Below are 57,671 nucleotides of genomic sequence, written 5' to 3'. Positions count from 1 at the left end.
ATGCCAGCCTGGCAGCTTTCGCGCGCAGCCAATTCGGCGCCGGACCCGTTGCCTACCGCTGGTCCACCCAGGACGCGATGCCCCTGGATGGACTGCCCTATGCCGGTCCGCTGAACCCGGACAGCCGCCATGCCTTCGTCATTACGGGCCTGCGCAAATGGGGACTGACGAACGGCACCGCCGCCGCCCTGATGCTGGCAGACCTGCTCAACGGCACACCCAACGACTGGGCGCCTTTGTTTGACAGCAGCCGCGCGCCGTCACCGACCGTGACGCGGCCGGAAGTGTCAACGGCACCAACGCCGGCAGGTACCGGGAACATTGACGGGACCCGCCCGGACGACGCCGCACGGCAGATAGCGGACCTGGCTCCGAACGACGGCACGGTCATTGAAACCGCCGGGGCAAGCACCGCGTATTTCCGGGACGAAGCGGGAGGCATCCACGCCGTATCCGCCATCTGCACCCATCTGGGCTGCACAGTCGGATTCAACCGGGGAGAACGCACCTGGGATTGCCCCTGCCATGGTTCCAGGTTCGACGTGGACGGGAAGGTCATCCAGGGACCGGCCACCGAGGACCTGCCGCAGCGGCCTGCCCCCTAAGACCCTGGACCTCCAACGCCTTGGGACACCCTGCACTGGGACGCCGTGCACCTGTTCGGGGTGGCGGAAAACGCCAGGGCCGCCCTGCCGGATCGGCAGGGCGGCCCTGTAACGGATAGAGGTTAGCGCACGTCCTCGTCGACCCACTCCATGGACTTGGTGACGGCCTTCTTCCAGAGCCGCATCTGGCGGTCCTGTTCAGCCTTGTCCATCTGCGGTTCCCAGCGCTTGTCCTCGGACCAGTTGGCGGAGCATTCCCCGAGGTCCTTCCAGAAACCGACGGCCAGTCCTGCCGCGTAGGCAGCTCCCAGTGCCGTGGTTTCAATGACCTTGGGGCGGATGACCGGGACGCCCAGGATGTCGGCCTGGAACTGCATGAGCGCGTCGTTGGCCACCATGCCGCCGTCGACCTTCAACTCACTCAGCGGCACGCCGGAGTCGGCGTTGACCGCGTCCAGCACCTCGCGGGTCTGGAATGCGGTGGCTTCCAGCGCCGCCCGGGCAATGTGGTTCTTGTTGACGAACCGGGTCAGGCCAACGATTGCACCGCGGGCGTCGGAGCGCCAGTACGGTGCGAACAGGCCGGAGAACGCGGGGACAATGTACACGCCGCCGTTGTCCTTGACGGACGCGGCGAGGGATTCCACCTCCGGGGCGCTGCTGATCATGCCGAGGTTGTCACGCAGCCACTGGATCAGCGAGCCGGTGACGGCGATGGAACCTTCGAGGGCGTAGTGCGGCTTGGCGTCGCCCAGCTTGTAGCCGACTGTGGTGAGGAGCCCGTTCTTCGAGTGGACGATTTCCTCGCCGGTGTTGAAGATCAGGAAGCAGCCCGTGCCGTAGGTGTTCTTCGCTTCGCCGGCGTCGAAGGCCGCCTGCCCGAAGGTTGCGGCCTGCTGGTCGCCAAGGATGCCGGCCACCGGCGTCTCGCGGAGCAGCTGGGAGCTGTGGACGGTGCCGTACACCTCGGAGGAGGACTTTATCTCCGGCATCATGCTGCGGGGCACGCCGAAGATGCGCAGGATTTCGTCGTCCCACTGCAGCGTCTCGAGGTCCATGAACAGGGTCCGGGAAGCGTTGGTGACGTCGGTGACGTGGACGCCGCCGTCCACGCCGCCGGTCAGGTTCCACAGGACCCAGGCGTCGGTGTTGCCAAAGACCAGGTCCCCGGCCTCTGCCTTTTCCCGCGCGCCGTCAACGTTGTCCAGGATCCATTTGATCTTGGTGCCGGAGAAGTAGGTGGCCAGCGGCAGGCCCACTTTCTGTTTGAAGCGGTCCGCGCCGCCGTCCCTGCCCAGCTCGTCCACGATGTCCTGGGTGCGGGTGTCCTGCCACACGATGGCGTTGTACACCGGCTTGCCGGTGGTCTTGTCCCAGACCACAGCGGTTTCGCGCTGGTTGGTGATCCCGACGGCGGCAATATCGTGCCGCGTCAGGTTCGCCTTTGAGAGGGCCGAGCCGATGACCTCACGGGTGTTGTTCCAGATCTCCGTGGCGTCGTGTTCCACCCAGCCCGCCTGCGGAAAGATCTGCTCGTGTTCCATTTGGCCGGAGGAGACAATGGCGCCGCTGTGGTCGAAGATGATGGCGCGGGTGCTGGTGGTGCCCTGGTCGATGGCGATTACGTACTGGTTCATGATGACGTCCTTGTCTTGTTAATGGCTGAGGTGAGTACGGGTCAGGAAGCGGCCGTGACGATGATGGGGACTACCCGGGCTGCCAGGCCGCCGAGCGCGCCTCCGACCAGCGGCCCGACGACGGGGATCCAGGAGTAGGCCCAGTCGCTGGAGCCCTTGCCCTTGATGGGAAGCACCGCGTGGGCGATGCGGGGCCCCAGGTCGCGGGCGGGGTTAATGGCGTAGCCGGTGGGCCCGCCGAGGGAAACACCGATACCGACCACGAGGAGTGCGACAGCCAGCGGGCCAAGCTGCTGCGGGGTACCACCGAGGGTGAGGATGACGAAGACCAGCACAAAAGTACCGATGATCTCGGTGATCAGGTTCCATGGGGTGGAACGGATGGCAGGGCCGGTGGAAAAGGTCCCGAGCTTGCCTGCAGGCTCCGGCTCGTCATCGAAGTGCTGCTTGTAGGCCAGCCAGCAGACCACCGCGCCGAGGAAGGCGCCCAGCATTTCAGCGCCGAAATAAGTCAGCGTTGAGGCGACATCAACGGGGACGCCCTTCGCGTACTCCGCCTTGCCGTTAAGCAGCAGGCCGACCGTGACGGCAGGGTTCAGGTGTGCGCCCGACTTGGCGGCGACGAAGACACCACAGAAGACGGCGATACCCCATCCCCAGGTGACCATCAGGAAACCGCCGCTGTTGCCTTTTGTCCCCCGCAAAGCCACATTGGCAACGACGCCGCAACCCAACAGGGTCAGCATGCCCGTGCCAAAGACTTCGGAGAGGAAGACTATTCCTAGAGACATCTTTGACTCCATTTCTTTGTTTAGTTGTCGGTCCTCCGCGGGTGAAGGACCGTGTGGCCGGGACGCTGTAACGTCCCGGCCGGAAACCTGGCCTTAGGCGACCAGGCTGTGCGTTTCCACGCGGTGGAAACGCTGCAGCACGTCCTGTGCGTGCTTGATCTCAGCGGCGCGCGCCGCCGCGTCCCACTTGAGCGGGACGGACAGAACTTCCGCCACTTCGTTGAGGAGTTCACCGGTAACCAGCCCGCGGAAGGCCAGGGATGTACGCCGGATGAGGACATCCACCAGGTGCCCCACCTGCTCGTTGGCCGCCATGAATTCCAGTTCGCGGACACTGAGTTCGCGGGTGGAGCGCAGCGCGTGGTCAGGCTCGGCATCGAGGTAGGCGATCACTTCTTCGGCCCGGGTCCCATAACGGGTCAGCAGCCCGGCCGTGCGGTCTGCGTCCCGCCCGGGAGCCATGTGCGCCTTGATCCACTTCTGCACGCCGGCTTCGTCGGCAGGGAAACCGGCGCCGCCGCCGATCGGGAGCTGCGCCGTCGAGACCTTACGCTGCACGCCCAGTTCGCTGAGGACATCGTTGGTGAGGTGCTCCGCGAGGGCACGGAAGGTGGTCCACTTGCCGCCCACCAGGCTCAGCACGACGGCGCCGCTTCCGTCGGGTGAGGAGGTGCGGCGTTCGATGCGGTAGTCACGGGAGACGAAGCCGGGCTGGGTGGCGTCATGGCTGGGCAGGGGGCGGACGCCCGAGAACGTGTAGACGATGTCGTCAGGGGTGACGTCGATTGAGGGGAAGACGTGGCCGATCAGGTCGAAGAAGTACTGGATTTCCTCGTCGGTGCAGACGGCGTCCTCCGACATGTCCGCGTCAACGTCCGTGGTGCCCACCAGGACACGGTCCCCCATCGGGTAGATCAGGACGATCCGGCCGTCGGTGTGCTCGAAGAAGATTTCCCGCCCGCGGCAGGCGGCAAGGAGGCCGGGGTGGTCCAGTACGATGTGGGATCCCTTGGTGCCTCCCATGAAGGATGAAGCCGCGCCCATTGCACCGTTGGTGAGGTCAACCCACGCCCCGGTGGTGTTGATGATGACGTCCGCCGTGAAGTCGAATTCCTCGCCGGTGAGTTCGTCGCGAAGGCGGACAGTACTTCCCCGCCCGGTCCCCGGGTTGGGAACCGGCGACATGGACTGCAGCGAGAGGTAGTTGCTGGCGCGGGCCGTATCGCCCTGGGCGCTGGTGCTCTCCGGGGTCCCCGGCCGGCCGGCCTTTTCGCCATCCTGCAGGACGTCCAGGGTCAGCCGCTCGGGATTGTGGACCGAAGCATCGAAATAGGTGGCGGTGTACTTGACGTCCGGCCGCAGGGCAGGCAGTTCCTGCAGGGCCGCCTTATGGGTCCGGAACTGGTGCCGCGGCACCGTCCCGCCGTCCCTGGAGAAAGAATCATAGAGGCTGAGGCCGAGCTTGATGAGGAACGCCCCGCGCTCCTTCGGCTTGCCCTGCTGCTTGTGGGTCAGGAAGCGCAGCGGCGCCGAGAGGACGCCGGAGAACGTGCTGAAGATCGGGATGGTTGTTTGCAGGGGCTTGACGTAGTGCGGGGCAATCCTGAGCAGGCGGTTGCGTTCCACCACCGACTCGCGAACCAGGCGGAACTCGCCGTTTTCGAGGTACCGGATGCCGCCATGGATCATGTGCGAGGAAGCGCCGCTTGCTCCCTGGCAGTAGTCACCGCGCTCCACCAGGGCTACATCCACGCCCTGCAGCGCCAGGTCACGGAATGTCCCCACTCCGTTGATGCCACCGCCTACCACCAGCACCTTCGCATGGGGGCGCCGCCGCAGGTTGTGGACCGACGCGCGTTCGGTCCCGGGGCGGGGCGCTGAAACAGGGGGTTGAACAGTTGAATCCTTGGGTCCCAAAACGACTCCCTTGGGGCTTTGTGTGATGCGGTCACCGCTGGATGGCGCCGCCGTTCTGCTCTATTGTTCGGAGAAATGGAAAATGGAGTCAAGGACTATGCACGAATGTGCAGTTAGGAACTGAGATGGCACTTTCACGCGACGCAGATGCCCTCCGAGCTGCACAAATGTATTACCTGCAGGACCTGACCATGGACGCGATTGCCCGGGAACTGCACACCTCCCGCTCCACGGTTTCCCGCCTGTTGTCCTCGGCAAGGGAATCGGGTTTGGTGCAAATCCAGATCCGCAACCCGCTGGACACGGGTCCCGAGCTGGAGGGGATGATCCGGCGCCGGTACAACCTGGACGTCCACGTGGTCCCCATCCTTGGGACGCTCAACGAAGCCGAAACCTTGGACCGCGTAGCCATGCAGGCGGCACGCACCATTGGGCCCCTGGTGGACTCGAATGCCATCATTGGCGTGGCCTGGGGATCGACGCTCAGTGCCGTCAGCCGGCACCTCACCAGGAAGATCACGCACGACAGCGTCATCGTCCAGCTCAATGGTGCCGGAAACATGCACACCACGGGCATCACCTACGCAAGCGACATCATGCGCAGGTTCGGCAGCGCCTATGGGGCGCGGGTGGAGCAGTTCCCCGTTCCGGCCTTCTTCGACCATGCCGCCACCAAGACGGCCATGTGGAATGAACGCAGCGTGCAGCGGGTCCTGGAACTGCAGGCCAAAATGAGCATCGCCATTTTCGGCGTGGGTTCCGTCCACGCCGACTATCCGAGCCACGTCTACGCGGGCGGGTACCTGGATGAGGACGACCTGAACGCACTGGCCAAATCGGACGTGGTGGGCGACGTTGCCACCGTCTTTTTCCGGGCCGACGGTTCCTCCGACGGCATTGTCCTGAACGAAAGGTCCACCGGGCCGGCACTTGCCCAACTCCGCCAGGTGCGCCGCAGGATCTGCGTGGTGTCCGGGGTTTCCAAGATCAACGGGCTGCGTGGAGCCCTGGCAGCAAGGCTGGCCACCGACCTGATCCTGGACGAAGCCACCGCACGGCGCCTGGTCGATCACGAAGGACTGACCAGCTGAAGTGGGTAGAGTCGTTGCCATGAGAACCTCACCCCGGCTCAGCCTGAACAACGGCGTGCTGATAGACCAGCTCGGCTTCGGGCTCTACAAGGTGCCGGCAGCAGACGCTGAAGGGCTGGTGGCCACCGCGCTCGCCGCCGGTTACCGGCATTTCGACACCGCCGCCATGTACGGGAACGAAACCGGCGTTGCCCGCGGCATCAGTTCCCAGCTGGGCGACGGGACCGGGAGCGGCGGGTCCGGGGAGCTGTCCCCGTCCCTGACCCGGGAGGACATCTTCATCACCACGAAAGTGTGGAACGACCACCACGGCTACGACGCGGCGCTGCGGGCCTTCGATGATTCCATGGTCAACCTGGGCCTGGACTATGTGGATATGTATCTGATCCACTGGCCCTGCCCCCGGCGGGGACTGTTCCCCGAAACTTACCGGGCCCTGGAAACGCTGTACCGGGAAGGCCGCGTCCGTGCAATCGGCGTCAGCAACTTCCAGCCGGCGCATCTTGACCGCCTGCTCCAAAGCGCCGAAGTGGTCCCGGCCGTCAACCAGGTCGAACTGCACCCGTGGCTGCAGCAGGAGGAACTGCGCAGCAGGCACGCGGAACTGGGCATCCGCACGGAAGCGTGGAGCCCGCTTGGGCGCGGCCAGGTACTTGCCGATCCCGTCATCCAGGCCTGCGCGTCCGAGCACCGGCGGACGCCTGCGCAGGTAATCCTTCGCTGGCACCTGCAACTGGGAAACATCGCCATTCCCAAGGCCAGCTCCGAAGCAAGGATCCGGGAGAACCTCAACGTTTTCAATTTCGAGCTCTCCGAACGTGATCTGTTGGCCATCAAAGCGCTGGACCGCGGGCAGCGGACCGGGTCGCACCCGGACAACGTCAACTAGGCCGCGCATGGACACCGTAAACCCGGGGGCCTCCCCCACGCCTGCGTACCTGAGTCCGGAACTTTCCGCCCGCACCTCCACGTCCACCGTGACCATCGACGGCGGCACGGTTGCCTACTGGACGTATGAGCCACTGCAGGAGACACCGGAGACCCGCACGATCCTGGTGGTCCATGGGTTCCGCGGCGACCACCATGGGCTCCTGCGCGTCGCGGACCAGCTGCCGGAAATGCGCCTCATCATGCCTGACCTGCCCGGCTTTGGCAGGTCCGACGCCTTTGCCCGTGGCCCGCACTCGGTGGAGCGCTACGGGGCATTTCTCACTGACTTCATGGCTTCCCGGGGCCTGGGGCCGGACACTGTACTGCTGGGACACTCGTTCGGATCCATCGTGGCGGCGCACTTCGTAGCCAACAACCCCACGGCAGTGCGTCCCTTGATCCTCATCAACCCCATCGCCGCTCCGGCGCTGGAAGGGCCAAAGGGCGTCATGACGCGGCTGGCGGTGCTGTACTACATGCTGGCGGCACGGCTCCCGCAAGGGCCGGGGCTGGCCCTGCTGCGCAACCGGCTGATTGTGCGGGTGATGAGCGAGACCATGGCCAAGACCCGTGACAGGGACCTGAGGGCCTTCATCCACGGCCAGCACCACGCATACTTCAGTTCCTTCGCGGACCGGGACAGCCTGCTGGAGTCGTTCACTGCCTCCGTCAGCCACCATGTGGCAGAGGTAGCCGGAAAACTCGACCTGCCCGTACTGCTGATTGCCGGCGAAAAGGACGAAATCGCCACCCTTCCCAGCCAGCACAGCCTCCTGTCACGGCTGCCGGACGGGGAGCTGAAGGTGATTCCCGGCGTCGGACACCTGATCCACTACGAAACGCCCGAGCCGGCCGCCCGCTACATCCGCAGCTTCCTGAAGGACCATCCCGCGTGAAGATCGTCATTGATGCACGTTTCACCCGTACCGACCATCACGACGGCATCAGCCGCTACGGAGCCAGCCTGATCGCTGCCACAGCCAGGATCGCTGATGTCTCCATGCTGGTTTCCGACGTCCGGCAGCTCGCACTCCTCCCGGACGTGCCGTACACGCTCATCAACAGCCCGCTCTCACCGCTGGAGCTCTTCGTTGCCCGGAAGGTCAACGCCGTGGGGGCGGACGTTGTGGTGTGCCCCATGCAGACCATGGGCACCTGGGGAAGGAAGTACGGGCTGATCCTGACCCTGCACGACCTCATCTACTATGAGCACCCGGCTCCCCCGGGGTTCCTGCCGGCCCCTGTCAGGGTGCTGTGGCGCCTGTACCACAAGGCGTTCTGGCCGCAGCGGCTCCTGCTCAACCGGGCCGATACCGTGGCCACCATCAGCCGGACCACCGAGGCACTGATGGCCAAGTACCGTCTGACGCGGAGGCCAGTGCGCATTATCGCCAACGCCCCCCAACCGGCGCAGGAACCGCGCAATCCGGGCGACGGCGCGGATAAGACGATCATTTACATGGGTTCGTTCATGCCGTACAAGAACGTCGAAACCATGGTGGCAGGCATGGCAGGGCTGCCCGGCTACAGGCTCCACCTGCTCAGCAGGATCACGCCGGAGCGGCGGGCGGAACTGGAACGCATCGTCCCGCCGGGCGCCGCCGTAGTGTTCCACAACGGCGTGACCGACGCGGAGTACGACGGGCTGCTGCGGCGGGCGACGGCACTGGTGAGCCTGTCGCGGGCCGAGGGATACGGCCTTCCCCTCGTGGAGGCCATGGCGGTGGGGACCCCGGTGATCGCCAGCGACATTCCGATCTTCCGCGAAGTGGGATCCGACGCCGCCGTCTACGTGGACCCAGAGTCCCCCGGGCAGTTCGCAGACGCTGTGGCGCAGCTGCAGGACGACGCGCACTGGCAGGAGATGTCGCGCCGCTCCCTGGGCCGGGCTGCAGAGTTCAGCTGGGATGAGTCGGCACGCCAACTGGTGGACGCGGCGCATGAGGTTGTGGCGAAAAGGCACCGCTAAAGACGCCTCCACTTAGAGGACATCAACACTTACAGGACGTCCACACCGTCCAGGCGCAACTGCACCGGGTCCGTGGTCCGTTTCGCAGCCGCAGCTGCGCGGGTGACCCGCAGGACACGGACGACTGCGGTGGCCTGCTCGTAAGGAAAGAACAGCAGCGTCCGCACGTCCTCGGCCGGGCGCCTGCCGGAGGGCGGTGCGGTCAGCAGGAGCGGCGCAGGGCCCGCGGCGCGGACTGTTATGCCGGCGCGGGCGAGGTCCGCTTCCACGGCTCCGGTGTAGTGTTCGACGGCGGCGCGCGGCCCGGTGACGGAGGCAATCCGGACCGCCGGGGGAAGCTGCAGTTCAACACGGAGGGACAGCTCCCGCTGCGCATAGCCGGCCGGATCCCACCGCAGCAGGGCGCCGGTGGCGGCGGTGTCCGTGGCGGTGACCACCACCAGCCCGCCGTCCGGGGCGGGGCGCACCAGGGCAGCGGCGTTGAACCAGCGGCGCACTGTGTCTTCGCCCGCGCGGAGGGTTTCCCGGCGCAGCAGGGAGTCCCCGTCCAGCAGCAGGGCGGCGGCATATCCGGCCTCCGCGACGGGTTCGGCCCCCACCGTTGCCACCACCAGCGCCTTGCCCGCGCCTACTGTGGCCTTTACCTGGTCCCCGGACGAGGTGATGACAGTGGTGCCGGGAAACGCCCGGCCAAGCTCCTCGGCGGTGCGCAGGACGCCGGTGGCCCCTTTCCGGAGCCGCCGCCCGCCGCAGTGGGAGCACTGCCAGTCCGGGGCCGGGGTGGAACACCACCGGCACTGGGGCAGGGCGGAGGTGCCGGCCAGCGCCAGGGGTCCCTGGCAGTGTCCGCAGCGGGCCGGTTCCCGGCATGCTTCACACACCAGCGAGGGCGCGTACCCTGACCTGGCCACCTGGACCAGGACGGGACCGCGATCGAGACCCTCCTTGGCGGCCTGCCAAGCCGCATGCGGCAGTCGCGCGATGGTGGCCAACGGGTCCCGTTCCTGCTCGAAGCTGTCGGCAGTGCTGAGAACGCGGGGAACAGTCGTGCGGACGGTGGCACGCTCCGTTGCGACCGGAACGGCCCAGCCGGCTTCCACCAGCCGCTGGACCTCGGTACTGCGCGCATGCCCGGCAAGGAGGCACGCGGCATTTTCCTGCTCGGCCCGAAGGAGCAGGACTTCCCGGGCATGGGCATACGGTGCGCGCTGCTCGATGTGGAGGTCGTCGCCGTCGTCCCAGCACGCGACAAGCCCCAGGTGCTGCACCGGGGCGAAGGCCGCTGAGCGCGTACCGATGGCGATGGTGGCCGTGCCTGCGAGCAGGCGCAGGAAGCTCCGGTACCGGGGTGTGGGCCCGTCGTCGGCCGTGAGCCGGGCCACGGCCGTCTCCGGCACCACGTCCTTGAGTGCCTGCTCCAGCCGGTCCAGGTCCCGGTAGTCGGGCACCACCAGCAGGGCGCCCCTGCCGGAGGCATGGGCTGCAGCGGCGGCCTGGGCAAGCATGGCCGGCCAGCCGGCGGGACCAAACCCCTGCAGCGGGGTGACGGCGGCGCGCGGGGATCCCCCGCCGGCCAGGTGCCGGAGGTAGGCAGCACCGGTGCGGTAGGCGGTCCAGGCTGAAGAGCCGGCGGTGCCGGGCGGGGGCTGGGTACCCTCTCCCTCCGCGGGGTCCAGGGAGCCGGGGTAATCCTTTTCCAGCCTGGCGACCCGGGGTGGTACGGCGAGGCGCAGGACGTCGCTGACAGTCCCCGCGTACCGGGCAGCGACGGCATTGGCGAGGTCCCTGACGGCGGGCGTGAGGACCGGAACCGGGGACACGACCTTTGCCAGGGGCACCAGGGTGTGCCCGGCGTCGGACTGCGCCACGCGTTCAAGAAGGAAACCGCTGAGGTCCTGGCCGTTGAACTTGACCTTGACCCGGACTCCCGGCTGGGCTGCCTGGTCAAGGGCAACCGGGACGGCGTAGTCGAAGGGGCGGTCCAGATGCGGCAGCGGGGACTCAATGAGGACGCGCGCCACCGGAAGGTGCTCCGCCAGGTCAACGCCACCCGGCGTCTGACGTGTGGGGAAACCCTGCAGCAGGGACGGCTGGACGGTACTGTCAGGAGCCATGGCAGTTACCTCCGTTCAGCGGCCGGGTTGGACAGGAACAGCAAAACACCGGGCACTGACATTGGACTTCCGGCCAGGGTGATTTGGGCTGCGGCCCGGGCGGGAGCGGACTAGGCGTTGAAGAACGCCTTGAGTTCGTCCACCCGGTCCAGGCGTTCCCAAGTGAAGTCGGGCTCATCCCGGCCGAAGTGTCCGTGCGCGGCGGTCTTGGCGTAAATGGGCCGCTTCAGGTCCAGGGCGTCGATGATGGCGCGGGGACGAAGGTCGAAGATCTCCGCGATGGCGGCGCTGATGCGTGCAGGATCCACGGTTTCCGTGCCGAAGGTTTCAACGTAGGTTCCCACGGGGCGGGCCTGGCCGATGGCGTAGGCGATCTGGATCTCCGCGCGCTTGGCCAGTCCGGCAGCCACAACGTTCTTGGCGACCCAGCGCATGGCGTAGGCGGCCGAGCGGTCCACCTTGGAGGGGTCCTTGCCGGAGAACGCTCCGCCGCCGTGGCGGGCCATGCCGCCGTACGTGTCAACGATGATCTTCCGACCCGTGAGGCCGGCGTCGCCCACCGGGCCGCCGATCACGAATTCGCCGGCCGGGTTAAGGATGTTGGCCGCCCGGGAGATGTCCAGGTTGGCCCCGGCGAGGACTGGTTCAATGACGACGGCGGCGAGGTCTGCGCGCAGCTGCTCCAGGCTTGCCCCCTCGGCGTGCTGGCTGGAAATCACCACCGTTTCCACGGACACGGGCACGTCCTTGTCGTAGCCCACCGTCACCTGGGTCTTGCCGTCGGGGCGGAGGTACGGCAGTTGCCCGGTCTTGCGGACCTCGGTGAGCCGTTCGGAGAGCCGGTGGGCCAGCCAGATGGGCGTGGGCATGTATGACGGGGTTTCGTCGCTGGCATAGCCGAACATCAGGCCCTGGTCACCGGCACCCTGGAGGTCATAATCGTCCTCCTGGCGGCCTTCGCGTGCCTCAAGGGAGTTGAAGACGCCGCCGGCGATGTCGTTGGACTGCTGGCCGATGGAGACGGAAACGCCGCAACGGGCACCGTCGAAGCCGTTGGCTGAGGAGTCGTACCCGATGCCCAGGATGGTCTCGCGGACGATCTGCGGGATTTCGACATAGGCGTCAGTGGTGACTTCGCCTGCCACGTGCACCAGGCCCGTGGTGGCCATGGTCTCCACAGCCACGCGGGACTCGGGGTCCGCGGCCAGCAGCGCATCCAGGATGGCGTCACTGATCTGGTCGCAGATCTTGTCCGGATGGCCTTCAGTCACCGATTCGGACGTGAACAGCCGGAGCGCGGAGGGCGTGGCCCCATGGGTCTGGGGAAGGTGCAGCGGTAAAGTCACTCAACTACCTTACTGGTTGGTGTCGGCACTCCCGTCAGGGAGCAGTCTGTACATGTCCCCGTGCTAAGCAAAGGTGGCCGGAAACACTTCAGGCGGGCGCTGAAACAGGTTCAGTTGAAGGAAACCCGGTTCAGGTCACAAGGAAACATGGTTCAGTTCAAGACTGATGCGGCGGATGATGGCTTCCGAAACCTCTGTCTTGGTTCCTGACGCTTCCTGTGGTTCGGAGCCGGAGCGCGAGAGGATGACCACCGAGTTGGAGTCCTGCCCGAAGACCTTGTCCGTGCCCACGTGGTTCACCACCAGCAGGTCGCAGCCCTTCCGCTGCAGTTTTGCTTCCGCATACGCCAGGACGTCGCCGTGGCTGTCCCCGGTTTCGGCGGCGAAACCGACGATGAGTTGCCCGGCTCCGGCAGCACCGGCGGTGCGCTGCTCCACGAGTTCCTGCAGAATATCCGGGTTGCGGACCAGGGTGATGACGGGATCGGCGGTGTCGTCCCGCTTCTTGATCTTGGTGTCCGAGACTTCGGCCGGGCGGAAATCGGCAACGGCCGCGGACATGATGACGACGTCGGACACGGCAGCGGCGTCCAGCGCGGCTTCCCGGAGTTGCAGGGCACTCTCTACGCGCACCACTTCCACGCCCGCCGGCGGTGGAACGTCCATGTGGGCCGCCAGCAACCGCACGGAAGCCCCCGCGTTGCGCGCTGCAACGGCCAGCGCCACCCCCTGTTTGCCGGAGGACCGGTTGCCGAGGAAGCGCACGGGGTCCAGCGGTTCGCGGGTTCCGCCGGCGCTGATGGTGACGGTGCGGCCGGCAAGGGGCAGCTGGTAATCGCCCTGTCCCTGCAGCAGGGCCATGGCTGCGTCGAAGATCACCTGGGGTTCCGGAAGCCTGCCGGGGCCCGAGTCGGCGCCGGTCAGCCTTCCCGAGGCCGGCTCCAGGACAGCGGCTCCGCGGCTGCGGAGCGTTTCCACGTTGGCCCGGGTGGCGGCATGCTGCCACATTTCGGTGTGCATCGCGGGGGCGAACAGCACCGGGCCGTGGGCCATCAGCAGGGTGTTGGTGAGCAGGTCCCCAGCCTGGCCGGTGGCAGCTTTCGCCAGGAGGTCCGCCGTGGCGGGTGCCACCACCACCAGGTCTGCCTCGTGGCCGAGGCGCACGTGGTTGACCAGGTGCACGTCATCGAAAACACTGTTGCTGACAGGGTTTCCGGACAGCGCCTCCCAAGTGGCGGTTCCGATGAAGCGGGTGGACGCCTCAGTGGGAATCACCGTGACATCATGGCCGGCTTCAGTAAAAAGCCGGAGGAGCGATGCCACCTTGTAGGCGGCGATCCCTCCCCCGACTCCGAGGACTATGCGCACGTGACCTCCGTCAACAGCAAGTCAGTTCAGCGGCAGGATTACTCTGCGGCTTCGATCGGCGTGGAAACCAGCTTGCCTTCGTTGATCTCGCGCAGTGCGATGGACAGCGACTTTTCGTTCAGCTTGGTGTCAACCAGGGGTCCGACGTATTCGAACAGGCCCTCGTGCAGCTGGGCGTAGTAGGCGTTGATCTGACGAGCACGCTTGGCACCGAAGATCACCAGGCCGTACTTGGAGTCGGCTGCTTCGAGCAGCGAGTCGATCGGCGGGTTGATGATGCCTTCAAGGTTCGTGGACACGAATTCTCCAAATTCCTAGCGGGCTGACGGTTCCGGCAGGTGTGGATGCGGTGTCAGCCCCATGAGTGAAACAAGCTCGTCCGCTGCCCGGCGGACGTCGTCATTGATGACGGTGTGGTCGAACTCCGGTTCAGCAGCAAGTTCCAGTTTAGCGGTTTCCAGGCGCCGCTGCTGTTCTTCGGGTGTTTCGGTGCCGCGGCCCACCAGCCGGCGGACCATCTCGTCCCAGGTGGGCGGGGCCAGGAAGACGAACTGGGCGTCCGGGACGGCTTCCTTTACTTGGCGCGCACCCTGCAGGTCGATCTCGAGCAGCACGGAGCGGCCCTCTGCAATGGCCTGGTTCACGGTACTCTTCAGGGTGCCGTAGGTGTTCTGCCCGTGGACGACGGCCCACTCAAGAAGTTCGCCGTCGGCGATGAGCTGTTCGAACTCGTCCTTGGTCTTGAAGAAGTAGTGGACGCCATCCACCTCCCCGGGCCGGGGCGCCCGCGTGGTGGCCGAAACGGAAAGCCAGACCTCGGGGTAGTTATCACGGATGTAGGTGGACACGGTGCCTTTGCCAACAGCCGTCGGACCTGCGAGGACTGTCAGTCCAGGTTTCTTGCTCACGTATTCCTTTTGCCGCAGTTGGGGAAAGACAGGACGCCGCCTGCCTCAATGCTCATCTATAAAATCTACCAGCGCCCGGCGTTGGTGGACGCCCAGGCCACGGACCCTGCGGGAGGCCGCGATGCCAAGCTGCTGCATGATGGCGGCAGCCCTCACCTTCCCGATGCCGGGAAGGGCCTCGAGCAGTTCCGAGACCTTCATGCGTGCCAGCGCGTCGTCCTCGAGGGCGGAGCTGATGATGTCCGCCGCGGACCTGTCGCCGTTCCGAAGGCTTTCCTTTGCTGCGGCACGGGTGGCCCTGGCCGCTGCTGCCTTGCCCAGGGCGTCGGCCCGTTCAGATGCGGAAAGAGGTCGCAGGACCATCACGGACACCCCCGGATTCGGCGGATTTCATCCAAGGGCGGCCGCCCTTGGACCTGTCCTGAAACTACCCTCTGGTGCAGCCCGAATCAATGCATCCAGGCAATTGCAGCCTATTGTCCGCGCAGCCCGTCCAGGGTGCGCAGGGCCGCCTCCCGCAGGCCGCGGACCTGCGGACCTGCGGAAAGGATGTCGCGGCTGGAGGTTCCCAGCACCAGCGGGTAGGCGTCGCCGAAGGTGGCACGAAGATCCGCCGGCGTGGCGCCCTGCGCTCCGAGGCCCGGGGCCAGGATGGGGCCGCGGACGGCGGCGAGATCCATGTCAAGATCCGTCAGGGCTGACCCCACGGTGGCGCCGACCACCAGGCCCACGGACCCCAAACTGTCCCCGTACCGGGAGTTTTCGGCCGCTGCCGCAGACGTGATCCTGCGCGCCACGGAATCCCTTCCGCCAACATGCTGGACCGAAGCTCCTTCAGGGTTGGAGGTCAGTGCCAGCACGAAAACACCGCGCCCGGTTTCGGCCGCGAGGTCCAGCGCGGGGCGCAGCGACTCGAAGCCAAGGTAGGGGCTCAGTGTGACAGAGTCCGCCGCCAGCGGGGACTCGTCCCGCAGCCAGGCGTCGGCATAGGCGGCCATGGTGGATCCGATGTCGCCGCGTTTGGCGTCGGCGATGCTCAGGACAGACTCGTCCCGGGCGGTGGCCAGGATTTCCTCCAGCACCGCCATGCCGACTGACCCGTGGCGTTCGTAAAGTGCCACCTGCGGCTTTACCGCGGCAGCGAGCGGAGCCACCGCCTCCAGGACCGTCAGGGAAAAGCGCCGAAGCCCGGCGGCGTCGTCGTCCAGTCCCCAGCTCTTCAGCAGTGCCGGGTGCGGGTCGATGCCCACGCAGAGCGGGCCGCGGGCGGCCATGGCCGCGCCGAGCCGGGAGCCGAAAGACTCCCGGCCGGCGGCGGATACCGGGCTGTTGCCTGATGCCTGCTCAGGCATGCTGCAGGGCCGCCTTCTGGGATTCGGCCAGTGCGGCGGCGTGCTCCTGCAGGCTGGTGACGGACCATTCGTAGGTGCGCATGGCTTCGATGGCCTGGACGGCGGCGTTGAACTCGGCCACCGTGGTGATGCACGGAATGCCGATGGATGTTGCCGCGGCGCGCAGTTCGTAGCCGTCGCTGCGGGCTTCGCCGCCGGAGGGGGTGTTGAAGACCATGTCGATCTCGCCGGCCACGATGAGGTCCGCGATGGTGCCTTCGCCCTCGGCGCTGCTGCCCTCGGCAACCTTGCGGACCGGGGTGGCCTGGATGCCGTTGCGGCGCAGGACATCGGCGGTGCCGCCGGTGGAGACGATCTCGAACCCGAGGTCCGAGAGCCGCTTGACGCCCATGATGACCGAGCGCTTGTCCCGGTTGGCCACGGAGACGAACACCTTTCCCTCGGTGGGCAGGGCGTTGTTGGCGCCCGCCTGGCTCTTGGCGAAGGCGGTGTCGAAGTGCTTGTCGATGCCCATGACCTCGCCGGTGGAGCGCATCTCGGGCCCGAGCAGGGAGTCCACCACCTTGCCTTCAAGGGTCCGGAACCGGCTGAACGGCAGGACGGCTTCCTTGACGGCGACGGGCGCGTCCAGCGGCAGCGTGGAGCCGTCACCGGTTTCCGGCAGCATCCTGTAGGCGCTGCGGAGCTGTCCGATGGTCACGCCGGTGCCGATGAGGGCCGCGGCTTTGGCCATCTGCACACCGGTGGCCTTGGACACGAAGGGCACGGTCCGGGAGGCGCGGGGGTTGGCTTCCAGGACGTACAGGACGTCCGAGGCCAGCGCGAACTGGATGTTGATCAGGCCGCGCACGCCGACGCCTTCAGCGATGGCGCGGGTTGCGGTGCGGACGCGTTCGACGACGTTGCTCCCCAGCGTGATCGGCGGCAGGACGCAGGCGGAGTCACCGGAGTGGATGCCGGCTTCCTCGATGTGTTCCATGATGCCGCCCAGGTACATGTCGGTGCCGTCGTAGAGGGCGTCGACGTCGATTTCGACGGCGTCCTCCAGGAAGCGGTCGATCAGTACCGGGTGGTCCGGGGTGATCTCGGTGGCGTTGGCGATGTAGCGGGAGAGGTTGGGCTCGTCGTAGACGATTTCCATGCCGCGGCCGCCGAGCACGTAGGACGGGCGGACCAGGACGGGATAGCCGATCTCGTCAGCGATCTTCTTGGCGTCCTCGAAGGAGACGGCGGTGCCGTTCTTCGGCGCCACCAGGCCGGCCTTGTCCAGCACCCGCGAAAAGGCGCCCCGGTGCTCGGCGAGGTCGATGGCCTCCGGTGAGGTGCCCAGGATCGGGACGCCGGCGTCGGCCAGCTGCTGGGCGAGCTTCAGCGGGGTCTGGCCGCCGAGCTGGACGAAGACGCCCATGACGCCGCCGGTGCGTTCCTCGGCCGCAATGACCTCCAGCACGTCCTCAAGCGTGAGCGGCTCGAAGTACAGGCGGGTGGAGACGTCGTAGTCGGTGGAGACGGTTTCCGGGTTGCAGTTGACCATGACGGTCTCGTAGCCGGCCTTGCGCAGCGCCATGGAGGCGTGGACGCAGGAGTAGTCGAACTCGATGCCCTGGCCGATGCGGTTGGGGCCTGAACCGAGGATCAGGATGGACGGCTTGGAGTGCAGCGCAACCTCGTCCTCCTCGTCATAGGCCGAGTAGTGGTAGGGGGTGTAGGCGGCGAACTCGGCCGCGCAGGTGTCAACGGTCTTGTAGACCGGGCGGATGCCCAGTGCCTGGCGGACACCGCGGACCACTGCCTCGGAGTTGTGCGTCAGGGTGCCGATCTGTTCGTCCGAGAAGCCGTGGCGCTTGGCGCGCTTGAGCATGTCAGCGGTCAGGGCGCCGGCCTGGCGGATTTCGTGGGAGATCTCGTTGAGCAGCTGGAGCTGGTCCAGGAACCACGGATCGATCTTGGTGGCTTCGAAGAGCTGTTCCACCGTGGCGCCACCCAGGAGGGCGCGCTGGACCTGGTGCAGGCGCTCCGTGGTGGGGCGCTTGGCCTTCTCGATCAGCTCGGCGACTTCCCATTCGGGAACGCTGCTGAAGTCCAGCTGCGAGCCCTTCTGCTCAAGGGAGCGCAGGGCCTTCTGGAGTGCCTCGGTGAAGTTGCGGCCCATGGCCATGGCCTCGCCCACCGACTTCATGGTGGTGGTGAGGGTATCGTCCGCGGCCGGGAACTTCTCGAAAGCGAACCGCGGGACCTTGACCACCACGTAGTCCAGGGTGGGCTCGAAGGACGCGGGGGTCTTCTGTGTGATGTCGTTGGGGATCTCGTCCAGGGTGTAGCCAAGCGAGAGCTTGGTGGCGATCTTGGCGATGGCGAAGCCGGTGGCCTTGGATGCCAGTGCCGAGGAGCGGGACACGCGGGGGTTCATCTCGATGACCACCACGCGGCCGGTCTTGGGATCGATGGCGAACTGGATGTTGCAGCCGCCGGTGTCCACGCCCACCTCGCGGATGACGGCGATGGCCACGTCGCGCAGCTTCTGGTATTCGCGGTCGGTGAGGGTCAGCGCAGGCGCCACGGTGATGGAGTCGCCGGTGTGCACGCCTACGGGATCGAAGTTCTCGATGGAGCAGACGACAACCACGTTGTCGTTCTTGTCCCGCATCATTTCGAGCTCGTATTCCTTCCAGCCCAGGATGCTCTCTTCGAGCAACACCTCGCTGGTGGGGCTGTACTGCAGGCCCTGGCCGACGATGCGGCGCAGGTCTTCCTCGTTGTAGGCCAGGCCGGAGCCCAGCCCGCCCATGGTGAAGGACGGGCGGACCACCATGGGGTAGCCCAGGTCGGTGGCTGCCGTCAGGGCCTCATCCATGGTGTGGATGATGTGGCTGCGGGCGGATTCGGCGCCGCAGCGTTCCACCACGCCCTTGAACTTTTCGCGGTCCTCGCCAAGTTCAATGGCCGCGATGTTGGCGCCAATGAGCTCCACGTTGTACTTCTCGAGCACACCGTTCTTGTCCAGGGCAATGGCGGTGTTCAGCGCGGTCTGGCCACCGAGGGTGGGCAGGACGGCGTCGGGGCGTTCCTTCGCGATGATTTTCTCCACCACCTCAGGGGTGATGGGCTCGACATAGGTGGCGTCGGCGAACTCGGGGTCGGTCATGATGGTGGCCGGGTTGGAGTTCACGAGGATGACGCGCAGGCCTTCCTCCTTGAGGACGCGCAGCGCCTGGGTGCCGGAGTAGTCGAACTCTGCGGCCTGGCCGATGACGATCGGGCCGGAACCAATGACGAGGACGCTCTTGAGATCTGTACGTTTCGGCATTACTTCTTGTCCTCAGTCTTGTTGTCGTTTTTGTGGTCAGCGCCTGCAGGGTGGGCGGCGTCCACGGGCTCCTTGGAAAGGTTGGCGTTCCTGCCGTCCCGCGTGCCGTCCATGAGCTCGATGAAGCGGTCGAACAGGTAGGCGGCGTCGTGCGGGCCGGCCGCGGCTTCCGGGTGGTACTGCACGGAGAACGCGGGGAGGTCCAGGCAGGCGAGGCCTTCCACGACGTCGTCGTTCAGGCTGATGTGGCTCACTTCCACACGTCCGTAGCGTGCCTCCGGGGCCTGTGTGGCGCCGTCGAGCGGGGCGTCCACGGCAAAGCCGTGGTTCTGGGAGGTGATCTCCACCTTGCCGGTGCGGCGGTCCATCACGGGCTGGTTGATGCCGCGGTGGCCGTAGCGGAGCTTGTAGGTGCCAAAGCCCAGTGCGCGGCCCAGGATCTGGTTGCCGAAGCAGATGCCGAAGTAGGGCAGCTTCTCGTCCAGGACCGAGCGCAGCAGCTTGACCTGGGCATCGGCCGTGGCGGGGTCACCGGGGCCGTTGGACATGAAGAAGCCGTCCGGGTTGACGGCCTTGACGTCCTCGAGGGTGGCGGTGGCGGGAAGTACGTGGACGCGGACACCGCGCTCGGCGAACCGGACCGGGGTCATGGCCTTGATGCCGAGGTCGATCGCCGCGATGGTGAAGCGGGGTTCACCGTCCCAGCCGTGGTCCTTCGGCTCCACAACGTAGGCTTCGTCCACGCTGACTTCCTCGGCCAGGCGCGAACCTTCCATGGGCGCGCTGGCCAGGACGGCGTCGACCAGTTCCTTGTCCGTGGCCTGGGCTGCCTCGCCGGAGAAGATGCCGGCGCGCATGGTCTTGTGCTCGCGCAGGTGCCGGGTGATGGCGCGGGTGTCCACGCCCTGGATGCCCACGATGCCCTGGGCCACAAGTTCTTCGTCCAGCGACCGTTCGGAGCGCCAGTTGGAGGGCCGGCGGGCTGCGTCGCGGACAATGTAGCCGGCCACCCAGATGCGCCGGGACTCGGCGTCGTCATCGTTCACGCCGGTGTTGCCGATGTGCGGGGCCGTCTGGACCACCAGCTGGCGGGCGTAGGACGGGTCGGTGATGGTTTCCTGGTAGCCGGTCATTCCGGTGGCGAAGACGGCCTCGCCCAGGGCGGTACCGGTGGCGCCGTAGCTGGTGCCGCGGAAAATGCGCCCGTCTTCGAGAACCAGTGTTGCCGGAGCGGAGGTGGTTGCTGTCAATGTATTCGCTTTCACTGTCTTACTTTCCACTGGTGGCACCAGCCGCTGGGGCTGACGAAATCAAATCCTGAAGGGCCTGGTAGAGCACGTCCTTGTCGGCGCCGCGGCGGGTCCGGAAGCCGGTGTCCAGTCCGTGCGCGCCGAGCGTCCATCCGAGAACCAGCAGGCCGTCCTTTTCCACGAACTTCCCGGCCATGCCGCTGTCCTGCCGGACACCCGTGAGGGACGATGCGGGGATATAGAGGGCAGGCGCGCCCGACCGTTCGTAGAGGACGCCGTGCGGGAACACCGCGAGGGTGGCGTTGGTGCGGATGCCCAGCCCGTGCACGGCGATCCGGTCCAGCCAGTCGCCGGCCGTGGTGGTGGCCACGTACTGTCCTTCGGCAACGGCGGTGGGCTCGCCGGGCGCGGCGGGCACCTGGGGCAACTGTTCGACGTCGGACTGGCGCTTCAGGCGGTTGCGCCAGCCTATGGCGAGGAGGACGAATACGACGGCGACCACCGCCAGCATGGTAAGTCCGGGAAGGATCTTGTCCATCAGGCAGCGCCTGCGGGGGTAGCGGCCGAGTCCGGGTGGGGCGTGTTGAGTGCGCCGTCAAGGACGGTGGGGTGTCCCTTGAAGAAGGTGGCCACCACCTTGCCGGGGAGCTCCCTGCCCTTGAACGGCGAGTTGCGGCCCATGGTGGCCATCTGGAAGGGGTCAACGGTCCAGCGTGCCGCCGGGTCCACGAGGATGATGTTGGCGGGTTCCCCGGCTTCGATGGGCCGGCCCTGGTCGCCCAGCCGGCCGATCTTCGCGGCTGCGGTGGAGGTGACCCTGGCAAAGTCCGCCCAGGTCATGAGGCCGGTGTCGATCATGGCGTGCTGGACCACGGACAGGGCGGTTTCAAGCCCGGTCATGCCCATTGCTGCCTGAGCCCATTCGCATTCCTTGTGTTCGCTGGGGTGCGGTGCATGGTCGGTACCCACAACGTCGATCGTCCCGTCTGCCAGTCCGGCGCGCAATGCCTGGACGTCGGCATCGGTGCGCAGCGGCGGGTTGACCTTGAACACGGGGTCGTAGCTTCGCACCAGGTCATCGGTCAGCAGCAGGTGGTGCGGGGTAACCTCGGCCGTGACGTCAATGCCCCGTTCCTTGGCCCAGCGGATGATTTCCACCGAGCCGGCGGTGGACACATGGCACACGTGGAGGCGGGAGCCGACGTGCTGGGCCAGCAAAACGTCGCGGGCAATGATGCTCTCCTCGGCCACCGCCGGCCAGCCGGTGAGGCCCAGGACCGCGGAGACGTCGCCCTCGTTCATCTGGGCGCCGGCGGTGAGGCGCGGTTCCTGCGCGTGCTGGGCCACCACGCCGTCGAACGCCTTGACGTATTCCAGCGCGCGGCGCATCAGCACGGGATCGTGGACGCAGATGCCGTCATCAGAGAACATCCGCACCCTGGCGCGGGAATCTGCCATGGCGCCCAGTTCGGCCAGCTGCTCTCCTGCCAGGCCGACGGTGACGGCACCGACGGGGCGGACATCCACCCAACCGGCGGCCCGGCCCAGCGTGTAGACCTGCTCCACGACGCCTGCGGTGTCCGCGACCGGGGTGCTGTTGGCCATGGCGTGCACGGCCGTGTAGCCGCCAAGGGCCGCTGCCCGCGTTCCGGTCTCCACGGTCTCGGCGTCTTCGCGGCCCGGTTCGCGGAGGTGCGTGTGCACATCCACCATGCCGGGCAGGGCCACCAGGCCGGCGGCGTCGATGACGGTGGCCCCGTCTGCGCCCAGGCCGGTGCCGATCTCGGCGATGATGCCGTCGCGGACCAGGAGGTCGGCGGGCTCACCGCCCAGGATGGCGGCGCCTTGGATGAGGTAGGTTCCGGTGTTGCCTGCCATCAGTTGCTCTCCTTGGTGGACGGGGCGGCGGCGGCATAAGCCGGGACGCGGTGGGCGGCTGGTTCCCGGGTGTCCCCGGAGAGCAGCAGGTACAGTGCGGCCATCCGCACGGACACGCCGTTGCGGACCTGGGCCAGGACGGTGGAACGGGGTGAGTCGGCGGCGGCGGCGCTGATTTCCAGGCCCCTGTTCATGGGGCCGGGGTGCATGATGATGGTGTCCGTCATGCCCAGGCGGTCCAGGGCGCGGAGCCGGTTGTCATCGAAGCCCCACCGGCGCGAGTATTCACGGGTGCTGGGGAAGAACGACGCGTTCATGCGTTCGCCCTGGACGCGGAGCATCATCATGGCGTCCACGCCGTTCGCCAGGGTTTGGTCCAGGTCGTAGCTGACGCTGCAGGGCCATTTTTCGACGCCGACCGGCAGCAGGGTGGGGGGCGCCACCAGGGTGACTTCCGCCCCGAGGGTCCGGAGCAGCCACACGTTGGACCGCGCCACGCGGGAGTGCAGGACATCACCTGCGATGGCTACCCGCATGCCTTTGAGGTCGGTCCCTTCAGAACCAGTGCCGGCGAGGCGGGCCCAGTGCCGGCGCATGGTGAAAGCGTCGAGCAGGGCCTGGGTGGGGTGTTCGTGGGTGCCGTCGCCGGCGTTGATGACGGCGGCGTCGATCCAGTCGGTTGCGGCGAGGCGGTGTGGAGCGCCGGACGCCCAATGCCGGATGACCACGGCATCGGCGCCCATGGCTGACAGGGTCTGGGCGGTGTCCTTGAGGGATTCACCCTTGGATACCGAGGATCCCTTGGCGGCGAAGTTGATGACGTCCGCAGACAAGCGCTTGGCGGCGGCTTCGAAGGAGATGCGGGTGCGGGTGGAGTCCTCGAAGAAGAGGTTGACCACGGTGCGTCCGCGCAGGGCCGGAAGCTTCTTGACTTCCCGCTCCCCCACGGCCGACATTTCCTCGGCCGTGTCCAGGATGCGGATGGCGTTCGAAAGGCTGAGGTCCTCGGTGGACAGGAGGTGCTTCATGCGCCGCCCTCGATTACGACTTCGTTGACCGGGGTTCCGGCGTCGGATGTGTCTGTCTCTTCGAGCCGGACCCGGACTTTCTCGGCCGAGGAGGTGGGCAGATTCTTGCCCACGTGGTCAGCCCGGATGGGAAGTTCACGGTGGCCCCTGTCGATCAGGACTGCGAGCCGGACGATGCGTGGGCGGCCAAGGTCCACCAGCGCGTCCAGGGCGGCACGGATGGTCCGGCCGGAGTACAGGACGTCGTCGATCAGCACCACAACCTTGTTGTCGATGCCCGTACGGGGCAGCCTGGTGGGGTACGGCGGCCGGGTCCCCTGGTGGGAGAGGTCGTCGCGGAACATGGTGACATCGAGCTGGCCCACGATGGCAGCGGCATCAACGGTGGAGTCTGCGGCGGCAATTTTTTCGGCCAACCGGACGGCCAGCGGATAGCCGCGGCGGGGAATTCCCAACAGGACCAGGTCGCGGGATCCCTTGTTGGCTTCGAGGATCTCGTGGGCGATACGAGTGAGGGCCCGGTCAATGTCCGCCTGGCTGAGGACAACCCTGGCTGGAACCGGTGCGCTGGTGACAGAAGTCAACGCTCGTCTCCCCTTTCCCCGCCTCACAGGACGGAATTAAAAAAGGAATGTTTGCTGTTCAAAATTACCACACGGTCCCTGCCTGGCCGGTCCCCGGGGAAGCGGTGATGGTCACACCGCGAACGGCGCGGACGGCTGGATCCTTTGTGCTGCGGTGGCCCCCGCTTAGGCTTTCGGGTATGCCGATGTATCCGCAGCAGCCTTCCTCCGGACTCCCCGACGATCCCTACCGTGGTGCCACCGGTCCCCTGCCGCAGCAGGCCAACCCCAGTTGGATGGGGCACGTGCAGCCCGAACACTACCGCGCGGCGCCGGGTCACCAGGGCAGCCCGATGGCGGTTTTGGTGCCGCCGGGCGCCCAGGGCGCGGCCCTCCAGGCGTCGCGGACCCGCAGCGGGCTGGTGGGGCTGACGGTTGCCGGCGGCATCCTGGCTTTCATGAGCCTTTTCCTGGTGGTGCCGTTCCTGCTCTCCAACACCGGCGCCGGCGGTTTCCTGATTGGTTTCGTGGCGTCGCTGGTCCCGCTGTCGGTGGTCCTGGCCGCGGTCCACATCATCGACCGGTGGGAACCTGAACCTAAACGGCTGCTGTTCTTTGCCTTCACCTGGGGTGCTGCGGTGTCCGTTGCCGTGACCCTGCTCATCCAGCCGTTCTTTGTGATCGCCTTCCAATTCACTGACGAGCCCGACCTGCAGACCTACATGGCCACCGTGCAGGCACCCATCGTCGAGGAATTCGCCAAGTCGCTTGGCCTGCTCATCCTCCTCCTCGCGGCGCGCCGGCAATTCGACGGGCCCGTGGACGGCGTGGTGTTCGCCTTCACCATCGCCGGCGGGTTCGCCTTCACCGAAAACATCCTCTATTTCGGCAGGGCCATTGCGGAATCGGCATCCCCGGCAAGCGACTTTGCGCAGGTCTTCTTCCTCCGCGGCGTCATGTCCCCGTTCGCCCATGCGATTTTCACCGGGACCACCGGCCTGATTATGGGCTTCGCTGCCAGGCGCTGGCATACCGGTGCTTCGATCGGCGCCTTTTTCGTGGGGCTGCTGCCGGCCATGTTCCTGCACAACAGGTGGAACAGCATGGGCCAGGGATTTCTGCTGGACTACATCCTGGTCCAGGTGCCCATCTTCCTCCTGGCAGTGGGCGGCATCATCTTCCTGCGCGTGGCCGAGAACCGCCTGACCCGCCAGCGGCTGTTGGAGTACTCCGCGGCCGGCTGGTTCACACCGGCCGAAGTCCAGTTGCTGGCCACCCGTGGCGGCAGGCGGACGGTCCTGGCATGGGCTGCGGGTTCGGGCAGGAAGCGCCAGATGAAACAGTTCGTGAAGGCGGCCACCCAGCTTGCCAACACCCGCCAGCGGATCCTGAGCGGACGCGACGTTACGCTGCACCAGGCAGAGGAAAGGCAGCAGCTCCAGCGCATCGTATCCCTGCGGGCGGCCGTAGCGGGCTGAGCTGGCCAGGCCAGGACGCAAACAGGGCCCCGCCGAATGGCGGGGCCCTGTTTGCGTGTGGAAAGGCTACGCGAGCAGCGAAGGCTTCAGCTGCTGCAGCCGGCCCAGCAGGCCGTTGATGAACTGCGGGGACTCGTCCGTCGACAACGTCTTGGCCAGCGCTACGGCCTCGCTGACCGCCACACCGTCCGGGACGTCGTCGTTGTAAAGAAGCTCCCAGGTGCCGATGCGCAGGATGATGCGGTCCACTGAGGGCATCCGCTCCAGGCTCCAGCCCTGCGAGTACGTCTCCAGGAACTCGTCGATGGCTGCCTGCTGGGACACCACGCCTTCGACGATCTCCAAGGTGTAGGGGTTGACCACCTGGTCGGTCTTTTCCCGGCGTGCGCGAAGCACGTCGAACGCCGAAACAGAGCGCTGCTCCGCCTCGAACAGAACATCCAGTGCCCTGTTGCGGGCTTTACCGCGGGCGCTCACTACTCGGTGACCCGGCCCAGGTAGCTGCCGTCGCGGGTGTCCACCTTGACCTTGGTGTTGTTCTCGATGAACAGCGGAACCTGGATCTCGTAGCCGGTTTCCAGCGTGGCAGGCTTGGTGCCTGCGGAGGAGCGGTCGCCCTGCAGGCCCGGCTCGGTGTAGGTGATTTCGAGGACGACGCTCGGCGGCAGTTCGATGTAGAGCGGGTTGCCGTCGTGGATGGCGATGTTGACCATCTGGTTTTCGAGCATGAAGTTGGTGGCGTCGCCAACCGTGGCACCGGAGACGGTGATCTGGTCGTAGTCGGAGGTGTCCATGAAGACGAAGTCCGCGCCGTCCTGGTACAGGTACTGGTAGTCGCGGCGGTCAACGGTGGCGGTCTCGATCTTGAGGCCGGCGTTGAAGGTCTTGTCAACAACCTTGCCGGACATCACGTTGCGCATCTTGGTCCGCACAAAGGCGCCGCCCTTGCCGGGCTTGACGTGCTGGAATTCGATGACGTTCCAGAGCTGGCCCTCGAGCTTCAGGACCGTTCCGTTCTTAATGTCGTTAGTGGTTGCCACTGGTTTCCTCTGGTTTCTTTGTCTGGCCGCGTGGTCAGATGCTGTATGCCGGGCGGGCACGCCGTAACGGCCCGCCTGCACGTGTTTGTCAAAAATCGCGTGGATGCAAAAATTCCACAACCATTCTACCGGTAAATCGGGGCCGGCCTTTCCGCGGCTGCTGCCTGCGGCCTAGCAGGCCAGGTCCAGGACGTCCCTGGCCCGCTGGAGGGCCACGGTGGAGGAGTAAATCTGGGCGGCATCGGCCGATTGCGCAACCCGCAGGTCGAGCGCCCGGGTGAAGGATTCGACCGCAGCGGAGGTTTGGCCGGCGGCGTACTGTGTCCGGCCCAGGTATTGGAGGGCCAGAGCTTCGCGCGGTGTGCCGTGCGCTTCAGCCAGGAGTTGGCGGAACAGGCCGATGGCGCGGTCCATGCGGTGGGTGACGCTCAGCACTTCGGCTTCGAACACGCGAAGCAGGAACGACTCCGGGTCCTTGAAGCGTGCCTCGGCCAACAGTTCGGCGGCCTCGGACGCGTGGCCCTGGACCAGGAGCACGAAGATATGGTCGGCGGGGTCCGTTGAGGTGGCCAACGTCTCCCGCACAACGTCCTCATTGACGATCTGAGGCAGCAGGGTGTCCGGGTTGATCCGGATTCCCGGGAACCCCGCCTCGGGCCAGTCGGACGTGCCGCTCATGTCGCCCTGCATCAGGATGCGATTTCCTGGTAGGCCGCGAACAGCAGCGAGGTGTCCGGGACGTCGAGGATGCCCGGTTTGGCGATGCCGTCAAGCACCACGAACCGCAGCAGATCCCCGCGGGACTTCTTGTCCCGGCGCATGCCGTCGAGCAGGCCCTGCCAGCGGTCCCGGCGGTAGGTGACCGGGAGCCCAAGCCCTTCGAGGATGCTCCGGTGCCGGTCGGCGTCGACGTCGCTGAGCCGCCCCACGCTGCGGGCGAGTTCCGCTGCGAACATCATGCCCACGGACACTGCGGCGCCGTGCCGCCAGGAGTACCGCTCCACCAGTTCGATGGCGTGCCCCAGGGTGTGCCCGTAGTTCAGGATTTCCCGCAGTCCGGACTCTTTGAGGTCCTCGGAAACCACTTTCGCCTTCACGGCAACGGCCCGCTCGATGAGTTCCCTGAGCTCGTCGGAGCGGGGGTCCACCACAGCTTCCGGGTCCTTTTCCACCAGGTCCAGGATGGCCGGATCGGCAATGAAGCCGCACTTGATGACCTCCGCCAGGCCGGAAATGATCTCATTCTTCGGCAGCGTGTCCAGGGTATCCAGGTCCGCCAGGACGGCAGCGGGCGGGTGGAAGGAACCCACCAGGTTCTTGCCCTCTGCGGTGTTGATGCCGGTCTTGCCGCCCACGGAGGCGTCCACCATTGCCAGCAGGCTGGTGGGCATGTGGATGACTTTGACCCCGCGCAGCCAGGTGGCGGCGACGAAGCCTGCAAGGTCGGTCACTGCCCCGCCGCCAACGGCGACGATGGCGTCCGAGCGGGTGAAGTCGTTCTGGCCCAGGACCTGCCAGCAGAATGCCGCCACCTGGATGTGCTTGCCTTCTTCGGCGTCGGGGATTTCGGCGGTGAGGGAGGTGAAGCCGGCGGCGGCGAGTTCATCGCGGACGGTGTCACCGGTGAGGCGCAGGGCGCGGGGGTGGATCACCAGGACCCGGCGGACGCGCTCGCCGAGCAGCGCGGGAAGGTCACCAAGCAGGCCGCGGCCGACGACAACGCCGTAGTTGTTGCCGGCACCTTCGCCGGTGACGTTGATGACTGTTGATTGGGTGTTCACTTTTCAACTTCCTGTTTGGCAGCTGCGTGGTTCCGCAGTGCTGCTTCCAGCCGGCCGCCGAGCTCGGGTATCGAGCCGTGGCGGACGTCGAGGGTGATGTCGGCCAGCCGCTCGTAGACCGGCCTGCGGGTGGCGAACATTGCTGTCCAGCGGCTCATGGCGTCACCGGCAAGGAGGGGCCTGCCGGAGTTCCGGGCAATCCTGTCCGCCACTGTTTCGGCATCGCATTCCAGGTACACCACCGTGCAGCGGCTGATCAGCTGCTGGGTCCCGGAGTCCAGTACCGCTCCCCCGCCCAGTGAGATAACCGTGGGTGTCGCTTCGGCTTCCTCGACGGCGTGGGCAACCGTTCGCGCCTCAATTTCCCTGAAGGCGTGTTCACCGCGGCCGGCGAAGATTTCGGCGATGGATCCATGACCGGCGACGATCACGGCATCAGTGTCAACGAACCGGGCGCCCAGCTGCTGCGCCAGTTGCTGGCCGATGGCTGATTTGCCAACGGCCATGGGGCCGATGAGCACGATCGGCCGGTCGCCGACAGGTCCAATGTTGCTGCGGTGGAGCACTACTGGCCGATCGAGTCCAGGGATGCCGGGATGTTGTCCAGGTAACCCTTGATGTTGCGCGCGGTTTCCGCCACTGAGTCACCGCCGAACTTTTCGATGACGGCTTCGGCGAGGACCAGGGCCACCATGGCCTCGGCCACCACGCCGGCGGCCGGGACTGCGCAAACGTCGGAACGTTGGTGGTGGGCCTTGGCCGGTTCGCCGGTGCTGACATCAATGGTCCGCAGGGCACGCGGTACGGTGGCGATGGGCTTCATGGCCGCGCGGACGCGCAGGACGTCCCCGATGCTCATTCCGCCTTCGATGCCGCCGGCGCGGTTGCTGGCGCGGACAATCGTGCCCTCGCCGTCGCGGACGATTTCGTCATGGGCGGCAGAACCGCGGCGGGCGGCGGTGAGGAAGCCGTCGCCCACCTCCACGCCCTTGATGGCCTGGATGCCCATGAGGGCGGCCGCGAGCCTGGCATCCAGCCGGCGGTCCCAGTGCACGTAGCTGCCAAGTCCGGGCGGAAGGCCGTAGGCCAGGACCTCCACCACACCGCCCAGCGTCTCGCCTTCCTTGTGCGCGGCGTCCACCTCGGCCACCATGGCGTCGGAGGTTTCGCGGTCGAAGCAGCGCAGGGGGTCGGCATCCAGGGCGATGACGTCGCCCGGCGCCGGCAGCGGGCGGCCTTCCGGGACCGTCACGCTGGCGATGGACACTGTGTGGCTGACCAGTTCAATGCCGAGGTGCCTCAGGAACTGTGCCGCCACGGTGCCCAGCGCCACGCGGGTGGCTGTTTCCCGTGCACTGGCGCGCTCAAGCACCGGACGGGCTTCGTCGAAGCCGTACTTCTGCATGCCCGTGAAGTCGGCGTGTCCCGGGCGGGGGCGCGTGAGAGGCGCGTTACGGGCCTGGTCGGCGAGGAGTTCGGCGGCCACAGGGTCGGCGGACATGATCTGCTCCCACTTGGGCCATTCGGTGTTTCCCACCTGGATGGCCACGGGGCCGCCTTGGGTGATGCCGTGCCGGACACCGCCGAGGATGGTCACCACGTCCTGCTCGAATTTCATCCGCGCACCGCGGCCGTAGCCAAGGCGGCGGCGGGCCAGGGAGTCTGCGATGTGCCCGCTGGTGATTTCCACACCGGCGGGGACGCCCTCAATAATTCCCATCAGAGCCGGGCCATGGGATTCACCGGCAGTCAACCAACGCATAATTTCCATCCTGCCACGTAGGGCGGTCAGAACGCCCGCCGGGCAAGGCCGACTGCGTCACACATCACATCTATGACAGCTGCATTAACGTCTTCCCCGCGCCGGGTGAAGAGCCGCACCTGCTCCACGGCCTGGTACAGCAGCATTTCCAGGCCGGGCACTACCCGGCCGCCGCCGGCCTGCCATACCGAGGCAATCAGGCTGGGCCAGGGATCGTAGGCAACATCGAGCAGCACGCCCGGCATCGGCGTCTTCAGGGCAGCAAGTTCCGCTGCGAGTCCGTCTGCCGCACGCGGCGGCAGGGTGGAAATCACGACGTCGGCTTCCGACGTGGGGCGGGCGGCTTCCGTTAGGGAATGGACCTCGAGGGCAACCCCCAGGCTGTCGGCGGCATCCCGGACGTCCGCTGTCCGTGACGCATCGCGGACGAACAGCTGTACCGTTCCGGTTCCGAGTTCCTTCAGGGCAGCGACCGCCGAAGCAGCCGTCCCGCCCCCACCCAGGATGACTGCCGAAGGTGCTGCCGGGGTCCCGGCGTGGCAAAGGGCGTTGACGATGCCGGTGACGTCAGTATTGGAGCCCACCACCCTGGTACCGCCGGCTGATTCCTCGAACGTAACGGTGTTCACCACACCCAGGGTCTGTGCCACTCCCCGGACCTCGTCCACCTGGCCGAGCATCGCCGTTTTCAGGGGCATCGTGACCGAGAGGCCGCGCCAGCCGGGCTGGTGGCGGATCTGGCGCATGAAGGACGGCAGCAACTCCTCTGTGACATCGATGGCCGTGTAGCTGATCCCTGCACCCAGCTGCCCGTACGCCGACAGATGCAGCGCCGGGGATTTCGAGTGGCTGATCGGGTGGCCCAGGACGGCAGCCCGCAGGCTCATGTGCAGCGGCCAGCGTTGGCCTGGCACCAGGCGTTGTACTGCTCCACGTAGGCGTTGTGCTCGGCCAGGGTCTTGGCGAACTTGGTTTCCTTGGTGTCCAGGTTGATGGTCACCCAGTACAGGTAGTCATTGGCCTTGGGCCGGGCGGCTGCATCGATGGCGGTCTTGCCCGGGGAACCGATGGGCCCCGGCGGCAGGCCGGGATTGGCGTAGGTGTTGTAGGGGTTGGACTTGTCCTGGCGCTGTTCATCGGTGAAGTTGAAGCTGCGGGTGCCAAGGCCGTACGTGACGGCGGAGTCAACCTGGAGGAAGCCGCCGGTCTGGTCGTTCGGCTTGAGGCGGTTGTAAATGGCGCCCGCTACGTCGCCGTAGTCGGCCTGGCCGCCCTCGGCCTGGACGATGCTGGCCACGATGACGGCCTCATACTGCTTGGCCGGATCCGTGATGCCCTGCGACACGAGCTCATCGGTGGTGGCCTTCACCAGCGCCTGCAGGATGTCCTTGGCCGGCGTTCCCAGCGGGAAACGGTACTCCCCGGGTGCCAGGTAGCCCTCGAGGTTCTTGGCATTGGCGGGCAGGCCAAACTGCGCCGGCTGGTTGCTGAGGGCCTGCAGCTGCTGCACGGAGATCCCGGATCCCTCCGAAATCGACTGCAGGGATTCACCGATCCTCAAGCCCGCGCTGAGGGCGAAGTAGATGACTTTCGTCTTGTCCTTGCCCACCAGGACGTTCACCGCGTCGGCGTTCTTCATCTCGGTCTTGAAGATGTAGTCGCCCGGCGCAAGCGTGGCGCCGGACGCATGGAACACCTGCATGAAGGTATCCGCGTTGGCAACGACACGCTTGTTTTCCAGGTCGGTGGCCACTGAACGGGTTCCCTCGCCGCTCTCCACCGTTATCTGGACCTCACCCGTTCCGGGACCCGGGAAGTCTGACGGCTTGCCGTTACCGAGAAGGGGCTTGAGGAACTGGGCTCCCACGGCCACGGCGGCCACGAAGACAGCGAGCGTCAGGAACAGGGCCAGCAGCCTGCGGCGGCGCCGGACCTTCTTCGATGGCCGCGGCACTACCTGGGCTGCCGATGAGCCGGGAAGCAGTCCGTGGTCCGCACCGTAGTGGTGTTCGTCGTGGTGCTGGACATCGTGGTGCTGGACATCGTGGTGCGGCGCATCCACGTGGCCGTCGTCGTGGTACCCGGCGGCGTGGTGGCCATGGTCGTGGAGCACTTCCTGGTAGTCGTGCGCGCCGGCTCCGTGGTGCAGGTCCGCTTCGTGGTGCACGCCGGCGTACTGGACCTCGTCCGCCCGGTACGCCACGCTGTCCTCGTAGGCAACGTCGTCGTGGTGCTCGACGGCGGCGTGGTGCGGGACTCCGTCGTGGGATTCAAGAGGGTGGGGGGCATCCGCGGCGGCATCGTCCGCGGGGGAAGTGTCCGGGTGCTGTTCATCCTGGATCGACGGCGGTGCTTCCGGCGCTGCCGGTACGTCCCGGGCGCCGGGCAGCGGGGCAAACGAGGCCTCCCCTGCGGGAGGCGCAACGGCCGGCGGCGCGGCGGGGGGCGGCGGGGCGTCGCCGGTTTCGTAGGCGTGCTCGGGCACGGTGTCCTGCCCACCGGTATGGGTCTTCTCCCGTGCCCGCAGTTCCTTGCGGGTCAACGGCCTCCCGGCCCCGGTATCCAGCGGGCCGGAGGCGTCATCAATGTTGGCAGGGCTCACTGTTGCCTTCCATTATCTGAAGATTGTGCCGTGTCTGCGGGGGCGGCGCGGACCGATTCGTCCACCCCACCGGTCCCCTGGTCCACGGACGGGGATGGCGCTGTCACGCGTGAGCCGACATCCGCTCCCCTGGCTTTTTGCATGTCGATGGCGTGCTGAAGAATACCCGCTGCCGCGACCTGATCAACTACTTTACGGTGGTCCCTGCTGCTCATGCCAGCTTCATGCAGGTTCCGGTGGGCCGTGACACTGCTGAGGCGCTCGTCCACGAGGTTCACCGGGACAGCAAGCCCACGCCGTGAAAACTCGGCCGCGAGGAGCAGGGCGTAGTCCGTGGCCATCCTTGCGGATGCATGTTCCTCGCCCTTCATGGTCCTGGGCAGGCCAACGATGACCTGCACCGCCCCAAGTTCCTCCGCCAGGCCGGCGATGACGCGCACGTCCGAATTCTTTTTGGCGTTCCGGTCAAGGGTCTTGTACGGCGTGGCCAGGATGGAGTCTCGGTCGCAGACCGCCACCCCCACCCGGACGGTGCCGACGTCCACCCCCAGTTTGACGCCCTGGGGGTAGCCGCCGGCAGCAACAGGATTGGTCATGACTGGATTAGCGCCTGGAAATGGCGTCGACGACGGCTGCCAGGGCAGCGCCGACCTTTCCGGCATCGGTTCCGCCACCCTGGGCGACGTCGTCCTTGCCGCCGCCGCCACCGCCGAGCACTCCGGCTGCGACCCGGACCAGGGCACCGGCCTTGACGCCGGCTTCCCTGGCTGCCTCATTGGTGGCCACCAGGATCAGCGGGCGATCGTTGGCGACGCCGGCCACGGCCACGGCGGCAGCCGCCGAGCCGAGCCGGTTGCGCAGGTCAAGGGCCAGGCCGCGGAGGTCGTCGGCGCCGCTGACAGTGCCGGCGTCGTGGGCCAGCACCTTGATGCCGCCGGCATCCTGTGCGCTGTTGACCAGCTGCGCGGCGGAAGCGGCCAGCTGTTCCTTGCGGAGCCGGTCCAGTTCCTTCTCGGTGGCCTTCAACTTGGCAAGCGTGGCGGAAATCCTGTCGGCGAGCTGGCCGGACGGCACCTTCAGCAGGTCCGTCAGCTCCGTCACCAGGGCGCGCTCGGCAGCAAGGTGGCGGAAGGCCTCCATGCCGACGAATGCTTCCACACGGCGGTTTCCTGAGCCCACGGACTGCTCACCCAGGAGGGAGAGGCTGCCAATGAGCGAGGTGTTGGCAACGTGGGTGCCGCCGCACAGCTCGCGCGACCAGGCGCCGTCGATCTCCACGACGCGCACCTCGCTGCCGTAGTTCTCGCCGAAGAGGGCCATGGCGCCCATGGCCTTGGCTTCGGCCAGTCCCATGATCTTTGTTTCCACCGCGTAGTTGTTGCGGATGGCAAGGTTGGAGACTTCCTCGATTTCGGACCGGGTGGCGGTGCTCAGGCCCTCACCCCAGGCGAAGTCGAAGCGCAGGTAGCCTGCCTTGTTGAAGGATCCGCGCTGCGTGGCTTCCGGGCCAAGGATCTGGTGCAGGGCGGCGTGCACGATGTGCGTGCCCGTGTGGGCCTGCTCGGCGGCGTGGCGGCGTTCACGGTCGACGGCGGCGCGCACCAGCGAGTCAGCGCCGATTTCGCCTTCGCGGACGATCGCCTTGTGGACGCTCAGGCCCTTCACAGGGCGCTGGACGTCCAGGACCTCGACGACGAATCCATCACCGGTGATGAGGCCGGTGTCCGCGGCCTGGCCGCCGGCTTCGGCGTAGAACGGGGTCTCGGCCAGCACGAGTTCGATCTCGTCGCCGGTGGCTGCCTGCTGGACCTGGCGTCCCGCGCTGAGCAGGCCGCGCACGCGCGATTCCCCTTCGAGCTCGGTGTAGCCGGTGAAGACCGTCTCGCCCTCGGCCAGGATGTCCTGGAAGACGCTGACGTCCGCGTGGCCGCCCTTCTTGCCCTTGGCGTCGGCCTGGGCGCGCTGGCGCTGTTCCTGCATGAGGCTGCGGAATGCCGCCTCATCCACTTTGAGCCCGGCTTCCTCTGCCATTTCCAGCGTGAGGTCGATGGGGAAACCGTAGGTGTCGTGCAGGGTGAAGGCGTCTTCACCGGACAGCGGCTTGTTTGCTGCCTTGGATTCCCTGACGGCATCCTCGAGGCGTGCCGTGCCTGATGCGATGGTGCGCAGGAAGGCCTTCTCTTCGGCGTAGGCGATCCGGCTGATGCGGGCGAAGTCGGTCTCCACCACCGGGTAGACGCCCTTCATGGCATCCCGGGAGGCGGGCAGCAGTTCCGGCAGGCAGGCCTGTTCAACACCGAGGAGGCGCATGGAACGCACGGCCCGGCGGATCAGCCGGCGCAGGACATAGCCGCGGCCTTCATTGGAGGGGGTCACGCCGTCGGAAATCAGCATCAGGGCCGACCGGATGTGGTCGGCCACCACGCGCATGCGGACGTCGTCGGTGTGGTGGGGGTCGTCCGGGGTTTCGGCGGAGGTGTATTCCCTGCCGGACAGTTCCGCGGCCTTGTCGATGACCGGCCGCACCTGGTCGGTCTCGTACATGTTCTCGACGCCCTGCAGGATCATGGCGAGGCGTTCCATGCCGAGGCCCGTGTCGATGTTCTTCTTGGGCAGCTCGCCCACCACATCGAAGTCCACCTTGGAGCGCACATTTTCGATCTGGTACTGCATGAACACCAGGTTCCAGATCTCGATGTAGCGGGTCTCGTCGGCGAGGGGACCGCCCTCAACCCCGTAGGCAGGGCCGCGGTCGTAGTAGATCTCGGAGCAGGGACCCGCGGGGCCGGGCTGGCCGGTGTGCCAGTAGTTGTCCGACTTGCCCATCCGCTGGATGCGTTCAGCCGGGACGCCGGTGTTCTTCAGCCACAGTTCCTCGGCCTCGTCGTCCTCTTCGTAGACGGTCACCCAGAGGCGTTCCGGCGCAAGGCCGTAGCCGCCGTCGTCAACGCCCGTGGTGAGCAGCTCCCAGGCGAACTTGATGGCGTCTTCCTTGAAGTAGTCGCCGAACGAGAAGTTGCCGCACATCTGAAAGAAGGTGCCGTGGCGGGCGGTCTTGCCCACTTCCTCGATGTCGCCGGTGCGGATGCACTTCTGCACGCTGGTGGCCCGGGAGTAGGGGGCTTCCTCGCGGGCAGTGAGGTATGGAATGAACGGGACCATGCCGGCCACCGTGAACAGCAGGGAGGGGTCGCTGGAGACCAGCGATGCGGAGGGAACCGCGGTGTGGCCCTTGCTGACAAAAAAGTCCACCCAGCGCTTTGTGATCTCCTGCGACTTCATGAGCTGTTTTCTTACCCTTCTTGGTCCGCGCCGCCAGGCGGCACGGATATTTCGTTCAGGTGGCACGGTTCCCGGAACGGGTTCCTGCCGGTTGTTGGCTGATGTCGGTGTGGTGCCCCGCGGGGGTCAGCGGCGGACCAGTTCCGAGGACTCCACACCCAGGGCGGTCCGCAGGTCGGTTTCCCGTTCACGCATTCCTGCGCGGACGGCGTCGGCGAAGTCGTACACCCCGTCGGCGAGCTGCCCCACAGCACGGTTGAGGCCTGCCGGCCCCAGTGCGGACTGGGCCTGGCTCACCTTGCGGAAGGCAATGACTCCAATGGCCACGCCGATTCCCATCCAGACAATTCTTTTCATGTTCGTTCTCTTCGAATCTAGCGGCTGCGGCGGCCGGCAGCGGGCTTCCGGCGGTTGGCGAAGGCGCTGCGCACGCCGTAGCTGAACGCCGCGACCTTGATCAGCGGCGAACCGACGGTAGCGGCCACAAGCGAAGACAGAGCCGAAATGTTGGCGGACGCATCGGAGACGTTGGACGAGATGCCGTCCACCTTCTTCAACTGCTGGTTGGTGGTGGAGACGGTAGCCGTCACCTCGTCCATCAGGGGCGTGGCGCCGTCGCTGATGGACCTGATCGCGGTCCGCACCTCGTCGAAGACTTTACCCAGCTTCACGATCGGGACCGCGAGCAGCAGCACCAGGAGCGCAAACACCCCGGCAGCGATCAGGCCGGCAATATCGCCACCAGACATAGACGTTCATCTCCTCGAAATTCTGTGGTTGAGCCACATCCGCCGCATGCACGGAAGGCCCGTTGCGCAGATGTCCCCCAAGTACCTTACATACAAAGAAGCCCGCGGCGCTTGCCACGGGCTTCTTTGGATACGCTGCTGGGATTTAGCGTGCGTAGAATTCGACGACGAGCTGCTCTTCGCAGGTCACCGGGATTTCCGAGCGCTTAGGGCGGCGCACGAGGCGTGCCTGCAGGGCTTCCAGCTTGACGTCCAGGTAGGCCGGAACGGCAGGCAGGACATCGCGGTGTGCACCGGCTGCAGCAACCTGGAGCGGAACCATGGTCTCGCTGCGGCTGTGGACGTGGACCAGCTGGCCCTCGCCGACGCGGAACGACGGGCGGTCAACGCGGACGCCGTCAACCATGATGTGGCGGTGCACAACCAGCTGGCGGGCCTGGGCGATGGTGCGGGCGAAACCGGCACGCAGGACCAGGGCGTCGAGGCGCATTTCGAGCAGTTCGATGAGGTTTTCACCGGTCAGGCCCTTGGTGCGGCGGGCTTCCTCGAAGGCACGGGTCATCTGTGCTTCGCGGATGCCGTACTGGGCGCGCAGGCGCTGCTTTTCGCGCAGACGTACGGCGTAGTCGGAGTCCTGCTTCTTGCGGGCACGGCCATGCTCACCGGGGCCGTACGGGCGGCGCTCCATGTACTTGGCGGCCTTGGGGGTCAGAGCGATGCCGAGGGACCGCGAGAGGCGGGCCTGACGGCGAGCACGAGTGTTGTTAGCCACTGGTGTCCTTCCAATATCTACGGTTGTCAGTGTTACTGGCCTCCAGGATGGAGAGCATCGGCCAACCGCCGCCTTTTGCTACTGGGCCCAGGGCATAGCCTTCCCAACGTGAATTGGGGAGATTTTGCGTCCGTGCCTTGCCAGACAAACATCCAGCCTACCACGGCAGCTACTTGCCCCGCACAATCCTCCGCAGGCGCTCCAGCCGCTGGGCGATGTCCCTTTCCGCGCCGTTGCCGGTGGGCTGGTAGTAGTCCCGGCCCACCAGGTCGTCCGGCGGATACTGCTGGCTGGCGACCGCATGTGGTGCGTCGTGGGCGTACTTGTAGCCCACACCGTGTCCCAGCTGCTTGGATCCGGGATAGTGCGCGTCCCGCAGGTGCGCGGGAATTCCGACGCCGAGGCCCGCCCGCACGTCCGCGATGGCCTTGTTGATGCCCATGTAGGCCGCGTTCGATTTTGGCGCGGTGGCCAGATGGACCACGGCCTCCGCCAGGATGATCCGCCCCTCCGGCATCCCGATCAACTGCACGGCCTGCGCCGCGGCCACGGCGGTCTGCAGCGCGGTGGGGTCCGCCATGCCCACGTCCTCTGCCGCGGAAATGACGATCCGCCGGGCCACGAACCGCGGGTCCTCCCCCGCTTCCAGCATCCGCGCGAGGTAGTGCAGGGCGGCGTCAACGTCCGAGCCCCTGATGGACTTGATGAAGGCGCTGATGACGTCATAGTGCTGGTCACCCGCCCGGTCATAGCGTACGGCGGCGGCGTCCAGGGCGCGTTCGGTGTGGCGAAGTTCGACGGTGACCGGCTCCGCGGTGGCCGGCACGTCAGCTGCACTTTCCTCCCCCGCGGAACGTTCGACGTCGTCCGCGTCACCGAAAGCCACGCCCGCCGCAGCCTCCAGCGCGGTAAGCGCCCTCCGCGCGTCCCCGCCGGACAGCCGGACCAGGTGGTCCAGTGCGTCGTCGCTGAGCCGGACCTTGCCGCCCAGCCCGCGCGGGTCCTCCACGGCGCGCACCAGGAGGCCCTCGATATCGGCGTCGGTGAGGGGCTTGAGCGTAAGGAGCAGGGAACGGGACAGCAGGGGCGAGACCACTGAGAAGGAGGGATTTTCCGTGGTGGCCGCCACCAGGACCACCCAGCGGTTTTCGACGCCTGGCAGCAGCGCGTCCTGCTGGGCTTTGTTGAAACGGTGGATCTCGTCAAGGAACAGCACCGTGGTGGTCTTGTACAGGTCCCTGGCGGTCAGGGCGTCGTCCATCACGCGGCGGACATCCTTGACGCCCGCGGTGATGGCGGACAGCTCCACGAACTTCCGCCCGGGTCCGCGGGCAATGACGTGTGCCAGCGTTGTCTTGCCCGTGCCGGGCGGTCCCCACAGGATGAGGGAGGTGGGACCCGCCGGGCCGGTGGTGTCCGCCCCGGCGCCAGCGGCCAGCTGCCGCAGCGGGGACCCCTGGCCGAGCAGGTGCTGCTGGCCCACTACTTCATCCAGGGTGCGCGGACGCATCCGGACAGCCAGCGGGCTGCGCGGCGAACCTTTGCCCCGCGAACCCGTGCTTACCTCGGCGACGGGACCGTCGTCGTCGTCGTTTTCCGGCCCGTGCCCGAAGAGATCATCCACATAGATAGGCTACTTCCAGTTGACCCGTGCTTTTCCTCGCCTGTGACACCGAAGGAACCCCCATGCCTGCCCCCGCTGCCGCCGGCGGTCCGCCCTCCGTACGGACCGCGTTCGTCCCCGGCAGCCGGTTGCCCGGCTGGGCGGAAAGGTTCGGCGACTCGCACGGCGGGTACCGGCTGCAGGATGACGACGACGGCCTCCGCCTTCTGGCGGCAGATGGCACCGAGGCGCTGCTGCAGGCGCCGTGGCCGGCCGACGGACGGCCGGGACGCGGCATTGGACCCCTGGAACGGCTGGCTGGCCTTGCGTCCCAGCCGCGCCGGCTGGGACTGCTGCTGGTGCGGAGGGGCGGCTACGGCATCGGGGTGGCCAGCGAGGGCGCTCTGCTGGCGTCCAAGGCAGGCACCAGGTACGTCCAGTCGCGCACCGCTGCGGGCGGCCAGTCCCAGCAGCGGTTCGCCCGCCGCCGCTCCAACCAGGCGGACGCGTTGGTGTCGGCAGTGGCACAACAGGCGGCTGAAGTCTTTGCCGCAGTGGCCTTCGAGTACCTGGTGCCGGGCGGCGACCGGACCCTGGCCGACCAGGTCCTGGCGGAACCGGCCCTGCGTGATTACGCCCGCCTGCCGCGGCTCGCCTACCTGGATGTGGCGGAGCCCCGGGCCGCCGTCCTGAAGAAGGCAGCGGCGGACGCCTGCTCGGTCCGGATCACGGTGACCGACCCGACTGGCTAGCGCAGCCGGGGATGGCTAGCAACCGGTCAGGGCACGGCGGGGGCGTTCCTGGCGGTAAAGGTACCGGCCCGCCTCCCGGAATCCCGCTTGTGCATACAACGTCTGTGCCCCGTGGTTGGCCGCGGTGACCAGGAGCCAGAAGTCCGCGACGCCCTGTTCCACACCGGCGTGCAGCAGGGCCCGCATGATGGCTGTGGCGAAGCCACGGCGGCGGGCGTCCGGCAGGGTGGCCATGCAGTACAGGCCGCCATGCCTGGTGCCGTTGGGAAGGGCCAGTCGGCCGACGGCGGCGGCCTTGCCGTTCGGGTCCCGCACCAGGGCATACAGCGACGGGCACCCTTCGAGAATCGCCCGTGCGGTTGCCAGGGCATCCTCCCCTCCACGGCCGTCCACGTCCCACCAGACCCGGAGCCAGTCCGGGGACGGTACCGATGACAGCTCGACCGGCGACAGCCCGGTTGCCGCGGTGACGGGGGCGGCGGCCGGGAGCGGATCCGCCGAGGCGCTGAGGGTCATGACCAGTGTCTCGGATTGGCGGGTGAAGCCTTCAGCATCGAGCAGGTCGTGGAGTGCCGACGCGGGAGGGTTGTCGAACAGCTGGAAGATGACGGGCAGGCGTTGCCTGCGGTACCAGGCCCGGGCTTCGCGGAGCAGCCCGGGAAGGTCGTCACCGGACTGACCGGCAGTGAGGTCACGCGGCCAGATGGAGTTGGCACGCTGGGTCACCCCGCCGGCTGCGCGCAGGATCCAGCCGCCGGCGTCGTGCCGTTCCAGGGCAGGCCAGCCGGCATCCATGGCGGCTTCGAGGTCCAGGGGTGCGGGTTCGATGGTGCCCAAGGCGGACAACGGACAGCTCCTTTGTTAACAGCGGAGGCTCCCCGGTGATCCGGGGAGCCTCCCTTGGCCGCCGCCTTATGGCAGCGTCCGTGCTGCTACTGCTTCTCTTCGGGCTTCTTCTCTTCCGGCTTCTTCGCCTCAGGCTTGAAGTCCACGCCTGCCTCCTTGCGCTGCTGCGGCGTGATGGGGGCCGGAGCATCCGTCAGGGGGTCGTGGCCGCCGCCGGACTTCGGGAAGGCGATGACGTCGCGGATGGACTCAACGCCCGCCAGCAGCGACACCACCCGGTCCCAGCCGAAGGCAATGCCGCCGTGCGGCGGGGCGCCGTACTTGAACCCCTCCAGCAGGAAGCCGAACTTGGTCTGGGCGTCGTCCTTGTCCAGGCCCATCAGCTCAAACACGCGCTCCTGCACGTCACGCTGGTGGATACGGATGGAGCCACCGCCGATTTCGTTGCCGTTGCAGACGATGTCGTAGGCGTAGGAAAGCGCCGATTCGGGATCCTTGTCAAAGGTGTCAAGGAACTCCGGCTTGGGTGAGGTGAAGGCGTGGTGGACAGCGGTCCACTGTCCTCCGCCGACGGCGACATCGCCCGAGGCAACAGCGGCTGCGGCCGGCTCGAACATCGGCGCGTCCACGACCCAGCAGAAGGCCCAGGCGGTGGGATCGATCAGGCCCGTGCGGTGTCCGATCTCGACGCGTGCAGCGCCCAGCAGGGCACGCGACGGCGTCTTCTCACCGGCGGCGAAGAAGATGCAGTCGCCGGGCTTGGCACCAACGGCGTCAGCCAGGCCGGCGCGCTCGATCTCGGTGAGGTTCTTGGCCACCGGTCCGGCGAGCTCGCCGTCTTCCTTGTAGAGGACATAAGCCAGGCCCTTGGCGCCGCGCTGCTTGGCCCATTCCTGCCAGGCGTCAAGGGCGCGGCGCGCCTGTGAGGCGCCACCGGGCATGACGACGGCGCCGACGTAGGGTGCCTTGAAGACGCCGAAGTTGGTGTCCTTGAAGAAGTCGGTGAGCTCGGTCAGTTCCTGGCCGAAGCGCAGATCCGGCTTGTCCGAGCCGTAGCGCGCCATCGCATCGGCGTACGTGATGCGCTGGATGGGCGTGGGGATGTCGACGCCGATGAGCTGCCAAACCGCTTTGACGATGTTTTCGCCCAGCCGGATGATGTCGTCCTGGTCCACGAAGCTCGCCTCGATGTCCAGCTGGGTGAACTCCGGCTGCCGGTCGGCACGGAAGTCCTCGTCCCGGTAGCAGCGGGCAATCTGGTAGTACTTTTCGAAGCCGCCCACCTGCAGCAGCTGTTTGAACAGCTGCGGGGACTGCGGCAGCGCGTACCAGGAACCCGGGGCCAGGCGTGCCGGAACCAGGAAGTCACGGGCGCCTTCCGGCGTCGAACGCGTCAGTGTGGGCGTCTCGATCTCCACGTAGCCCTCATGGTGGAGCAGCTCGCGCGCCACCCGGTTCGCCTCGGAACGGAGGCGCAGGTTGCGGCTGGGGCCGGGACGGCGAAGGTCCAGGTAGCGGTGCTTGAGCCGGGCTTCCTCGCCGACTTCCACGTGCTCGTCGATCTGGAACGGCAGCGGGTCCGAGGTGTTGAGGATGGTGACGTCCTCGGCGATGACCTCGATGTCGCCCGTGGCCAGCGCCGGGTTCTCGTTGCCTTCCGGGCGCCTGGATACCGTGCCCTTGACCTGCAGGACGTACTCGTTACGCAGTCCGTGGAACACTTCTTCCTCGCGGACCACCACCTGGGCCACGCCGGAAGCATCGCGCAGGTCCACGAATGCCACACCACCGTGATCACGGCGGCGGCCCACCCAGCCGGCCAGGGTTACGGTTTGTCCAATGTGCTCGGAACGAAGGGATCCGAGGTCATGTGTGCGCAGCACAGCACGCCTTTCTGCGGGAAAACAGTGGGAAGTCAATATGATCGTTGCGGGAACGATCCCGTCCGAGTTTACCCGTTGGAAAGGGACTGCCGCCGCATGAGCGAACCGCAGCAGCTGCAACGCAGGCTGGGAACCTTTGACGCCACCGCCATCGGCCTGGGTTCCATGCTGGGCGCCGGTGTGTTTGTGGTGTTCTCTCCGGCCGCGGCGCTTGCGGGCAATCTCCTGGTCCTGGCCGTGGCCGTTGCCGGAATTGTTGCGTACTGCAACGCCGTGGCCTCCGCAGCCCTGGCGGCCAAGTACCCCACCAGCGGCGGAACCTACGTCTACGGCCGGAAACAGCTCGGCGAATGGCCGGGATTCCTGGCCGGCTGGGGTTTCGTGACCGGTAAGACGGCGTCCTGCGCAGCCATGGCGTTGACATTCGGCAGCTATGTGGCGCATGACTACGCGGTCCCGGTCGCCGTGGGCGCCGTCGTGGCCCTGACCGGCGTCAACCTGTTGGGCATCACCCGGACAGCCCTGCTGACGCGGATCCTGCTGTGCATGGTCCTGGCAACCCTGGTGTTCGTTGGCATCGCGGCCGTGCTGGGTCCGCACCCGGCCGCGCAGCCGGCAGGTGTGCCTTCCGGGGGTGCGGCCGGTGTCCTCCCTGCCGCCGGCCTGATGTTCTTCGCGTTTGCGGGATATGCCCGGATTGCCACGCTGGGCGAAGAGGTCAGGAATCCCGAACGTGCCATCCCGCGCGCCATCCTCGCAGCACTGGCGGCCGCCTTCGCCATCTACCTGCTGCTGGCCCTGCTCCTGCAGGCACACCTCGGAGCGCAGCTTGGGTCCACCAGGACTCCCCTGCTGGACGCCGTCCTGGACAGCCGGCTGGCAGCGGCGGCCCCGCTGGTGCAGGCAGGAGCTGCCGCGGCGTGCCTGGGCGCCCTCCTGGCACTGATCACGGGCGTAGGGAGGACAACGCTGGCCATGGCGAGGGAGCGCGATCTCCCGGGACCGCTGGCCAGGGTGGGCGGCGCCCACACGGTTCCGTTCGTCGCCGAACTGGCCGTGGCCGCCGTCGTCATCCTGCTGCTCCTGACCACCGACGTGATGACCGTGGTGGGCTTTTCAAGCTTCGGCGTGCTGGTCTACTACGCAGTCGCCAACGCGTCCGCCTTTACCCTTGCCGCCCACCCCGGTTACGCTCCGCGCTGGCTGAACCTGCTGGGCTTCCTGGGGTGCGTGGTGCTTGCCTTCACTTTGCCGCCCGCGTCGGTCCTGACCATGGCGGCGGTCCTTGCCGCCGGGGTGGCTGGACGCTGGCTGGTGCTGCGGTTCCGGCAGCACCAGCCAGCGCCGTAAACGCCCGCCTCCTAGACGGAGGCTGCGGCCGCGGTGGTCTCCACCTGCACCGCCAGGTCCTCCAGGGGCGGCATCCAGGTCTCAGGGGCCGCCAGCACCTGCTCGCCGGTGCGGATGTCCTTCACCTGGTGGGTGCCGTCCTCATCCGTGAACCACACAAACGGGATTCCCCTCCGGTCTGCGAACTTGATCTGCTTGCCGAACTTCTCCGCCTTGGCCGCAACTTCGGTGGGAATGCCCCGGCTGCGCAGCAGTGCGGCAACGTCCTGGGCTGTACCCCAGCTGTTGTCATGGTTCAGGGCCACCAGCACTGCGGTGGGAACGGAGCGGGAAGCTTTGGCGAGGTCCTGGCTCAGGATCCGGGACACCAAGCGGGTGACGCCGATGGAAAGCCCAACCCCCGGAAACTTCCGGTTGCCCTTCGACGCCAGGGCGTCGTACCGGCCGCCGGAACAAATGGATCCCAGCTGTTCGTGGCCCACCAGTACGGTTTCCACCACCGTGCCGGTGTAGTAGTCCAGGCCGCGGGCGATGCTGAGGTCAGCCAGCACCTTTCCCGGAGCGCGCTGCACGGCCGCGTCGATGACCTGCTCCAGCTCGTCCAGGCCTTCATCAAGGAGTTCGTTGGTGACGCCCAGCGCGCGGACCTGGGCCACAAACGACGTGTCTTCGGTGCGGATGGCAGCCAGCTGCAGGGCTTTCTGCGCCTGTTCGTCGGTGGCGCCGAGCTCGGCCTGGAGCAGCTCGGCCACCTTTGCGGGACCGATTTTTTCGAGCTTGTCGATACTGCGCAGCACGCCGGCGGTGTCATCGAGGCCGATGCCCCGGTAGAAACCTTCAGCGAGCTTGCGGTTGTTGATCCTGAGGCGGAAATCGGGGATGGGCAGGGCACTGAGTGCCTCGGCGATGACCAGCGCGATCTCGACGTCGTAACGGAACGGAAGCTCGCCGTCGCCCACCACGTCGATGTCCGCCTGGGTGAACTCGCGCGCCCGGCCTTCCTGGGGCCGTTCGCCGCGCCACACCTTTTGGATCTGGTAGCGGCGGAAGGGAAAGGCCAGGTAGCCGGCGTTCTCCACCACGTAGCGGGCGAAGGGCACCGTCAGGTCGAAATGCAGCGCAAGCGCGTGGGGGTCGGCTTTGCCGCCCTTGACGGGGTTATCGCTCTCGTCCTCCTGGAGCCGGCTGAGTCCGTACACTTCCTTGTCGATCTCGCCTTTGCGCAGCAGCTGCCCCACCGTTTCCACGGCACGGGTTTCGATCGACGAGAACCCATGCAGTTCAAAGACCCCGCGCAGGGTATCGAGCACATGCAGCTCCACCAGCCGCTCCTCGGGAAGCCACTCGGGGAATCCGGACAGGGAGGCGGTGCGTGCCATGGGGAAGGTTCTCCTTAGGAATGGAAGGTGCGCCGGAGCTGCCGGCCCCGCCCGCGCAACGGCGGGCATACGGCGGCAGAACAGCCAGCCATGCATAAACTATGTGCGGCAGCCAGTTTATGCGTCATCCGTGTGCATCTCTAATGCGGCGGACCCGCAAAGCCTGGCCCTGATCCCTGCGCCCAGCGGCCACCCGCCGGGCACCAGCAGCCCGACGACGAGGAGGACCCTTGGCGGCCAGTTCACGCAGTGCACGCGAAACAAAGCGGCGCATCCAGCAGATGGAGGCCAAGCGTGAGCTCCGGCGCACCCAGGAGAAGCGCCGGAAGCGCGACAATCTCGTGGCCGCCGGCGCCGGAACCGCCGCCGTGCTCCTCGCCGTCGTCCTCCAGCTCACGGCGTTCGCCGGAAATCCCACCGAGGACGAATATGCCGCCGCGCAGGCAGGGCTGACGGATCCGTCCGCCTCTGCAAGCGCACCGGCCACACCCTCGGCACCGCCAACCAACGGACCAAACATTCCGGCAGCGGACACCGCAGCGGGAAAGACGTTCACGGGCGAGCTGCTGCTGAACGGCAGCCCGCTGGGCGTGGAAGTGGACGGGGCCAAGGCTCCGCAGGCGGCGGCAGTGTTCAAATCGCTCAGCGACGAAGGCTACTTCAACGGCAAGTCATGCCACCGGCTCACCACGGCGGACCAGTTCGGCGTGCTGCAGTGCGGCTCCCCCAACGGCGACGGGCAGGGGGACCCGAATTACACGTGGGGTCCGCTGGAGAACACCCCCGCCGACAACACCTATCCTGCAGGCACCATCGCCGTGGCCCGCACGGGAAACAATGCCTACGGCAATGGAACGCAGTTCTTCATTGTGTACAAGGACACCGTCATTCCTGCGGACACGGCAGGCGGCTATACCGTGGTGGGGAAGGTGACGTCCGGGCTTGATGTCGTGTCCAATATCGCCGCCGCAGGCATCACCCCCGCCGCCGGCGACACGGACGGCGCGCCAAAACAACCAGTCACGATAGACTCGTTCTCTCTGAAGTAGGAAGCCGGGCCGGACAGGCCGCGGTGCAGCACGTGAGTATTTCCCTCCAAGCGAAAGACTTTTAGCGGTGACAGACAGTCAGAAATCCGACGAAACAGCAACAGACGTGACCGAAACAGCGGCTCCGGCCGAGGTTGGCGGTACTGAGGCCGATGCCGGGCAGTCCCCCGTAACCCCTGAAGCCGCGGCTTCGGACGAGGGTGCAGGGCAGGCCGCCGAAAACCAAAGCGCTGAGAACCAGGGCGTGGACCAGAGCGATGAGGACCAGGACAGCGGGACCGCCGCTGAAGAGTCCGCGCCTGCCGCGGCGGCTTCCAACGCCCCGGCTCCCGCACCGCGGCCCTCCGCTCCGTCTCCCGCAGCTTTCGCATCGCGTCCCAAGCCTGCTGCCGCCGCTCCCGCCGCAGCCGCGGCTCCTGCTGCGCCCGGCACATCTGTTGCCGAGGCTTCCAAATGGGGCAGGGTGGAGGGGGACGGCCACGTCTACCTGACCATCGATGGCGAGGAACACCCCGTGGGCCAGTACCCGGGCGTCAGCGACGACGAAGCGCTGCTGTACTTCGCGCGGAAATACGACGACGTTGTGGCCCAGATCGTGCTCCTGGAGCAGCGGGTCAGCTCCAAGGCCCCCAGCACCGACATGCAGAAGACCGTAACGCACCTGCGTGAACAGCTTGCCGAACGGAACATGGTGGGTGACCTCCGCTCAGCCGAGGCGCGCCTGGACAAGCTGGCAGGCCAGATCACCGAACTGGAAAAGGCCGAAAAGGCCGAGCACGACGCCGTGCGCGCTTCCGAGCTCGCAGCCCGCGAAGCCATCGTGGCGGAAGCAGAGGAAATCTCCGGCCAGGATCCCGTGCAGACGCAATGGAAGACCTCCAGTGCGCGGATGAACGAGCTCTTCGAGAACTGGAAGGCAGCCCAGAAGAGCGGTGTCCGCCTGGGCCGCAGCAACGAAGACGCCCTATGGAAGCGCTTCCGCGCCGCCCGCACCGTCTTCGACCGGCACCGCCGCGCCTACTTCTCGCAGCTGGACAGCAACAACTCCGCCGCAAAGGCCGCCAAGGAGAAACTGATCGCCGAGGCCGAGGCGCTCTCCACGTCCACTGACTGGGGCTACGCCGCCGGTGAATACCGCCGGCTGATGGACCAGTGGAAGGCCTCCCCGCGGGCAAGCCGCAAGGACGACGATGCGCTCTGGGCAAGGTTCCGCGCCGCCCAGGACGTCTTCTTCACCTCCCGCCAGGCCGCCAACGAGGAGATCGACCAGGAGTACGCCGCCAACCTGACGGTGAAGGAGGCGCTGCTGGCCGAGGCCAACACTATCCTGCCTGTGAAGGACCTGGCCGCAGCCAAGAAGGCGCTCCAGTCCGTCCGTGACCGGTGGGAGGAAGCCGGCAAGGTTCCCCGCGCAGACATGGGACGGATCGAAGCCGGCCTGCGGAAGGTTGAAGACGCCGTGCGCCATGCGGAGGAAGAGCAGTGGCAGCGGTCCAACCCCGAGCGCAAGGCGCGTACCAACAGCGCGCTCTCGCAGCTGGAATCCGCTATCGCCGGGCTCCAGGACGACCTTGCCAAGGCTGAGAAGAGCGGCGACCAGCGCAAGATCAAGGCTGCCCAGGAAGCACTCGAGGCACGCCAGGCCTGGCTGGACCAGATCCAACGTTCCGCCAGCGAGCTTGCCTGACGTTACAGTCCTGAACTGATGGGCACAGGCCCGGTCCCGGTTATCCACATAACCCGGACCGGGCCTGTGCCTGTTAATGGCGTCCGGGCAGGATGGGGGTATGGCCACACCTCCAGCTTCCCCAGCCGCCAGACCGGGCAGGGAAGCGTCCACTGCCGCTTTCCGGGCGGGCTGCCAGGCGAACGGCGCGGAGCCGCCGGCACCGCCGCGCTTTCCCGACCTGTACGCACCCGGCGCGCCATTCGCCGGCCCTGAACTGCAGTCCCTGGCCGCCGACGGGCTGCTGGCCCGCTTCCACCAGCACGGCTACACCCTCCCGGGAATTCCGGCATCGCCGCAACTGCGGGCCAGGGCTGCGGCCGGAGCATTCCCACCGGCCATCCGGCAGCGTGTTGTGGCCGGAAGGCTGACTGCCGCCTGGATCTACGGCTGCGCCGGGGAACCGGACAGGCTGGCGCTGCTGGTGGATGCGAAGCGGAGGGTGTCCAGCCTCCGGAATACGCGCGGCTGCACGCTGCACGAGGTGAAGCTCGGCCCGTTCGACGTGATCAGCCTGGGCGGACTGATGGTCTCCAGCCCGCTGCGCACCGCCCTCGATATCGCCCTGCATGTGGAGGCCGAACGCGCCGTCCCGGCACTGGCCGGGTTGCTCGCCCGGCCGCAGCAGGATGTCAGGCTCCGCCTCCTGGTGCGCGCCATCGAGGCTACCCCGCGGGTCCCGCACAAGCGGGCTGCTTTGGCGAAGCTTGCGCTGCTAGCTACGGCGCTTGTTCCCGGTGGTGCGGTAGACGTCGAACACGCCGTCGATCCGCCGGACGGCGCTGAGGACGTGGCTGAGGTACTTCGGGTCCCCCATCTCGAAGGCGAACTTTGAGATGGCCACCCGGTCCGTGGACGTGTGGACGCTGGCGGCGAGGATGTTGACGTGGTTGTCCGACAGGACCCGGGTCACGTCGGAGAGCAGGGATTTCCGGTCTAGGGCCTCAACCTGGATTTCCACCAGGAACACACTGGACTGCGTGGGCGCCCAGTCAACGTCCACGATCCGGTCCGGCTGGTCCTTCAGGTCCGAGATGTTGGTGCAGTCGGTCCGGTGCACGGAGACGCCGGATCCACGGGTCACGAAGCCGAGGATCGGGTCCGGTGGAACGGGCGTGCAGCAGCGCGCCAGCTTCACCCAGACATCACCAACGCCGCGGACCACAACGCCGGAGTCGGAGAAGCGGGCCTTGCTGACCTGCGTGGGGATGCTGACTTCTTCGACGTCGTCATCGGCGCTCTCGTTGCCGCCAAGGCTCTCAATGAGCTTCTCCATGACCGACTGGGCGGAAGTGTGCCCGTCGCCCACGCCGGCATAGAGGCCTGAGATGTCCGCGTACTTGAATTCCTCGGCCACGGCGGCCAGCGCCTCGTGCGTCATCAGCCGCTGCAGCGGAAGGTTCTGTTTCCGCATGGCGCGGGTCAGCAGCTCCTTGCCGCGGTCAATCGCCTCTTCGCGCCGTTCCTTGCTGAACCACTGGCGGATCTTGTTGCGCGCCCTGGCGCTCTTGACGAAATGCTGCCAGTCCTGGCTGGGCCCCGCCCCCTCGGCTTTGGAGGTAAAGATCTCCACCCAGTCACCGTGGTTCAGCTCGCTGTTGAGCGGGACCAGTTTGCCATTGACCCTGGCACCGATGGTGCGGTGGCCCACCTCGGTGTGCACGGCGTAGGCAAAGTCCACCGGCGTGGAGCCCGCGGGAAGCGCCATGACTTCGCCCTTGGGCGTAAATACAAACACTTCACGGGCATTGATTTCAAAGCGCAGCGAATCCAGGAACTCACCGGGATCGGACGTTTCCTGCTGCCAGTCCACCAGGGAACGCAGCCACCCCATGTCGCCATCGCGCGGGCTTCCGGGACCGACGGCGGTGCGGTTGGGCTGGTCTTTGTACTTCCAGTGTGCCGCAACGCCATATTCGGCGCGGCGGTGCATTTCGTGGGTCCGGATCTGGATTTCCACGGGCTTTCCACCGGGGCCGATCACCGTGGTGTGCAGGGACTGGTACATGTTGAACTTGGGCATCGCGATGTAGTCCTTGAACCTGCCGGGCAGCGGGTTCCAGCGCGAGTGCATGGTGCCCAGGGCGGCGTAGCAGTCCCGGACGGAGTCCACCAGGACGCGGACGCCCATGAGGTCGTTGATGTCGTCGAAGTCCTTGTCGCGGACGATCATCTTCTGGTAGATGGAGTAGTAATGCTTTGGCCGGCCCGTAATGGTGGCCTTAATCCGGGCGGCACGCAGGTCCTCGGTGATCTGGTCACGGATGACGCCCAGGCTCTTTTCCCGCTCAGGTGTCCTGTCCCCCACCATCCGGACGATCTCTTCGTACACCTTGGGGTACAGCGCAGCGAAGGACAGGTCCTCAAGTTCCCACTTGATGGTGTTCATGCCCAGGCGGTGGGCCAGCGGTGCGAAGATCTCCAGGGTTTCCCGGGCTTTGCGGGCGGAGGACTCAGCCGATACGAAGCGCCAGGTGCGGGCGTTGTGCAGCCGGTCCGCCAGCTTGATCATCAGGACGCGGATGTCCTTGGCCATGGCAACGACCATTTTGCGGACCGTCTCGGACTGCGCGGCCTCACCAAAGCTGACCTTGTCCAGTTTGGTGACGCCGTCCACCAGCATGGCCACTTCAGGGCCGAAATCCCGCTTCAAGTCAGCGAGGGTGTAGGACGTGTCCTCGACCGTGTCATGCAGCAGGGCGGCAGCCAGGGTGGTGCCGCTGAGTCCCAGTTCCGCGAGGATGGTGGCCACTGCCACCGGGTGGGTGATGTACGGATCCCCGCTCTTGCGCTTTTGCCCGCGGTGGCAGCGCTCGGCGACATCGAACGCACGCTGGATAAGGTCGAAATCCTCTTTTGGATTGTTGGCGCGTACGGTCCGCAGCAGCGGCTCGAGGATGGGCGAGTAGGTGGCAGGTCCCCGCCCGGTCAGGCGGGCAAGCCGGGAGCGGGTGCGCTCCCGGCGGCCGGGAAACGTGGGGCGTGATCCTGAGTTATCGACAGGAACCAACGAGCCCGGGCGCGCGGAAGGTGCCGCACCGGTTTGCAAACCGGCAGGATTTTTTTCCTCCTGCGCCGTTGGCGCTGACGCCGAACGTTCTTCCAATGAAGTACCCCTCACCACCGACTTAATTACCCCAGTCTATTCCTCCGGGCAGCGACTTTTATAACCGGGCCTGCACAGGCAAAAGGCCGGGCGGCGCACAGTGTGCGCCGCCCGGCCTTTGGCTGTATCAGGACTGGTGGTGGTTGCCGGTCAGGCCTTGGCCGGCGATGCCGGAACTGCCCGTTCCGCTGCTCCTGCCCGGCGCTGCTCAACCCGCCTTGCCTGCTTCACGAGGTCCGGTTCGCCCTGGCGGAGCCAGGCGTACATGGGCGCAGCCACGAAGATGGTGGCTGCCGTACCGATGAGGATTCCAACGAACAGGGCCAGGGACAGGTCACGGAGGGTGCCTGCGCCCAGGAGGCCGGCGCCAATGAACAGGATGGCACCCACGGGGAGGATGGCCACCATCATGGTGTTGATGGAGCGCACCAGGGTCTGGTTGACGGCGAGGTTGACCTCCTCGCCGAAGGTCCGGCGGGTGGAGGCGTCGATTCCACTCGTGTTTTCCCGGATCTTGTCGAAGACCACCACCGTGTCATACAGCGAGTAGCTGAGGACGGTGAGGAACCCGATGATGGCGGACGGGGTGACTTCGAAATCGCTGAGGGCGTACACCCCGGCCGTGATGAACATGGTCACGGCCATGCCGGCAAGCGCCGAGAGGGACATCTTCCAGGTGCGGAAGTACAAGGCCATCAGCAGGGCCGCGAGCAGCACGAACACCACCAGGCCGATCAACGCCTGCTTGGTCACGTCGGCGCCCCAGGTGGGACCAACGAACGTGGAGGTCACCTCATTGTCGGTAACGCCGTAGGCGCTGGTGAGGCCCTGCTTGATCCGGAGGGTCTCGTCATCGGTCAGCTTGTCGGTCTGGATCCGCATGGTGTTGCCGGCTACGTTGGCCACGCGCGGCACACTGCCGGACACAACGTCCGTGACTGCCTTCTCACCGATGGCGGCATCGGTGGTCTTGACGTTGGACACCGTAAATTCGGAGCCGCCGCGGAACTCGATGCCACACAGCATCACACCCACCCCCCGAGGTTGAAGCCCCCCTTTGCCGCCGGGATGATGATGGACAGGGCCACGCCCACCGCGGCGATGATGAACCAGATTTTCTTGGCGCCCACGAAGTCGTAGGAGCGCTTTCCGGTGTAGAGCTCGTTGCCGAAAGTGGCGAAGCCTGACATTACTTGTTCTCCTTCGCGGAGGTCTTGGACGAGCCGGCCAGCTGTTCCTGCTTCTCTGCCAGGCGCCGTTCAGCGATGGTCATGCGGCGTTCGGCTTCGGCTGCAGCACCGGCGTTCTTGCTGCGGACGGCCACGGGCCGGTCCTCGGGGGTGCGAATGCGGCCGGCACCGCGGTACAGCGGCACGGCGCCAAGCCGTTCCGGGTCCAGCCCGGAGAACTTGTGGCCTTCGCCGAAGAACCGGGTGCGTGCCAGGAGCTGGAGCGTGGGGTGGGTGAACATGAACACCACGATCAAGTCGGCGACGGCGGTCAGGCCCAGGGTGAAGGCGAACCCGCGGACGTTGCCCACTGCCACGAAGTACAGGACCAGTGCGGCCAGGAGGTTGACTGCCTTGGAGGCCAGGACGGTGCGCTTGGCCCGCTTCCAGCCGTTTTCGACGGCGGATACCAGGCCGCGTCCTTCGCGCAGTTCGTCCCTGATGCGCTCGAAGTAGACGATGAAGGAGTCGGCAGTCTGGCCGATGGCCACGATGATGCCGGCGACACCTGCCAGGGACAGCCGGTAGTTCTCCGTCCAGCCGAGGATTGCGATGGCCAGGTACGTCAGGGCACCGGCCACCACCAGGGATGCGATGGTAACGAAGCCCAGGGCCCGGTACTGGAACAGCGAGTAGACCACCACGAGCAGCAGCCCGATCAGGCCGGCCAGCAGGCCCATGCGCAGCTGTTCGCCACCGAGCGTGGCGGAGATTTGCTGTTCGCTCTGGATATCGAAGCTGATGGGAAGGGCGCCGAACTTCAACTGGTCCGACAACGCCTTGGCGGTCTGTTCGGTGAAACCACCTGTGATCTGCGGACGGCCGTCGGTGATGACGGCCAGCGAACGAGGCGCGGAGATGACCTGGTCGTCCAGCACGATGGCGAACTGGGACTTGGGGTCGGTGCCCGACTCGCCGCCGGCAGCCACGTAGAACTGGTTCAGCCGTTCGGTGACCTCTTTGAACTTTGCCGTGCCTTCGCCGTCGAACTGGATGTTAACCGCCCAGTCATTAGTGACCGCGCCCTGGGCGCCCTGCTGCAGCTGAAAGGACGAGGTGACGATGTTGCTGCCCTTCACCTCCACGGGACCCAGGATGTACTTGATGGCAGGCGACTTGTCCGTGGCCGGTTCGCAGGTCACCAGCGGCTTGGTGGGGTCCGACCGCTCGGATTTCTCGGCAGCAGGACTGTTGCAGTCCAGCGCCTCGAACTGCTTGTAGATTTCCGGGGTGATCCAGTTGGTGTCACTGCTGTTGGCCGGCTCGGCGGTCGGCTTGGGCAGCTGGTCCTCGGGGGTCTGCGACTCGGGAGGAACTGCTGCGCCGTCGCCATTGAGGAGGACGGGGCGGAAATTCATGTCCGCTGAGGCCTGAATCAGGTTGCGGGTTTCGGCAGAGGGTGTGCCGGGAAGGCTGACCACCACGTTGCGCCCTGACTGGGTGCTGATTTCCGCTTCGGAGACGCCGGAACCGTCAACGCGCTGGCGGATGATCGCCACGGCCTGGTTGAGCTGCTGTTCGTTGATGTCCGAACCGCCCTCCACCTTCGGCGCCAGGATCATCTGGGTGCCGCCCTCAAGGTCAAGCGCCAGTTTGGGTGCCCAGCTGGCCTGTCCGGCGATGGTGCCGCCAGCCAGGACGGCGGTCAGCGCTGCCAGGATTACACCGAGCCAGACCAGGACGCGGAGCCCTGGTGTCTTGCGGCCAGTTCGTGCCATTGTCGATCTTTCTCTTATTCGCGGAGAAACCGCCGGAGCAGGCTGTTGCCTGCGCCGGCGGCGATCCGCAGCGGTAGAGGGAGGAAGGGGCCAGCGGGCCTAGCTGTCCTTTTTGCCCTCATCGTTGAGTCGCTTCAGGGTTTCCTCGGGAGTCTCGGAGCCAACTGCGGTGCTGCCGGTCTCCGTGGTGGTGAGGGATGACGCATCGTCCGGAACCACGGGGGATGCCTCGGCCGGCTCCGCGACGGTTTCCGCGGCAGGCTCGACGACCTTGGTGACGGCCTGGCGGTGTACCGTGGCCAAGTTGCCGGGGGAAAGTTCAAGGGTGACCTTGTTCTCGGCCTCGTCGATGTCCACGATCCGGCCGAAAAGGCCAAAGCTGGTCATGACCTCCACGCCCGGGGCAAACTTCGACTGGAGCTCTGCCTGCTGCTGCTGCGTCTTCTTGTTGCGGCGGAACATCATGAAGATGAAGACGCCGAGCATGACGAACAGGAGAATTGACATTGGATCCAAGGGGAATTCCGTTCTTTAGCGTGGTGTAGCTGGGTTCTCCAGCGACGTCGGCTTCGCTTCGGCCGGGGTGGACGTGCGGTGCAGGCAGAACGCCTGACATTTTTCTTCCCCAAGCGACGGGGGCGTCAGGGCCACCCGCGAAACAAAGACCCGAACGTGCCGGGCGTCATACCAGTCTAAAGGGAAAAGCTGGAGGGAGCCTGCTATTGGCTCTCCGGGGCCCAGTCCCCCGCGGTCGAAGCGGCGTCTTCGGGCTCGAAAAGGTCAAGCTGCTCCTGTGCGAAGACACCGGACGGGATGGCGTAGCCCAGGTGCGTCCAGGCGGGCGCCATGGCGATCCTGCCGCGGGGCGTTCGGCCCAGCAGGCCCTCCCGGACCAGGAAGGGCTCGGCAACAGTCTCAACCGTTTCGGTTTCTTCCCCGACGGCGATGGCGAGGGTGGACAGACCGACGGGCCCGCCGCCGAACTTGGTGATCAGCGCATCGAGGACTGCGCGGTCCAGCCGGTCCAGGCCCTTTTTGTCCACTTCATACATGTCCAGGGCAGCGGACGCGGTCCTGGCGTCGATTTGGTCAACGCCGTGCACCAGGGCCCAGTCCCGGACGCGCCGCAGCAGCCGGTTGGCGATGCGGGGCGTGCCGCGGGAACGGCCGGCGATTTCAGCGAATCCGGCCGAGTTGACCTTCAGGTCCAGCAGGCCCGCAGAACGGCGCAGCACGAGTTCCAGCTCCGGGACGGAGTAGAACTCCAGGTGCCCGGTGAAGCCGAAACGGTCGCGCAGGGGCCCCGGGAGCAGCCCGGCGCGGGTGGTGGCGCCCACCAGCGTGAACGGCGGCAGCTCCAGAGGAATGGCTGTGGCACCGGCGCCTTTGCCCACCACGATGTCAACGCGGAAGTCTTCCATGGCCATGTACAGCATTTCCTCGGCCGGGCGGGACATGCGGTGGATCTCGTCGAGGAACAGGACCTCGCCCTCGGAGAGCGAGGAAAGGATTGCTGCGAGGTCCCCGGCGTGCTGGATGGCGGGTCCGCTGCTGAGCCGGAGCGGGGCATTCATCTCCGCGGCCACGATCATCGCCAGGGTGGTCTTGCCCAGGCCGGGCGGGCCGGAGAACAGCACGTGGTCAGCGGTCCGTCCGCGCATCCGGGAGGCCTGGAGCACCAGTGACAGCTGCTTGCGCACCCGGTGCTGGCCAACGAAGTCGTCCAGGTTCTTTGGCCTAAGGGCTGCCTCAATGGCCCGCTCCTCGGGCTCCTCCCCCGCTGCGACCAGGGACGGTTCAGCCACGGCTGCCTACGCGGTTGCCTGCCCGTGCGCCGTCCTGGCCCAGCCAGCGGAGCGTGGTCCGCAGGATTTCAGGCACGTTGCCGCGGAAGGATACTTCGGGATCCTCGGCCAGGGCTTTATCGATGCTGGTGGAGGCGTCCTTCTCGGACCAGCCCAGGCTGGTCATGGCGGCCACCACCTGGGGCTTCCAGGCGGCTTCTGCAGGGGTAGCGGCCCCGGGGGCAGTGGCGGTTCCGTGCGGTACGAGCTTTCCGGCGAGCTCCAGCACGATCCGGCCGGCCACCTTGGGACCGATTCCCGGCACCTTCGTGAAGGTCTTGCTGTCCCCTGTGTGCGCTGCCACCCTGATGGCTTCAGGATCGTGGACGGCCAGGACTGCAAGGGCGAGCCGGGGGCCGACGCCGCTGACACTGAGCAGGATGTCAAAAACCTCACGTTCGTCGTCGGAGGCAAAGCCAAAGAGCGTCAGCGAATCTTCCCGGACAATCAGGGACGTGAACAGCTGGCCCTGTTCGCCCACATGCAGCCGGCTGAGCGTCTGGGGTGTGGCATTGACGCTCATGCCGGCACCGTTGAGGTCTATCACGGCCGTGGACAGGCCAACATGCGCTACGGTTCCGCGGAGGAAACTGATCAAAGCCGGGCTCCCGTTGTACCGCCGGCCTCACAGCGAGGACCCGGCTATCCGAACATATCTACGAATACCCTAGCAAGCGGCAGGGACAATCACCGTGCGCGGCGCGCCTTGGCCTCCGCATCGGCCCATGCCCGCTGGGCAGCCGTCAGCGACGAACTGCCGGGACCCGTGGTTGCCACGGCCGCGCCGCTTCCCGCGCGCCAGGCATGCGTAATGGCAAGTGCCAGCGCGTCCGCTGCATCGGCCGGGCGCGGCGGCGCATCAAGGCGCAGGATCTTGGTGACGAGCTTGGTCACGGCGTCCTTGTTGGAGGATCCGCTGCCGGTCACCGCGGCCTTGACTTCCGACGGCGTATGCAGCGCTACGGGGATCCCGCGGCGCGCGGCGGCGGCAATCACCACGCCGGACGCCTGGGCCACACCCATGACCGTGCTGACGTTGAGCTGGGAAAAGACACGTTCGACGGCGAGCACCTGGGGTTCGTAGCGGTCCAGCCACTCGTCGATGGCCAGGGCGATCACCAGGAGCCGCTGGTCCAGCGTCTCCTCGGGCGAGGTGCCCACCACGCCGACAGCCACCATGGTGGCCCGCCTGTTCCGCTCGACGTCCACCACGCCAATGCCGCAACGGGTCAGTCCCGGGTCAACCCCGAGTACGCGCAGCGTCACGGGCGTGCAGTTTCAGCCGGCACTGCCGGGCGTCACTCGGATTCCAGGGCAGCCTGGACTTCGTCGCTGAGGTCGGCGTTGCTGTACACGTTCTGGACGTCGTCGAGGTCTTCGAGGGCATCGGCAAGCTTAAGGAACTTGCGGGCGCCGTCCACATCCAGTTCAACCTGCATGGAAGGCACGAATTCAACTTCGTCGGTGTCGTACTCGATGCCCGCTTCCTTGAGGGCCTCGCGGATGGCGGGAAGATCGGCCGGTTCCGAGTGGATCTCGAACGTCTCGCCGTTGTCCTTGACTTCCTCTGCTCCTGCGTCGAGGACGGCCATCAGGACATCGTCCTCGCTCAGGCCGTTCTTGGGCAGGTTTACGACGCCCTTGCGGGTGAAGAGGTAGCTGACGG

The 57,671-nt window shown here is 66.6% G+C and carries 51 protein-coding genes and 1 pseudogene (2 of these 52 running past the window's edge); 11 read left to right on the top strand and 41 right to left on the bottom strand.

Annotated features, from left to right (window positions below; genetic code table 11):
- Window positions 1–605: the final stretch of an FAD-dependent oxidoreductase gene (locus QFZ60_RS09490; RefSeq protein WP_307090032.1), read on the top strand. The gene continues 934 nt to the left of window position 1, outside the view; 605 of the gene's 1,539 nt are visible here — the last part of the coding sequence; its start codon lies beyond the left edge, outside the window; it ends in the stop codon at window positions 603–605.
- Between the two features lie 122 nt (window positions 606–727).
- Here the strand turns inward: QFZ60_RS09490 and glpK are convergent, their stop codons facing one another.
- From glpK to QFZ60_RS09475, 3 genes are all read right to left on the bottom strand, one after another.
- On the bottom strand, window positions 728–2,242 hold the full coding sequence (gene glpK, locus QFZ60_RS09485) for a glycerol kinase GlpK (protein WP_307090030.1): 1,515 nt from the start codon (window positions 2,240–2,242) through the stop codon (window positions 728–730).
- A 41-nt stretch (window positions 2,243–2,283) separates the two neighbouring features.
- Entirely contained in the window at window positions 2,284–3,033 is a 750-nt protein-coding gene (locus QFZ60_RS09480) for an MIP/aquaporin family protein (protein ID WP_307090028.1), read from the bottom strand.
- 93 nt (window positions 3,034–3,126) lie between these two features.
- The gene (locus QFZ60_RS09475) at window positions 3,127–4,950 is read right to left on the bottom strand and encodes a glycerol-3-phosphate dehydrogenase/oxidase (protein WP_307090026.1); all 1,824 of its coding nucleotides are present in this window, start codon (window positions 4,948–4,950) and stop codon (window positions 3,127–3,129) included.
- Window positions 4,951–5,075: 125 nt separating this feature from the next.
- Here QFZ60_RS09475 and QFZ60_RS09470 point away from each other — a divergent pair, with 125 nt between their 5' ends.
- From QFZ60_RS09470 to QFZ60_RS09455, 4 genes are read left to right on the top strand one after another with little or no spacing between them, the layout of a single operon-like run.
- Complete coding sequence (locus QFZ60_RS09470) at window positions 5,076–6,041, top strand: sugar-binding transcriptional regulator (protein ID WP_307090024.1); 966 nt, start codon at window positions 5,076–5,078, stop codon at window positions 6,039–6,041.
- Between the two features lie 19 nt (window positions 6,042–6,060).
- Window positions 6,061–6,930, top strand: a complete 870-nt coding sequence (locus QFZ60_RS09465; protein WP_307090022.1) for an aldo/keto reductase — start codon at window positions 6,061–6,063, stop codon at window positions 6,928–6,930.
- Between the two features lie 7 nt (window positions 6,931–6,937).
- On the top strand, window positions 6,938–7,867 hold the full coding sequence (locus tag QFZ60_RS09460) for an alpha/beta fold hydrolase (RefSeq protein ID WP_307090020.1): 930 nt from the start codon (window positions 6,938–6,940) through the stop codon (window positions 7,865–7,867).
- Complete coding sequence (locus tag QFZ60_RS09455) at window positions 7,864–8,940, top strand: glycosyltransferase family 1 protein (RefSeq protein ID WP_307090018.1); 1,077 nt, start codon at window positions 7,864–7,866, stop codon at window positions 8,938–8,940. Before QFZ60_RS09460 ends, QFZ60_RS09455 begins: the two co-directional genes overlap by 4 nt.
- A gap of 29 nt (window positions 8,941–8,969) precedes the next feature.
- Here QFZ60_RS09455 and QFZ60_RS09450 read toward each other — a convergent pair whose 3' ends face one another.
- The 13 genes from QFZ60_RS09450 to pyrR form a co-directional block, all read right to left on the bottom strand.
- Entirely contained in the window at window positions 8,970–11,054 is a 2,085-nt protein-coding gene (locus QFZ60_RS09450; protein ID WP_307090016.1) for a primosomal protein N', read from the bottom strand.
- Window positions 11,055–11,164: 110 nt separating this feature from the next.
- Window positions 11,165–12,400, bottom strand: a complete 1,236-nt coding sequence (metK, locus tag QFZ60_RS09445; RefSeq protein ID WP_142031330.1) for a methionine adenosyltransferase — start codon at window positions 12,398–12,400, stop codon at window positions 11,165–11,167.
- A 135-nt stretch (window positions 12,401–12,535) separates the two neighbouring features.
- Window positions 12,536–13,768: a bifunctional phosphopantothenoylcysteine decarboxylase/phosphopantothenate--cysteine ligase CoaBC gene (gene coaBC, locus QFZ60_RS09440; protein ID WP_307090013.1), complete on the bottom strand. Its 1,233-nt coding sequence runs from the start codon at window positions 13,766–13,768 to the stop codon at window positions 12,536–12,538.
- A 38-nt stretch (window positions 13,769–13,806) separates the two neighbouring features.
- Window positions 13,807–14,067 carry a DNA-directed RNA polymerase subunit omega gene (gene rpoZ, locus QFZ60_RS09435; RefSeq protein WP_003800778.1) on the bottom strand — a complete coding sequence of 87 codons (261 nt, stop codon included), beginning with the start codon at window positions 14,065–14,067 and terminating at the stop codon, window positions 13,807–13,809.
- Between the two features lie 15 nt (window positions 14,068–14,082).
- The gene (gmk, locus tag QFZ60_RS09430; protein WP_307090011.1) at window positions 14,083–14,676 is read right to left on the bottom strand and encodes a guanylate kinase; all 594 of its coding nucleotides are present in this window, start codon (window positions 14,674–14,676) and stop codon (window positions 14,083–14,085) included.
- 45 nt (window positions 14,677–14,721) lie between these two features.
- Entirely contained in the window at window positions 14,722–15,039 is a 318-nt protein-coding gene (gene mihF, locus QFZ60_RS09425) for an integration host factor, actinobacterial type (protein WP_026265771.1), read from the bottom strand.
- Between the two features lie 110 nt (window positions 15,040–15,149).
- On the bottom strand, window positions 15,150–16,028 hold the full coding sequence (gene pyrF, locus QFZ60_RS09420; protein WP_307090009.1) for an orotidine-5'-phosphate decarboxylase: 879 nt from the start codon (window positions 16,026–16,028) through the stop codon (window positions 15,150–15,152).
- A complete protein-coding gene (gene carB / locus QFZ60_RS09415) occupies window positions 16,021–19,335 on the bottom strand; it encodes a carbamoyl-phosphate synthase large subunit (RefSeq protein ID WP_307090006.1) in 3,315 nt (1,104 codons plus the stop codon). The genes pyrF and carB overlap by 8 nt, the downstream gene beginning before the upstream one ends.
- Window positions 19,335–20,624 carry a glutamine-hydrolyzing carbamoyl-phosphate synthase small subunit gene (carA, locus tag QFZ60_RS09410; protein WP_373427672.1) on the bottom strand — a complete coding sequence of 430 codons (1,290 nt, stop codon included), beginning with the start codon at window positions 20,622–20,624 and terminating at the stop codon, window positions 19,335–19,337. The genes carB and carA overlap by 1 nt, the downstream gene beginning before the upstream one ends.
- Complete coding sequence (locus QFZ60_RS09405; protein WP_307090002.1) at window positions 20,605–21,123, bottom strand: hypothetical protein; 519 nt, start codon at window positions 21,121–21,123, stop codon at window positions 20,605–20,607. The genes carA and QFZ60_RS09405 overlap by 20 nt, the downstream gene beginning before the upstream one ends.
- Window positions 21,123–22,463, bottom strand: coding sequence for a dihydroorotase (locus tag QFZ60_RS09400; protein ID WP_307090000.1), 1,341 nt, complete (start codon window positions 22,461–22,463; stop codon window positions 21,123–21,125). The genes QFZ60_RS09405 and QFZ60_RS09400 overlap by 1 nt, the downstream gene beginning before the upstream one ends.
- The gene (locus QFZ60_RS09395) at window positions 22,463–23,491 is read right to left on the bottom strand and encodes an aspartate carbamoyltransferase catalytic subunit (protein ID WP_307089998.1); all 1,029 of its coding nucleotides are present in this window, start codon (window positions 23,489–23,491) and stop codon (window positions 22,463–22,465) included. The genes QFZ60_RS09400 and QFZ60_RS09395 overlap by 1 nt, the downstream gene beginning before the upstream one ends.
- On the bottom strand, window positions 23,488–24,075 hold the full coding sequence (gene pyrR, locus QFZ60_RS09390) for a bifunctional pyr operon transcriptional regulator/uracil phosphoribosyltransferase PyrR (RefSeq protein WP_056336647.1): 588 nt from the start codon (window positions 24,073–24,075) through the stop codon (window positions 23,488–23,490). Before pyrR ends, QFZ60_RS09395 begins: the two co-directional genes overlap by 4 nt.
- Window positions 24,076–24,254: 179 nt before the next feature.
- On the opposite strand from pyrR, the gene QFZ60_RS09385 reads away from it, so the two are divergent.
- The gene (locus tag QFZ60_RS09385) at window positions 24,255–25,532 is read left to right on the top strand and encodes a PrsW family intramembrane metalloprotease (RefSeq protein ID WP_307089996.1); all 1,278 of its coding nucleotides are present in this window, start codon (window positions 24,255–24,257) and stop codon (window positions 25,530–25,532) included.
- Window positions 25,533–25,598: 66 nt separating this feature from the next.
- Here QFZ60_RS09385 and nusB read toward each other — a convergent pair whose 3' ends face one another.
- The 14 genes from nusB to QFZ60_RS09315 form a co-directional block, all read right to left on the bottom strand.
- Window positions 25,599–26,009, bottom strand: a complete 411-nt coding sequence (nusB, locus tag QFZ60_RS09380) for a transcription antitermination factor NusB (RefSeq protein ID WP_018761427.1) — start codon at window positions 26,007–26,009, stop codon at window positions 25,599–25,601.
- Window positions 26,009–26,572 (bottom strand): elongation factor P, encoded by a 564-nt coding sequence (gene efp, locus QFZ60_RS09375; protein WP_018769313.1) that lies wholly within the window; start codon window positions 26,570–26,572, stop codon window positions 26,009–26,011. The genes nusB and efp overlap by 1 nt, the downstream gene beginning before the upstream one ends.
- Window positions 26,573–26,743: 171 nt before the next feature.
- Entirely contained in the window at window positions 26,744–27,262 is a 519-nt protein-coding gene (locus QFZ60_RS09370; RefSeq protein WP_307089994.1) for a tetratricopeptide repeat protein, read from the bottom strand.
- Window positions 27,262–28,353, bottom strand: a complete 1,092-nt coding sequence (gene aroB, locus QFZ60_RS09365) for a 3-dehydroquinate synthase (protein ID WP_307089992.1) — start codon at window positions 28,351–28,353, stop codon at window positions 27,262–27,264. Before aroB ends, QFZ60_RS09370 begins: the two co-directional genes overlap by 1 nt.
- Window positions 28,350–28,919 carry a shikimate kinase gene (locus QFZ60_RS09360; RefSeq protein WP_307089990.1) on the bottom strand — a complete coding sequence of 190 codons (570 nt, stop codon included), beginning with the start codon at window positions 28,917–28,919 and terminating at the stop codon, window positions 28,350–28,352. The genes aroB and QFZ60_RS09360 overlap by 4 nt, the downstream gene beginning before the upstream one ends.
- Window positions 28,919–30,118, bottom strand: coding sequence for a chorismate synthase (aroC, locus tag QFZ60_RS09355; protein WP_307093279.1), 1,200 nt, complete (start codon window positions 30,116–30,118; stop codon window positions 28,919–28,921). Before aroC ends, QFZ60_RS09360 begins: the two co-directional genes overlap by 1 nt.
- A 23-nt stretch (window positions 30,119–30,141) precedes the next feature.
- Entirely contained in the window at window positions 30,142–31,002 is an 861-nt protein-coding gene (locus tag QFZ60_RS09350) for a shikimate dehydrogenase (RefSeq protein WP_307093278.1), read from the bottom strand.
- Window positions 30,999–32,717, bottom strand: a complete 1,719-nt coding sequence (gene mltG / locus QFZ60_RS09345; protein WP_307089988.1) for an endolytic transglycosylase MltG — start codon at window positions 32,715–32,717, stop codon at window positions 30,999–31,001. Before mltG ends, QFZ60_RS09350 begins: the two co-directional genes overlap by 4 nt.
- Entirely contained in the window at window positions 32,714–33,313 is a 600-nt protein-coding gene (gene ruvX / locus QFZ60_RS09340; protein ID WP_307089986.1) for a Holliday junction resolvase RuvX, read from the bottom strand. Before ruvX ends, mltG begins: the two co-directional genes overlap by 4 nt.
- Before the next feature lie 7 nt (window positions 33,314–33,320).
- Window positions 33,321–35,999, bottom strand: coding sequence for an alanine--tRNA ligase (gene alaS / locus QFZ60_RS09335; protein ID WP_307089984.1), 2,679 nt, complete (start codon window positions 35,997–35,999; stop codon window positions 33,321–33,323).
- A 126-nt stretch (window positions 36,000–36,125) separates the two neighbouring features.
- Window positions 36,126–36,356 (bottom strand): DUF6167 family protein, encoded by a 231-nt coding sequence (locus QFZ60_RS09330; RefSeq protein WP_307089982.1) that lies wholly within the window; start codon window positions 36,354–36,356, stop codon window positions 36,126–36,128.
- A 17-nt stretch (window positions 36,357–36,373) separates the two neighbouring features.
- Window positions 36,374–36,748, bottom strand: a complete 375-nt coding sequence (locus tag QFZ60_RS09325; RefSeq protein WP_307089979.1) for a DUF948 domain-containing protein — start codon at window positions 36,746–36,748, stop codon at window positions 36,374–36,376.
- 145 nt (window positions 36,749–36,893) lie between these two features.
- Window positions 36,894–37,520, bottom strand: coding sequence for a 30S ribosomal protein S4 (gene rpsD, locus QFZ60_RS09320; RefSeq protein ID WP_009357431.1), 627 nt, complete (start codon window positions 37,518–37,520; stop codon window positions 36,894–36,896).
- A 169-nt stretch (window positions 37,521–37,689) separates the two neighbouring features.
- Window positions 37,690–39,144: a replication-associated recombination protein A gene (locus QFZ60_RS09315; RefSeq protein ID WP_307089977.1), complete on the bottom strand. Its 1,455-nt coding sequence runs from the start codon at window positions 39,142–39,144 to the stop codon at window positions 37,690–37,692.
- A 62-nt stretch (window positions 39,145–39,206) separates the two neighbouring features.
- On the opposite strand from QFZ60_RS09315, the gene QFZ60_RS09310 reads away from it, so the two are divergent.
- Entirely contained in the window at window positions 39,207–39,875 is a 669-nt protein-coding gene (locus tag QFZ60_RS09310) for an acVLRF1 family peptidyl-tRNA hydrolase (RefSeq protein WP_307089975.1), read from the top strand.
- A gap of 15 nt (window positions 39,876–39,890) precedes the next feature.
- Here the strand turns inward: QFZ60_RS09310 and QFZ60_RS09305 are convergent, their stop codons facing one another.
- Entirely contained in the window at window positions 39,891–40,670 is a 780-nt protein-coding gene (locus tag QFZ60_RS09305) for a GNAT family N-acetyltransferase (protein ID WP_373427717.1), read from the bottom strand.
- Window positions 40,671–40,807: 137 nt separating this feature from the next.
- Window positions 40,808–42,604, bottom strand: a complete 1,797-nt coding sequence (gene aspS / locus QFZ60_RS09300; RefSeq protein ID WP_142122012.1) for an aspartate--tRNA ligase — start codon at window positions 42,602–42,604, stop codon at window positions 40,808–40,810.
- Between the two features lie 96 nt (window positions 42,605–42,700).
- On the opposite strand from aspS, the gene QFZ60_RS09295 reads away from it, so the two are divergent.
- Window positions 42,701–43,954 (top strand): APC family permease, encoded by a 1,254-nt coding sequence (locus tag QFZ60_RS09295; protein WP_307089970.1) that lies wholly within the window; start codon window positions 42,701–42,703, stop codon window positions 43,952–43,954.
- Window positions 43,955–43,965: 11 nt separating this feature from the next.
- Here QFZ60_RS09295 and hisS read toward each other — a convergent pair whose 3' ends face one another.
- A complete protein-coding gene (gene hisS / locus QFZ60_RS09290) occupies window positions 43,966–45,333 on the bottom strand; it encodes a histidine--tRNA ligase (protein WP_307089968.1) in 1,368 nt (455 codons plus the stop codon).
- Between the two features lie 230 nt (window positions 45,334–45,563).
- Between hisS and QFZ60_RS09285 the strand changes: the two genes are divergently transcribed.
- From QFZ60_RS09285 to QFZ60_RS09275, 3 genes are all read left to right on the top strand, one after another.
- Window positions 45,564–46,382 carry a peptidylprolyl isomerase gene (locus QFZ60_RS09285; RefSeq protein WP_307089966.1) on the top strand — a complete coding sequence of 273 codons (819 nt, stop codon included), beginning with the start codon at window positions 45,564–45,566 and terminating at the stop codon, window positions 46,380–46,382.
- A 67-nt stretch (window positions 46,383–46,449) separates the two neighbouring features.
- On the top strand, window positions 46,450–48,069 hold the full coding sequence (locus tag QFZ60_RS09280; protein WP_307089964.1) for a DUF349 domain-containing protein: 1,620 nt from the start codon (window positions 46,450–46,452) through the stop codon (window positions 48,067–48,069).
- A 100-nt stretch (window positions 48,070–48,169) separates the two neighbouring features.
- A complete protein-coding gene (locus QFZ60_RS09275; RefSeq protein ID WP_307089962.1) occupies window positions 48,170–48,943 on the top strand; it encodes a type IV toxin-antitoxin system AbiEi family antitoxin in 774 nt (257 codons plus the stop codon).
- Here the strand turns inward: QFZ60_RS09275 and QFZ60_RS09270 are convergent.
- From QFZ60_RS09270 to QFZ60_RS09235, 8 genes and pseudogenes are all read right to left on the bottom strand, one after another.
- On the bottom strand, window positions 48,824–51,214 hold the full coding sequence (locus QFZ60_RS09270) for a bifunctional (p)ppGpp synthetase/guanosine-3',5'-bis(diphosphate) 3'-pyrophosphohydrolase (RefSeq protein ID WP_142122024.1): 2,391 nt from the start codon (window positions 51,212–51,214) through the stop codon (window positions 48,824–48,826). The two genes, QFZ60_RS09275 and QFZ60_RS09270, sit on opposite strands and share 120 nt — an antisense overlap.
- A gap of 150 nt (window positions 51,215–51,364) precedes the next feature.
- Window positions 51,365–52,404: pseudogene (gene secF, locus QFZ60_RS09265) on the bottom strand (protein translocase subunit SecF).
- Window positions 52,404–54,161 carry a protein translocase subunit SecD gene (secD, locus tag QFZ60_RS09260; RefSeq protein ID WP_142122028.1) on the bottom strand — a complete coding sequence of 586 codons (1,758 nt, stop codon included), beginning with the start codon at window positions 54,159–54,161 and terminating at the stop codon, window positions 52,404–52,406. The pseudogene secF and the gene secD overlap by 1 nt, the downstream one beginning before the upstream one ends.
- A 99-nt stretch (window positions 54,162–54,260) precedes the next feature.
- Entirely contained in the window at window positions 54,261–54,668 is a 408-nt protein-coding gene (gene yajC, locus QFZ60_RS09255; protein WP_142122030.1) for a preprotein translocase subunit YajC, read from the bottom strand.
- Between the two features lie 212 nt (window positions 54,669–54,880).
- Complete coding sequence (ruvB, locus tag QFZ60_RS09250; RefSeq protein WP_142122032.1) at window positions 54,881–55,966, bottom strand: Holliday junction branch migration DNA helicase RuvB; 1,086 nt, start codon at window positions 55,964–55,966, stop codon at window positions 54,881–54,883.
- The gene (gene ruvA, locus QFZ60_RS09245; protein ID WP_307089957.1) at window positions 55,959–56,603 is read right to left on the bottom strand and encodes a Holliday junction branch migration protein RuvA; all 645 of its coding nucleotides are present in this window, start codon (window positions 56,601–56,603) and stop codon (window positions 55,959–55,961) included. The genes ruvB and ruvA overlap by 8 nt, the downstream gene beginning before the upstream one ends.
- Before the next feature lie 89 nt (window positions 56,604–56,692).
- The gene (ruvC, locus tag QFZ60_RS09240) at window positions 56,693–57,271 is read right to left on the bottom strand and encodes a crossover junction endodeoxyribonuclease RuvC (RefSeq protein ID WP_142122036.1); all 579 of its coding nucleotides are present in this window, start codon (window positions 57,269–57,271) and stop codon (window positions 56,693–56,695) included.
- Between the two features lie 32 nt (window positions 57,272–57,303).
- Window positions 57,304–57,671, bottom strand: the 3' portion of a protein-coding gene (locus QFZ60_RS09235; RefSeq protein WP_307089955.1) for a YebC/PmpR family DNA-binding transcriptional regulator. The gene runs 388 nt beyond the window's last position; the window shows 368 of its 756 coding nt (coding positions 389–756); its start codon lies beyond the right edge, outside the window; its stop codon occupies window positions 57,304–57,306.

Source organism: Arthrobacter sp. B2I5 (genome assembly GCF_030816735.1).
GTDB lineage: Bacteria > Actinomycetota > Actinomycetes > Actinomycetales > Micrococcaceae > Arthrobacter.
This window is presented reverse-complemented; position numbering and strand designations above follow the sequence as displayed.

Excerpts from the sequence above, each read along its gene's own strand:
- QFZ60_RS09470 (WP_307090024.1), top strand. The coding sequence starts at position 5,076 with ATGGCACTTTCACGCGACGCAGATGCCCTCCGAGCTGCACAAATGTAT.
- ruvX (WP_307089986.1), bottom strand. The coding sequence starts at position 33,313 with ATGACCAATCCTGTTGCTGCCGGCGGCTACCCCCAGGGCGTCAAACTG.
- QFZ60_RS09275 (WP_307089962.1), top strand. The coding sequence starts at position 48,170 with ATGGCCACACCTCCAGCTTCCCCAGCCGCCAGACCGGGCAGGGAAGCG.
- QFZ60_RS09385 (WP_307089996.1), top strand. The coding sequence starts at position 24,255 with ATGCCGATGTATCCGCAGCAGCCTTCCTCCGGACTCCCCGACGATCCC.
- QFZ60_RS09480 (WP_307090028.1), bottom strand. The coding sequence starts at position 3,033 with ATGTCTCTAGGAATAGTCTTCCTCTCCGAAGTCTTTGGCACGGGCATG.
- QFZ60_RS09460 (WP_307090020.1), top strand. The coding sequence starts at position 6,938 with ATGGACACCGTAAACCCGGGGGCCTCCCCCACGCCTGCGTACCTGAGT.
- QFZ60_RS09325 (WP_307089979.1), bottom strand. The coding sequence starts at position 36,748 with ATGTCTGGTGGCGATATTGCCGGCCTGATCGCTGCCGGGGTGTTTGCG.
- QFZ60_RS09405 (WP_307090002.1), bottom strand. The coding sequence starts at position 21,123 with ATGGACAAGATCCTTCCCGGACTTACCATGCTGGCGGTGGTCGCCGTC.
- QFZ60_RS09395 (WP_307089998.1), bottom strand. The coding sequence starts at position 23,491 with ATGAAGCACCTCCTGTCCACCGAGGACCTCAGCCTTTCGAACGCCATC.
- QFZ60_RS09330 (WP_307089982.1), bottom strand. The coding sequence starts at position 36,356 with ATGAAAAGAATTGTCTGGATGGGAATCGGCGTGGCCATTGGAGTCATT.
- alaS (WP_307089984.1), bottom strand. The coding sequence starts at position 35,999 with ATGAAGTCGCAGGAGATCACAAAGCGCTGGGTGGACTTTTTTGTCAGC.
- yajC (WP_142122030.1), bottom strand. The coding sequence starts at position 54,668 with ATGTCAATTCTCCTGTTCGTCATGCTCGGCGTCTTCATCTTCATGATG.
- QFZ60_RS09400 (WP_307090000.1), bottom strand. The coding sequence starts at position 22,463 with ATGGCAGGCAACACCGGAACCTACCTCATCCAAGGCGCCGCCATCCTG.
- QFZ60_RS09465 (WP_307090022.1), top strand. The coding sequence starts at position 6,061 with ATGAGAACCTCACCCCGGCTCAGCCTGAACAACGGCGTGCTGATAGAC.
- QFZ60_RS09370 (WP_307089994.1), bottom strand. The coding sequence starts at position 27,262 with ATGCAGGGCGACATGAGCGGCACGTCCGACTGGCCCGAGGCGGGGTTC.
- QFZ60_RS09450 (WP_307090016.1), bottom strand. The coding sequence starts at position 11,054 with ATGGCTCCTGACAGTACCGTCCAGCCGTCCCTGCTGCAGGGTTTCCCC.
- mihF (WP_026265771.1), bottom strand. The coding sequence starts at position 15,039 with ATGGTCCTGCGACCTCTTTCCGCATCTGAACGGGCCGACGCCCTGGGC.
- QFZ60_RS09305 (WP_373427717.1), bottom strand. The coding sequence starts at position 40,670 with ATGGATGCCGGCTGGCCTGCCCTGGAACGGCACGACGCCGGCGGCTGG.
- QFZ60_RS09310 (WP_307089975.1), top strand. The coding sequence starts at position 39,207 with ATGCCTGCCCCCGCTGCCGCCGGCGGTCCGCCCTCCGTACGGACCGCG.
- carB (WP_307090006.1), bottom strand. The coding sequence starts at position 19,335 with ATGCCGAAACGTACAGATCTCAAGAGCGTCCTCGTCATTGGTTCCGGC.
- secD (WP_142122028.1), bottom strand. The coding sequence starts at position 54,161 with ATGGCACGAACTGGCCGCAAGACACCAGGGCTCCGCGTCCTGGTCTGG.
- hisS (WP_307089968.1), bottom strand. The coding sequence starts at position 45,333 with ATGGCACGCACCGCCTCCCTGTCCGGATTCCCCGAGTGGCTTCCCGAG.
- QFZ60_RS09295 (WP_307089970.1), top strand. The coding sequence starts at position 42,701 with ATGAGCGAACCGCAGCAGCTGCAACGCAGGCTGGGAACCTTTGACGCC.
- pyrF (WP_307090009.1), bottom strand. The coding sequence starts at position 16,028 with ATGCCTGAGCAGGCATCAGGCAACAGCCCGGTATCCGCCGCCGGCCGG.
- QFZ60_RS09350 (WP_307093278.1), bottom strand. The coding sequence starts at position 31,002 with ATGAGCCTGCGGGCTGCCGTCCTGGGCCACCCGATCAGCCACTCGAAA.
- glpK (WP_307090030.1), bottom strand. The coding sequence starts at position 2,242 with ATGAACCAGTACGTAATCGCCATCGACCAGGGCACCACCAGCACCCGC.